We start from the raw sequence: 57,671 nt of genomic DNA on the forward strand, positions 1-57,671 counted from the left end.
ATCAAAATTGAGCGAATTGCTGTTTTCTCGAAGGCAGGGGCTAAGAATTGAAGTTGGGGTTCTTGGTAAAGATCGTCAATGCTGTGAAGTTGAGGGGTAGTTGTGGAGGAGGCAGTACTGGAATGATCGAATAGAGGACGATCTGTGGTTGCAGGTAGCTTGACCTCATCATCTTTGCTTCCCTCATCATCTTTGCTTCCCTCATCATCTTTGCTCAACCCGTCCCCCTCGATTAACCCATCCTCGCTAACTTCTAGAGCCGTGTCGGCGATCGTTCCCATGGCTTGTTGCCAGAAACGGCTTTCTTCCAAGTAAGGCAGCGTCGGCTGCTCACCAGAGACATAAAGTTGAGCGGGCTGTCCAATGGCATCATCGCCGATATAGAGCCTACCTCCGTTGCCTCTAAAAGCTTCAATCGCTTGGTCTAACACAGATTGTCTAATCTGAGCAATGTCATAAGGAGAATGCAATATTCGACTGAGTTGGTTAATCATTGACTCATGCCGAACTTGCTGCCGAGTCTGGGATAAAAGATTGGCTTGAGCAATGGCGATCGAGAGTTGATCGACTAGAATTTGCACCACTTGTAACTCATCCTGGCAATACTGATGCGGTGCTGCATGGTGTGACACCAACAACCCCCAAAGCTGATTTTGGTGAAGAATGGGAATGACTAGCGAAGAGTAAACGCCCATTGTCGCCAGGTACTCAGCATGACAGGGATCAACTGGACTATAGCGAATCTGCTCAACGTCTAAATGTTCACCTGTCTCTGAATTGTCAAGCTGATTTAATATTTTGCGTTGAGAGGCAACATCAACAATGACTCGTAGGCGAGACTTAATAAACAAGTCGCGGGCATGAGGAGGAATATCACTAGCGGGAAAACTAAGACCCCGCAACGAGGGTAGAAGGTTGCCTCGAATAGATTCTGCTACAACCTCGCCACTGCTATCGGGGTGGAAGCGATAAATCTTAACGCGATCTGTTTCTAAAAACGCGCAGGTTTCTTTAGCAGTAGTATCCAGAATCTCTTGCAGTTCTAACGATTGGCGAATTCGGTTAGTGATGCGATGGAGAACGCCTTGATAGTCGAAGATCTGCCGCTGAGTTTTTGTCTGGTTTCTACGTTTCATAGCTGGTTGCGTTTTAGATGGTTCAACACTCTCCTCTTCAAAATACCCTAAATGTATCTTAAAGCACCTCGGATATCTAGTTTAAGATTCGTTGCATCAACACTTTGAACAGGCTTAATTAAAAGTTAATTAAGATAATCTAGGGGAAGGAGCGATCGCCCTACAAAGTATTTGGCATTAAGCTTAAAGACCAATCCCAAAATTCTCGGCAAAATTCGTCCTGGTTAGCGATCGGATTGGGAGATCTAATTGTTTTGTTTGCCCAATATAGACCACTAGGATTGAATTGATGAGAGGCTAGGGCGATCGCTGTTTCGGCTCCTTTACGAGGTGTCACTAACTTTCCAGTTGCGTAGCCAACCCATACAAAAGGCTTCATCAACTGCGTATAAAACGGGCTAGCGTTGCGATAAAATAACCTTGTATTGACCACGCCTGGATGAACAGCGTAACTACTAATAGGAGGCTCCTGAAACCGTTGATTAAGTTCTTTAGTAAACAAAACTTGAGCTAATTTTGACTCTCGGTAAGACTTCATTGCCTGATAAGAATCAGAGGAGCAATAAGCGTCTTCTTCATACTTTTTAATTGAGTCATTTACTCCTTTTTCACTAGACAAAGACGAAATACTAATGACCTTTCTTATGAACGAGGTTAGTAATGCTTCCTTTAGTAAATTAAACAAGTAAAAATGACTTAGATAGTTTGCTTGAAACTGCAACTCAAATCCATCTTGAGTTTGAGTATAAGGCGGAGTCATGATCCCTGCATTGAAGATTAAACAGTCAATTGTGGGGAAAGCTGCTTTAATCATTTCTGCACCCGCTTTTATTGATTGAAAAGATGCCAGATCTAGCGAGAAAACTGTTGCTTGAATAGCTATATCTTGTTGTTTCATTTTTTGCAAGGCTGCGTTGCCTTTAGCGATCGATCGCGTGCATAAAATTAGCTCGTGCCCCAGTTTTCCCAAACTCAGGGCAGTCTCGTAGCCCATGCCGCTATTGGCTCCGGTAATCAATGTGGTCGGCATTACATTGTTAATTAATTGCTAGTTGAATCTTAAAGCAGTTTGCAGCACAAATTGCAGCATAAATAATGCACTGCGATCGCGGGCTGCGATAGGGTTGAGGTAGCACCAAACCCTGTATCACTCAAAATTGCCATGCCCATGACCCTCACCCAAGTTTGGGGACTGTTGCTCATCTTGCTCCTCTGCCCTATTTTGGGCGGACTTCCTCTCATTCGTTGGATGACCCGCAGCCTGACTGGCAAAGACCTTGCCAAAATTGGCACAGGTAACGTCAGCGTTTCAGCCGCTTTTTACCATGGGGGAAAAGTCGTGGGCATCTTGGCAGTCTGTTCAGAAGCCTTAAAAGGCATTGCCGCAGTGCTTTTAGCCAGATATTTTTTTCCTGCCGATGCTGCCTGGGAAATTGTGGCACTCATTTCGCTGGTTATGGGACGCTATTGGGGAGGCAAGGGGGCAGGTACAACCAATGTCGTTTGGGGTTATATTGCCCATGATTGGGTGAGTGCAGGGTTGATTTTTGTGATTAGTAGCGCCATTTTTACCTTGCTCCGCGAGCGGCGATCGGGCAAACTAGGCGTTTTAGTTTTGATTCCACTCATGACGGCATTACGCCATCCACTAGAGGGAGCAAGAATCGGATCGACAGTAATTCTATCTGCGTTAATCGCTTGGATTTACCAAAAAATTCCCGATGATTTAGAACTACCAACTGGAACTGTTCAGGGAGATTCTCGCCAAATGTTTCGTTTTTTTCAAGGCGATCGTGCCATCCCCACGCTAAACCAAATCCTTCATCCTGATAAAGTAGGCGCAAAAGCCGCCACCCTTTCTCGTCTCAATCGCAGTTACCCGATTCCTCCCGGCTGGGTATTGCCCCCCGGAGACGATCCGGCTCCGCTCATGGAGCTATTGAATCCCTCCGTTGAAGCACCTCTGATTGTGCGCTCTTCTGCAATTGGAGAAGACTCAGAATTCGCTTCCGCCGCAGGGCAATATGAATCGATCGCCAACATTACAAGCAAAGCTGCATTAGAACAAGCCATTCTCCGGTGCCAAAATTCCTACAATGCGCCCAACGCTTTGCGCTACCGTCAAGACCAGGGCGTTGCCGAACAAAGCATGGCAGTTTTAGTGCAAGTACAAATACAGGGCGTATTTTCGGGCGTGGCATTTAGTCGTGATCCGATCGCTCGTCAAGGCGATGCCGTCATCATCGAAGCCCTTCCGGGCATGGCTTCTAGCGTCGTCTCTGGGCAAGTTACTCCTGAGCAATATCGCGTTACCATCAGCAGTGCTACCTCGGTAGAATCATTGGATAGCCCAGGCTGGATTCTTCCAGATGACCTCAACTTGGAGGTTGAAGGTAGCGGCGAAATCCCTCCCCGACTCATACAGCAAGTAGCATTCCTGGCAAGGCATTTAGAAGAACATCACTACGGCATTCCCCAAGATATTGAGTGGAGCTACGATGGTCATCAACTTTGGGTGCTGCAATCTCGTCCCATTACCACGCTATTGCCCATTTGGACGCGCAAAATTGCTGCCGAAGTCATTCCAGGATTTATTCATCCGTTAACCTGGTCGGTTAATCGTCCGTTAACGTGTGGCGTGTGGGGCGATATTTTTACCGTGGTGCTGGGCGACCCTTCCGGTAACGGCAAAGCCGCGCGCGCGTGTGGACTCGATTTTTCCAAAACTGCGACGCTCCATCACTCTGCCGCCTACTTTAATGCCTCTTTGTTGGGGCAAACTTTTCAGCAAATGGGCTTACCCGCCGAAAGCCTTGAGTTTCTGACTAGAGGCGCAAAATTCAGCAAGCCGCCCATTGGCTCAACTTTGCGCAACGTGCCTGGACTATGGCGATTGGGACAACGCGCATGGCGGCTAGAAAAAGACTTTAACCAAGATGTTCGCCAATATTTTGATCCCGCCTTTCTAAGTCTGTCGCCGCCGCCGGAGCAACTGCCGATCGCCTTGCTATTTCGCCGAGTTGAGCAAGTTCTAGATCTGTTAAAACGAGCCACTTACTACAGCATTATGGCTCCGCTGAGCTTGGCATTGTGGCAAGCGTTGCTGAATGTGAAAGAGTTAGATCAGCAGCAGTTACCCGAAGTCGCTTCTCTGCGATCGCTCCAATCGATCGCCACCCATGCTACTCTTCCTCAGCCTCCAACATCCTTCGCAGACCTTTCCGCTACATCTGCTGGACAAGCCATCTTGCAAGAGTTCGATCGCTTTCTCCAGCAATATGGCTACCTGAGTGATGTGGCGACCGACATCGCGGTGCCTCGGTGGAAAGACTCACCGCAGATGTTGCAAAATTTGCTAATGGAGTATTTGATTAACCCTAAAGAATCGAATCCTAAAGAAAGCCGTGACGAACGAAAGCGCCCAACCTGGAAAACGAAGCAAGTGCAACGACGGCTTGATCTAAAAGGACGAGTTACCACGGTTTACAGCAAGCTGCTAGCAGAATTGCGCTGGAGCTTTGTGACAATAGAGCAGCAGTGGTTAACCGCAGGATTGCTGACAGAGCCAGGGGATATTTTCTTCCTTAAACTCGACGAAATTAAACAACTTATTGCCGATGATCCAGAACTCCGCGATCGCCGCTCTCAAATTATTGCCGAACGGAAATTGCAGCTAGAAAGCGATCGTCAAGCCACTCCTGCCATGCTGGTCTACGGCAACGACCCACCCCGCCTCGCTCCTCCCTCCTTCACCCCTCTGCAAGCTGCCCAACAACTCCAGGGGATTGGCGCTAGCCCTGGACAAGCTGAAGGCTGGATCGTAGTAGTTCAAAATCTCCAGTCCATTCCCCCTATCAACCGCGAAACTATCCTCGTAGTGCCGTATACCGATTCGGGATGGTCGCCCTTGCTGGCACAGGCAGGCGGACTGATTGCCGAAGTCGGCGGACAACTTTCCCATGGGGCGATCGTGGCGCGTGAGTACGGCATCCCCGCAGTGATGAACATTTCCCATGCTACCCAGAAGTTACGGAACGGGCAGCGGGTTCGCATTGATGGGCGATCGGGGACAATTTACATCGTGCAGTGAGTTGATGCAGTAGATACGTTACGCTTCATTGCAAAGTCGCAATATGGGTAAATATGATGTGCTACGGTCAGTGAGGTTATTAATCAATGTTGTCAAGTACCTACTGAGAGGTTAATCGCTTTGAACTCGCATTCCGCCCAGTTTTCAAACACTTCATCCCATGAAGATCTGAGTGAATACGTAGCTCATCTCCAGCTTCACATGGCGTTGCAAGCCCGTAATCTAGTGCCCCGGCTCAATCCCCAGGGTGATAGCCGCGAGCAAATGCTTCAGCAAACTCAAGCTGACTTTGAGAAATTTATTTCTCGCCAATTCCTTTAGAACACAAAGTTTTTAGAAATTAGAAAGTTTAGAGTTGCAAGGTGCTATAAGGCACAAGATGCGATATAGTTCCAACTTAGATAAGCTTGATTTCAACCTTGGGGAATTGCGTGAAAATAAAACCCTAATGGGATGCATTGACTTATCAGCCCCCTAAATCCCCCATTTTGGGGGACTTTGACAGATTCGGAAGTCCCCCAAAATGGTAGGGACGATTCTCTAAGAAGAGAAAAACTGCTTGAATCCCATAATCTCGTTAGCTATCAAAATAGGAGCAACGTAACAATGCGGGATTTAAGTTTTTTCTCCAACTAACGAATCAGCCCTACCCAGAATGGGGGATTTAGGGGGCGGTTCGGGGCGTTATTTAATTGCAAGTCCCTTAACCCAGTCAGAGCCTCGCGCTCTGGCTTTTTTTTTGCTTCCTCATGAAGAAACCTGTTGTTCTCAGTAATCTCAGCCCAATATTCCCTGCCGGAACTGATGGAGCAGGAGCGATCGCTTTTTACGAAGAACAGCCAGGTTTCACGCCTATTGATATTGAAGGAATTATACTGAATGAACTCCGATTCTGATCTGCACCTGCCCTTCTAGTACGCGCACCGGAAAGATCTCTACACGCACCGTCTCATCATCAAAGCATTCCCCTGTGATTAAATTAAAGTTTTGCTTGTAGATGGGAGAAGCCACTTTAGGAATACCCTGCCGATCGCCAACAATACCGCGAGAAAGCACGTAGGCTTGACTAAACGGATCATAGTTGGCGATCGCGTAAACCTCTTCTCCTACGCGAAAAACTGCCACCTGCTGATCTCCCACCAAAGCACAAACGCCCGTGTTAGGAATAATGCGACTTAGAGAACAAACAGTTTGCCAATGAGCGATCGTTTCAGGCGTAGAAGTAATTTGCATCATAATCTAATTTTAATAAACAACGGTGTATCCATTAGCTCAGCCTTATCCCTGAATTAACTGCCGCTCCTGTGCAGAAGCTGGACGAGTCTGTCCTCGCTCTTTCACTCGCATCAAACTAGGATCAGGTAGGTCAGAATTCACAAAATGGTTAAACCGCTGTAACTTTTCAGGGTCAGCGATCGTGGTTTTCCATTCACAAGCATAGGTTGCAACCTGGTATTCCATCTCGGTTTCTAACCCAGCACAGATGCCTAAAGAGTCGTTAATGATGACTTGCTTCAGGTATTCAATTCCACCTTCCAATTTGTTGAGCCAAGTCGCAGTGCGTTCTAAACGATTGGCAGTGCGAATGTAGAACATCAGGAAGCGATCGATATATCGAATCAACGTTTCCTGATCTACATCTTCGGCAATCAACTGAGCGTGCTGAGGTTTCATGCCACCGTTGCCACAAACGTAAAGGTTCCAGCCCTTCTCAGTGGCAATAACGCCGAAATCTTTACTCTGCGCTTCAGCGCACTCACGGGTGCAGCCAGACACTGCCGACTTTAGTTTGTGAGGCGCGCGCAAACCCCGGTAGCGCAGTTCAATGGCGATCGCCAGTCCGGTTGAATCCTGCACCCCAAACCGACACCAGGTACTACCCACACAAGACTTAACGGTTCGCAGCGCCTTACCATAGGCATGACCTGACTCAAACCCAGCCTCGACTAATCGGTGCCAAATGAGCGGCAATTGATCGACCCGTGCCCCTAGCAGATCAATCCGTTGCCCACCCGTAATTTTGGTATAGAGTCCAAAATCTCTCGCCACTTCGCCAATCACAATCAACATCTCCGGCGTAATTTCACCGCCCGGAATACGGGGAATAACCGAATAAGTTCCGTCCTTTTGAATATTTGCTAGAAATGCATCATTAGTATCTTGCAGCCCAGCATGAAACGGCGTTAGCACATAATCATTCCAGGCAGAAGCGAGAATAGAGGCAACAGCAGGCTTGCAAATTTCGCAGCCTCTGCCTTGACCATGGCGTTCTAGCAACTCATCAAAGGTTTTAATTTGATGGGTACGAATGAGTGAATAAAGCTCTTGGCGAGAGTAGGCGAAATGCTCACACAGATCGTTTTTAACTTCGATACCTGCTTTCTTTAACTCAGCTTTGAGCAAATCTGTCACTAAAGGAACGCAGCCACCACAGCCTGTTCCGGCTTGGGTGCATTTTTTAACGCTGCCGATATCGGTTAATCCATGATCTTGAATAGCGCTACAAATTTGCCCTTTCGTGACGTTGTTGCAAGAGCAAATTTGCGCTGTATCTGGCAAGCTTTCGACACCCATAGAAAAGCTAGAACCTTCACGGGACGGCATCAGCAAATCTTCAGGATGGGGAGGCAGGGCGATCGCATTTTGCACGAGCTGCAATAAATTGCCATACGCTGAAGCATCACCAATCAAAATGCCGCCCAATAATAATGAACCAGACTCATTCAGCACTAGTTTTTTGTAAGTGCCCTTGATGCTGTCTTGAATCACAATCTCTTTTGCGCCCTCAGTTTTGCCAAACGCATCTCCAAAGCTAGCCACATCCACACCCAACAGCTTCAGCTTAGTAGACATATCTGCCCCGTTAAAGCTGTTGCTGTCAGGCATACACAAATGATCAGCCGCCACAGTTGCCATTGTGTAACCGGGTGCCACTAAGCCATAGATGCGATCGCGGTACAGCGCACATTCCCCGATCGCCAGAATATCTGGGTCAGAGGTTTGGCAAACCTCGTTCACGACAATGCCGCCTCGCTCTCCTACTTGCAATCCACAGTTTTTTGCAAGTTCATCACGAGGGCGAATCCCTGCTGAGAACACAATCATGTCCGTTTGTAGTTCTGAACCATCAGCAAAGAGCATTTTATGAACCTTACCGCTGGTATCACCATTGGCGTTCACAATCTCAGTTGTGGACTTGCTAACCTGAATCTTCACGCCCAAATCTTCAATTCGCTGCTTTAAAACTTTGCCCCCTGCTTCATCTATTTGCACAGGCATCAGACGTGGTGCAAACTCGACGACATGGGTTTCTAGTCCCATATTTTTAAGGGCATTCGCGCACTCCAAACCCAGCAACCCTCCGCCAACCACCACCCCTACTTTACAATTCTTGGCGTAGGCTGACATTGCCTCAAGGTCTTCAATGGTGCGGTAAACAAATGTACCTGTGGCATCTTTACCTTTAATGGGTGGCACAAAAGGATAAGAGCCTGTTGCCATCACAACCTTGTCGTATTTGACTGTAACCCCGTTTGCCGAAGTGATGGTTTTAGAGGTGCGATCGATGCGATCGACTTTATCGCCAATATAAATCTGAATGTTGTGAGCTTGGTACAGTCCCGGTTCTACTAAAGACAAATCGCCTGCGGTTTTGCCAGCGAAGAAGCCGCTGAGGTTAACGCGATCGTAAGCCACTCTGGGTTCTTCGCAAAAGGTGATGAGGTTCCAATCGCTCGTTGCTTCCTTAGCAATCATGCACTCTAAAAACTTGTGCCCAACCATGCCGTTGCCAATCACAATCAGATTTTTCTTCGTCATAAGATTTGAGGCGCTGTTACTTTCCTCTAAGCCTAGTGGGAGTCTCAGAAAGATACCAGGGGCTTTTTGTGCCTCAGAGATACAAACCTAGGTCAGGCTATCCGAAAAATGCGCGATTAGTATTCTGTTTTTGCATTACTTCAATTATTTGCCTGCTGGGGCGACCACTACATCCTCATAAATCTGCCCGATCGCCACAGCCAACCCGACGCTAGTCAGCACAACCTGGTCGCCCTCTCCATAAGGAATAAACTCCCAGCCACCCTGTTGATTCCGCCGAAATATCTCAATCGTTTTGGTTTTAATTCAAAATATTCTTCGGGCGTAAAGCAAGATAACTCTTGAGCAGCGGTCACTGGCAATGCTCCGAGAGAGGAAACTGCTTCTTTATTTTAGATGAATTGCACTTCAAATCAGCACCCGCAAGCAAGGCTGAACTGCGCGATCGCCTTTTCGATATCTGCGTCAACTAGGCGATGAACTGGACGCGACCCTGACTTTTTTATTAAGCCTGTTTCCCAGTGTAAACAGCAACCCAGCAGCCAAGACAAAGACTATTATGATCCCAACGGCATAGGCAGCAACGCCACTGTAACCACCCACATTTGCAGGGGTAAGAAAAGGGTAAGGATACCAGCCCACGATCGCCCCACGAGTTAGGGTATAGACGAGATAGAGCAGCGGAAATACCTGGCACCACAGTAAATGCTTTACTCCGAGCTTTGTAGTAGGTGGCTGAAAGAGCCATTCCAGCACCACGACGATTGGCATGATGTAGTGGAGAACAGTATTAACCCAGGGCAGAAGATACCCCATATCAACGTCCCGCAATAAGGCTGAGAACACAATGCCGACTATTGCCATGTTCACAACTGCCATACCCCGAAGCAGGTCAGTCGAAGGTGACGGCTGACGATGCGTCATTAACTGAAATGCACCCCAAATTAAGACGATCGCTGCAAAGATATTAGACAGATTCGTAAAGTAGCTAAAGAAGTTGACAATGCTAAACCCCATTTGAGCCTGAACAGAAAATTGTTTTCCAATGGCTGCCAATGCCAGAACACCAAAGAATACACGTAGGGCAATCAACATTGAGCGTTGGGTCATGGGTTAACGTTCCGATAAGCTTATTCGTGTCGTGTTTATTTTATTCTGTAAGGTATCACCTTCAACATTTAGCAGGTCATTGTTTTTGACAGCCAGTCGGACTGGAGATGCGCCTGATGTTAATCCTCGGCGCACAGGTTGCACTGAACGAGTATTTGCTAAAGCGAATTCAACGTGGGACAAGATCTTGCTTAGAACGACTTTCATTTCAAACAGAGCGAACGCCATTCCAATACAGCGCCGACTACCGCCCCCAAAAGGTAGATACTCAAAGGGAGAAAATTGACGATCTAAAAAGCGTTCAGGTATGAACTGGTCTGAATCTGGGTAAAGATCTTCGCGGTGATGGGTTAGATAAATAGAGCCAATCACGATCGTTCCCGGTTCTAGCCAGTGACCCATAATCTCTACAGGGATGCTAACAACTCGTGGAAACGTCAACATTCCCACAGGATAGATCCGTAGCGTTTCACTACAAACGGCATTCAAATAGGGAAGGCGTAAAAGAGCATTGGCATCAGCAGGATTATCAAGTTTTTGAAGTTCTTGCAACAGTCGATCGCGGACTTTTGGAAATTTTTGAATCCAGTACAATGCCCAAGTTAGAGCAGTGGCAGTTGTTTCATGCCCCGCTACTAAAAGCGTCATGAGCTCATCCCGTAACTCCACATCTGTCAGAGCCTCGCCTGCTTCATCACGAGCAGACATGAGCAACGTGAGGATGTCGTGACGATCAGAGTCTGAATGCGATCGCCGTTCTGCAATCTCATCATAAATAAGGTGATCGATCTGTTGCCGTCTCCGGACAAAGTTACCCCAGGGGCTGAGTGAACCCAGATCCTGGCGAAGAATTGGCAAATAGAGCAGGCTAACACTCAAAGGATTACTCATTTCATCGAGCATGATTCCCAGAAGTTTTTCTAGTTGCTGATAGCGAGAACCTTCGGCTAAACCAAACACAGCCCCCAAAATCACTCGCATAGAAATCGTTTGCATCGCCTCCCGAACCGAGACGGATTGCCCAACAGCCCAGTTGCGAATGACATTTTCAGTGATTTCGCCAATCAGTTGTCCATAAGAGCGCATTCGTTCTCCATGGAACGGCGGCATCATAAGCTGACGCATTCTGCGGTGGCGATCGCCACTTAACCCAATAACAGACTGCGTTCCTAAAAAGGGTTCAAATAAACCGTTTAGCTCACCCGGAGCATCAAATACTTTAGAATCATCGCTCGTCAAAATAGTTTGTAGGGCTTGAGGATGGCTAAAGAAAACGACGGGAGCAAATTTCTCACCCAGCCTTACCGTGAAGCAATCGCCGTAATCTCGGGTACAACCCTGCATAAACGAAAACGGATTAGTAATCCAGTGAAACATTTGCCAGATCGCCGGAGTGATAGGACCCTTAGGAAGTAACATAACAGTCTCCTAGTTATAGGTTTGTTCGCAGTCAGATCATGATCAAAAGACTTCTTACGCAATATCATACAGCCCCTCAATTTTATCTAAAGTTCGCGATCGTTGATCATTTTGTCATCTAGCTAGAATATTAATAAAACAGAGGGTACTCTACAAAGCAACTCAATCGTAAAAATTTCATGTCTTTCCAAAAGCTTTGGTTGTCTCTTGTCATCGGCTTAGAAGTTATCTTAGTCGCTACGTATGCAGTTAGTGTTCATCTTAACGGAGGAAAACCATTCCCAGCGTTTGATGTAAATGGGTTAAGAACCATTCCCTCAATGTTGCAAGCGACACAGCTATTTTTATTGGGAGCATTGCCGCTGTGGCTGTGTGTGACTTATCAAAATCCGCAAGTGCCGCCTTCTCGATTATTATTGGCGATCGCTTCTCTCTTCTTTCTCTATGCTGCCTTTGATGAAACCTTCAAGCTCAACCAAATCTTTAAACAGCACCATTTGTGGCGACTTATTTACATTACTCTAGGTATCTCAATGCCCATTTTGTTCCGCCGTGACTTTGTGCGATTATGGCGAATGCATCCCAAAGCGTCAAAACTAATGATCATTGGCATCGTGGTTTTTGTGACGGGTGCATTTGGTCTAGAAGTTTTTCGAGCTTATGTGCAACAGCCTTACTGGTATCAGCTTTTTGGTAGATGGAAGTTTTATCAGGTTGATTCTATTCGGACGGCGATCGAAGAGTTTGGGGAGATGTGTGGAGAGAGTTTGATGTTGGCTGGAATGACCAGGATGGCGCAGAAGCGACTAGAAAAAATATCTTCCTAACATTGTCCTCAGCCCTTCATAGTTTCTACCGCCACCCAAGCCCGTAACACCTCTGCCACTGTCCAAGCCTGAGCAATGCAACCTCGTGGAACCATTGGCGCATCGCCATCGAAGATTTCGCTACCGCTGCCTAGTCCGCGTGCCCGCAAATGTTGCGCCATGGGTTCTAACCATTCTTGGGCAAGTGCCGGATTGTTATACACCCGCAAGTGCGCTGTTACAAACGAACCTAAAAGCCAACCCCATACTGTTCCCTGATGATAAGCGCCATCCCGTTGGTATCGATCGCCCTTGTAATATCCTTGGTAATCACGATGATCAGGCGAGAGCGATCGCACCCCGTAGGAAGTCACCAAACGCTGTCCACACACGTCTACCACTGCCCGCTGCTGTGCCACAGGCAACGGACTTTCGGATAATGAAACAGCAAAGATTTGGTTAGGGCGAAGGGCATCCTCATCACCGTTGGGCGTATCGATCACGTCGTAACAGTAGCCCGTTTCAGCGTTCCAGAAACGGTGGAATTTTGCTAAGGTGCGATCGGCGATCGCTTCGTATTCTTGATGGGGTTCACCGACTTGGCGAGCAAATTTCGCCATCGTTCGCAGCGCGTTGTACCAGAGCGCATTAATTTCAACGGGTTTGCCCATTCGAGGGGTCACCACCCAATCATCCGCTTTGGCATCCATCCAGGTTAGTTGTACGCCTACCTCACCTGCATACAGCAGACCATCAGACGGATCAAGATGAATGTTGTAGCGCGTCCCCCGGCAATGCCAATCAATAATGTCAGCTAGAACAGGAAACAGATCGCGGAGCAAACCTTCATCATCCGTAGCATTGTAATACTGACGAATTGCCTCAAAGTACCAGAGCGTTGCGTCAACAGTATTGTATTCCGGAGTTTCACCCCCATCAGGGAAGCGATTGGGCAGCATTCCCTGGCTAACGTATTGGGCAAACGTGCGAAGAATGGCACGCGCTACTTCTGGGCGACCTGTCGCTAATGTTAAGCCGGGTAAGCTAATCATCGTATCTCGTCCCCAGTCGCTAAACCAGTGATAGCCAGCAATGATAGTTTTTCCAGCAGATTCGTTAGGGGCAGATTCGTTAGGAGCAGATTGGGGAGGAGTAGAACGATTCACAATAAATTGGTCAGCCGCGAGAACCAGCTGATTAATCCAAGCAGGCGATTTTTTAGAGGTATTCGGACGATTGACATCCCAAAAACCAATTAATTTCTGCTCATAAACATGACGGGCTTTAAGAGCAGCTATTCCGTCCAGTTCAGGCTGAAATTCTGTGCTAGCAACAATTGTTAGGGAATCACCAGGGTTCAAAGTGGCTTCAAAAGTGGCGGCATGAAGATGGTCTTCCCGATCGCTCATTCCTCGATATCGTTCTACTGCCAGACTAAATCCATAGAACCACTCATGGGTAGGAGAAACGGTGGCGCGATCGCACAGCAAATAAAATGGGGTGGCATCTGCATCCGCAGTAATCCGAATTCCATGATTAACAGTAGCAATATCCATTACCCAGTCTTTTGCTTGCGTATCACCATGGTAATCTCGGTAATTTACTAATGCTTTAAGCGATATCTTCAGCGGTTGAGTTGCGCGCTTTAACTGATACCTAACATAAGTTGTATTTGTTCCCTGTTGCATCCATACACTTTTCACTAGCAGCGCATCACCGATCGCAAATTTCCAGGTTGGCACTGTTCCATCTAACTTAAAACTTTCAATATTCTGAAATCCTAAAGGATTAGCATCACCCGTTGCCCATTCGTTAAAATAAAGTGGATAAGAACGATCGTCATACTCCACTTCTTCATCTAATTTGGTTAAGAGCAACGTACGACCGAGGGGCGGATTGAGGGCTGCCACCAATAATCCGTGATAGCGCCGAGTCAAGGCTCCCCCAACCGTGCCAGAGGCATAACCGCCAATGCCGTTGGTGACTAGCCATTCCCGCGAAGTAGCACTATTGCGATCGCCACAAATCTCTCGCCCAAACTCAATATCCATTGATTAGCCTCCTGTCGGTATTCGTCGCGCAAGCCTACGTCATTTCCAGTGTAGGTTGCTCCTGCATCAACCGAGTTATCGTGAGGCTAAGTGCAGGTAATGGAGACTAAACCACTGCTGCGGGTCAGTCCAAACCTGTTTGCTTTGAAAACCTGCCAAAGTGGCAATCTTTTGGAACTCGGAAATAGTATATTTATAAGAATTTTCAGTTTGTAACTGTTCGCCTGCATAAAAAGGAATAGCCGCATCACCCAAATGCACTACTTGATCGATGAGGCTAATCAGATACATTTCAATCCGCCCCACAGGGTTATAAACTGCCCGATACTCGAAGTTCTCCACCTGAAAATCTGCCCCCAGTTCTCGATTAATTCGCGTGAGCAGATTTAACGCAAATTCGGCAGAAATCCCCTGAGCATCATCGTAAGCTGCTTCTAAAATAGCTTTATCTTTTTTAAGATCTACCCCAATCAATAGATCTCCCTCCTCCAACGAGAGGGCAGTATTTTTGAGGAACTGTATCGCTTCCTGGGGTTCCAAGTTGCCAATAGAAGAACCCGGAAAAAAGCCGACTTTGTGCTTATTACGAAGGGCAGGAATATCAGGCAATTGCAATGGTTGGGTGTAATCGGTACAAATGGCGATCGCTTCCAACCCTGGATAATCCTTAGCCAGTTGAGTACAAGATTCCTGTAAATGTTGCTTAGAAATATCTAACCCCAGATAAATCGGCATTTGGGGCATCGCATCTAAAATAATTCGCACCTTTTGGCTACTTCCACTGCCAAACTCAATTAATACGCCATCGCCAATGAGCGTCGCAATTTCCCCAGCATAGGTATGCAAAATTGCCATCTCAGTCCGGGTCAAATAATACTCATCTAACGTGCAAATGGCATCAAATAATTCTGCACCCCGCTTGTCATAAAGAAATTTGGGTGGAATCGACTTGGGCGCGCTCCGCGAGACACCCGCTAGGGGTCGCCCTAACCCATTTAAAACTTCTGTGCGAAAGTCATCCAGAGGAGGATGCAAATCATACAGTTGAACTTTTGGCTCGAACGATGCAGTCATAAGTACTATTCACAATAAGAGGTCACAATAAGAGGCTAATCAAAAATCCAGTTCAAAAACTTAACTCACTTTGCTAACCGAATTCCGCTAAATTGCCACCGTGTTGCAGGCGGAAAAAAATTACGGTAGCTCGATCGCACATGACTGTGAGAAGTTACACAAGAGCCACCGCGTAATACCATCTGATTGCACATAAATTTACCGTTATATTCACCCACTGCTCCCGGTGCAGTTTGAAAACCCGGATAGGGAAGATAAGCGCTCTGCGTCCATTCCCACACGTCGCCAAACAACTGATCGGGTCGAGTGCTGCCTGTTGCCGACATAGGATGCAAATATCCACTGTCTAGGAAGTTTCCTTGCAAAGGCACTTGGGCAGCAATTTCCCATTCTGCCTCTGTGGGTAAGCGTTGTCCTGCCCAGCGTGCATAGGCATCTGCCTCGTAGTAGCTCACGTGGCAAACAGGTTCATGCAGATTGATCGATCGCATTCCTGCCAGCGTCATCACTTGCCAGTCATTCTCATTCTGTTCCCAGTAGAGGGGCGATCGCCAGCCTTCTCCCTGTACCGTTGCCCAACCTTCTGCCAGCCAATGCTCAGCCTGTTCATAGCCGCCCGCCTGCATAAACTCTAAATATTCTCCATTCGTCACGAGCCGAGCCGCCAGCCAATAGTCTTGCAGATACACTGGATGCCGAGGTAATTCATTATCAAAAGCAAAGTTTTGACCTTCGTGACCCATGAAGTAAACGCCGCCTGGATAGTCTAACCAGTGCTCTTTGGCAGCGATAGATTGAGTGATGCAAGGCAAGTCCGCTCGATAGGCAGGGCGCAGGGGATTGATCGCCAAGATATGCTTAATATCAGTTAGCAATAATTCTTGGTGCTGCTGTTCGTGGTGTAGTCCTAGCTCAATTAAAGATGCTAAAGGGGTATGATCAAGTTGAGAGAAGAGTAACTGCATTCCTGCATCAACGTAAGATCGATACTGATAAACTTCTGCCACCGTAGGACGAGAAAGCAGACCGCGCTGAGGACGGGGATGTCGTTGTCCCACTGTCTCATAGTAAGAGTTGAACAAGTAGCCAAACTGAGGATGAAAAACCTGGTATCCGGGCAAGTTGGGAACTAGCAAGAAGGTTTCAAAGAACCAGGTGGTATGCGCCAGATGCCACTTGGGGGGACTAACATCAGGCATACTTTGAATTCCATAATCTTCCGTTAATAACGGATGACAAATCTGTTCACTCAGTTGACGAACCTGTTGATATTTTTGTGTTATGGACAGGTGATTTTGAACTAGAACAGTAGAACTAAAATAGGTCATGAGCCATCCATTAGAACGAGACTTCGCGATCGCCTTGACTAGAATACCTTGGTATTGACCCTTCTCTTTTGAGATCTGAATCCATCAAGTTCTCCACTCTAAAGCCCAACAAGTTTGTCAGTCACTATCCTTAGACGGAAAGATTGCGAGACTTGTAAGTTATAGGGTGTGTCATGGCAAAGTCTAACGCACTATCTAGTAGAACCTCATGCAAGTACGCATCCTATGAAATGAAAAATTAAAAAACTCTGGCGTTGCTGAATTATAGGATGAAAATCTGGTTCTCCTGCCCTTCTGGGGAAGTAGGGTGGTTGGGTTTGGGTCTATCGTGCCTCAACTGGCTTAGCCAAACGTCAGTAATGCCCAGGATAATTCAGCTACCGATCGCCCCATTCCCTTAGCGCGATTGCCACTCCATTCTGCAATGCCGAACTTGATGCCTCATCCGCCATCCCTGCTAACCGCTGATAGGCTGCCTGGGGCTCAAGCTGCTTGAGTGCTGCGATCGCATGAAATCGTACGCTGGCATCTGCATCGGCTAAGAGTTGAATGAGTGACTCCATCGCTTCAATCCGCCCTAATTGACCGAGGCTAAAGGCGATCGCTTGCTTCTCCCGAACGTCGGGTTGAGATTCTAAAAGCTGAAGCAAAATTTCAGCCGCCTGCCCTTTTGCTGGCAAATGTTCCACCCGCCCCAGCACCGCGATCGCTTCTTGTTTCCCGGTCGGCGTAGCGGTTTGAAGATAGGTCTGTAAACCGCTCAAATCGGTACCGACTCTAGCGATTGCTCGAATAACTTCTACAGTTAGACCTGGACGGGAAACCTGTAAAGCCGGATTGAGAAGAGCCTGATTAAGAACCGCCACAGCCGCGGGCGTGCCCACGCGACCCAGGGCGATCGCGGTTTGCTGTGCTACCTCGCCATCCACATCTTGCAAAAGAGGCTGGAGCCAATGGAGCCAATCTACTGGATGACATTCAGCCTGAAACCCTAGCCCCACAACCGCTGCTCGGCGAACCGCCGCTGTCCGATCTTGCAAAGCCGCTCTTAGCACGGGCGGAATTTCAGGCGCATGATGGAAATGCCCTAAAGCTTCAATAGCAACTGCTCGAACATCAGCATCCTCAATCTCTTGAAGCAGATACGGAATGACCTGAGGATGGTGAATTTGAGCTAGGGCTTGCATCACTAAAAGCTGCGTTGGCTCATGGTCTAGCAGAGCCGCTAAAGGGGCGATCGCTATTTCTCCGAAACTCGACAGCACCCCAGCCGCCCTGCTCGCAACGTCAGCATGACTCGCTTTAATTAGCGCTACCAAGGTCGGAATAATCTTAGGGTTTTGCAGGTTTCCTAAAATGCGAACGATGAACCATTGCAATTCCCAATCATCGGTCTGGAGGAGGGGCAGGAGCGGGGCGATCGCTTCGTCTCCACAAGCAGAAATAATTTTAACCGCATCCCAGCGATCGTGAAAATCGCCCCCCTTCAGCAGGTCTATTGCTGCCTCCAGACCTGGCTGGTTGAGTCGGTGGGAAGCAGGCAGAGAGTGCATAGCTAAGTCTTGAGCATTCATAAAAATGTTTTTTAGGACTGATGAGGCGAGGGCGTGAAGCAACTTCATAACGCTATCGTGACAGGGAAATCGGGCGATCGTCCATCCACTTCTCTATAAATATGCAGTCTTTGCATGTTCAAATTGTAATAAACTCATAGCTCGAAGATTTTTGTAGCTGAAGTCACCGATTTTATAGAACAAAGTTAATACCCTAAAAAAGTAAGTAACAGGGAACTTTGTTCTGAGTTGTTTTGAAGCATTTAGCGATCGGTTCAAACTATTAGTTTCTGAAAGTTTGTGTATTCTTCAGGGTTCGATTAATACTAAAAGCTGGAGTCACCTATAGTAAAAAACCAATTGCTAAATGCTTTTTATTGCTCCTGCTTCTTCCCTTCTTCACAAATATAAATACCCAAATCCCCAACCCTTGATGAGAATATAGGGTGAACTTATTTTGGGAACTGGAAATTGTCTAAACTTACTCGCGCTGGCGATCGCCCCTCACAGCGCCCGCTGCTTCGCCTCATTCAGTATGGACGGGCTTACCGTCAGCAAATAGGGTTAGCGATTCTTTGCTCGGTGCTCAACAAATTTTTTGACCTAGCACCGCCTGTTCTCATTGGCGTTGCGGTCGACGTTGTGGTTAAAAAGCAGGACTCGTTAATTGCTCGGTGGGGCATTGTGGATATTCAACAGCAGTTTTTATTGCTGGCAGTTTTAACGTTTATTGTTTGGAGTCTGGAGTCTGCTTTTGAATATGCCTATGCTCGTCTTTGGCGCGATCTAGCACAAAAGATTCAGCATGATTTGCGAATTGATGCTTACAGTCATTTGCAAGAACTAGAACTAGAATACTTCGAGTCGCGCAGTACGGGCGGGTTGATGGCAATCCTCAACGATGATGTCAATCAGCTAGAACGCTTTTTAGACTTTGGTGCGAACGAAGTTTTACAAGTTTTAACTACGGTGTTAGTCATTGGCACAGGATTCTTTCTTGTCGCTCCTAGCGTGGCATGGATGGCGATATTACCGATGCCGTTCATCCTCTGGGGATCATTGGCGTTTCAAAATTTACTAGCTCCTCGCTATGCTGAAGTCCGCGAGCGAGTCAGTTTTTTAAGCAGTCGGCTTTCCAATAATTTCAGCGGCATTGTCACCATTAAAAGCTTTGTGACCGAAGATTATGAAGTACAGCGTCTCACCCGCGAAAGCGAAGCCTACCGAAAAAGCAACCACCAAGCGATCGTCCTTAGTGCCGCCTTTGTACCGCTAATTCGCATCATCATTTTTCTGGGCTTTACCGCCCTTTTAGTCTATGGCGGATTGGAAGCAGTTGCTGGCAGGATGGCAATAGGAACATATAGCACGTTAATGTTTATGATTCAGCGTTTGCTGTGGCCGCTAACGCGACTAGGCGAAACGCTAGATCAGTATCAACGGGCAATGGCTTCAACCAATCGGGTCATGGGTTTGCTAGATACACCGATCGCCATGAATTCGGGAGCAAGATTTTTAGGCGAAGCAACAGCGATACAGGGAGATATCGTGTTGCAGGATGTGTCGTTTGCCTACCGCGATCGCCTTCCCGTGATTGAACGTCTGTCTCTACACATTCCAGCCGGAAAAACGATCGCCATTGTCGGTTCTACAGGTTCAGGAAAAAGCACATTGGTTAAACTGCTGCTGCGATTTTATGAAGTTCAGTCAGGCACTATTTTTATTGACAACATTGCCCTCCCAGAGTTGCAGATTCGAGATTTGCGACGGGCGATCGGATTAGTCAGTCAGGACGTATTTTTATTCCACGGAACGGTGCTAGAAAATATTACCTATGGCAGCCCTAGCGCCACTTTAGCAGAAGCGATCGCTGCCGCCAAAATTGCAGAAGCGGAAGAGTTTATTAATGGATTACCCCAAGGCTACGACACGATTGTAGGAGAGCGAGGGCAAAAACTTTCAGGAGGGCAACGACAACGCTTAGCGATCGCCCGCGCCATCTTAAAAAATCCACCGATTTTAATTTTAGATGAAGCCACTTCGGCAGTCGATAATGAAACCGAAGCCGCAATTCAGCGATCGCTAGAAAAAATCACGAAGAACCGTACCACAATTGCGATCGCCCATCGGCTTTCTACCATTCGCAATGCCGATCGTATTTATGTCATGGAACAGGGAAGATTAGTGGAACAAGGACGACATGAAGAATTGCTGGAAAAACAGGGCATCTACGCAAATTTGTGGCGAGTGCAAATGGGAGAGGTAAAGCCGTAGAAGATTTAGGCTATGTAGTCATCATGGTTATCGGCTAAATCTGGAAAATCGGATTTAATAGTACCAAAGAGGGCGATAAGAGGATCGTTTTCGAGTGGGTCTGTTGGTTGGATTGTTGTCTGTGGCATTAGCTTGGAGGTTGCAAGAAGACTCTGAATTAATTGCTGTGAAACTCGAAAGTTTGTTTGTTGCAAACGATCGATCGCAGTATACAAATCGATCAGTCCCAACTCAGCAGCTTCAGTTAAAATCCCAAGTATTCCAATCACCTCCAATCCTCTCTGTTGAGCAAATCGTTTGCCTAGCCGTTCATCCATGATGAGGAAATCGGCGTTGATCTGTTGTGCTAGGGCGATCGCAGCTTGCTCTCCTAAATCAAGACGACTCAGGGTGTCATCAGATGGAATTGCTACATTCTCTACGCTGAGCCAAGTTGGAGAATTGGCAATCCATTGTTGTAGTTCAAGTGGTGCATTGGCAGATTGCATTTCATGACGCACTTCATTAGGAATAATGATTTAACCATATAACTGCGGCAGCAAATCAATCTGGTCGATCAGAAGTAAGTAACGGATGGGAGAAGTATCAGAGACGATAATCATTCGGGCAGGGGGCTGTCCATTCTCAATCGGTGCAAGGTTTCAAGATCAGCTTGCAGGTCGTCGGGGTCATAGTGCAGGTCTGCTCCTGCCTGTTTCAGAAAGGCATCAATATCCCAGCGGGAAGGCAAGTTAAGAATGCGCCCGACTTCTGCATGAGTCAACAGTTCATCCCGGTAAGCTTCAACCACAAGAGATTCTAGCGCTCGTTGGGGTAAGTTATTGACGGTTTGAGCGAGTCGTTGGGCAATATCGTCAGGAAGTTCGATCGTGATTTGCATTAGCCTTACCTCGATAAAAATCTATTCTGCATTTTCCATCACCCCTTCTAGGAAAGCGATCGCCCCTTTTCCCCAAGGGCTGGACTCAGCAAAGTGTTCGCCCACTTTGACAACCGCTGTTTTACCACCGTTCAGCAAGCGCTTATAGCTCATCAGGTTTTTCCAGCGCCAAGGCTGCTTTTGCTTGATTTCTTGAAACTCGGCTTCGATGATGATGGATTGCTCCTCTGGTCGAGCCTTGGGGTATTTAGCTTGTAGATCTTGAATCACTTGTTGGAGTTCGGTGATTGCTTCTTTGTCTTCTGAAGAGATCGCAGAGTTATTTTCGATATAGGTATCAACTTGCTCAAAGATTTGTACTTTTTGGGCGTTTGGAAAGTTGTATTTAGAAACTTCTGACATTTTTTGAACCCCTTGGGCGATCGCGTTTAGTTTATCGTGAATCAAATCCTCCGCATTCTGCGCTGTGGATTTTGCGGTTTGAGCAGCTTGAAAGATTTCGTAGTTGTAGAATTGGCAGCGGGCTTGGATGGAGGCGATCGCCTCCATGGATACTGTAATCATATTCATTCCATAGGCTTTCAATTGCCATAACTTTTGAACAACATCAGGCTTCCCTATCTTACTCAAGGCTTTAGCAGCAGCTAGACGGACAAAAGGAATCTCACTGTTTAATGCTCGAACCAATATCATCTGTACAGAACTATCAGTTTCAAGCTCTTGTAGGACTTGAGCAGATTCTTGAGAAATAAGGACATGATCTTCATTAAGTGCTTGTTCTAGAATGCATAATACTTTTTCACTAGCTATTCTTTTCAATGCTCGGACAGCATCCAGTCGAAGTGCATCAGGTAGGCAAGGACTCAAAGCTCGATGTAAAATGCTCTTCTCATCAAGAATAGTCGTAGCAAGAAGATAATCCGCATACCCACTAACATATTCTTGGTTTCGGCTAGGAACGTAGTTTGTCAGACGTTCCAACGCTTGAATCTCCTTGTCAGCAATACTGCGTAAGACTTTTCTGAGAGAGGGTATTGCGTCTAGGTTACTAAGCAAAAGTATGGTCTTATCTCGAAACCTCCACCGCACCTCTCCCGCCAATTGTGCTCCCAATCTTAAATCTACCGTCAACGCCAACTCCACCACCCTTACCGCCTGCGCCTCATCCTCCACCAATACCAACATTAGGGCGATCGGCTCTGTCCACTTCAGATAATTCAAATACTGCCGCTGTAACTCTGCATCACTCAGCTTGGGCAACTGACGCAACAAATACTCGGCTGCATAATATTCCTGAATCAACTGATGCCGAAACTCAATCTTGTCGCCATTCATTTGAATCAGATGATGCTTCAGCAGATCCTCTAGCCACTGCTTGGCAAAATCGCGCGGTTTGTCAAACTTCTCTGCTGTCAGATATTGCGTTAGGATTTCTTCCGCCGTTTGCCGCGTAATGGCTACCTGTAGCTCCGTCGGTTTCTCCTGCGGGTTCTCCCCTCGCATCATTACAAACGCCAACCGCTGCAACAACAGCGACCACCAGCGCCGAGACTCTGCCGTAACCGGAATATCCTCCTTCAGACTCCGCTCATAGCCCTGCGTAAACTGCCGAAACACCATGCCCAAATTGGGTGGCACTGTGCCCAACTGTTGAAACAGTCCACACAACATCCACAGCAGCAAAGGCGTTTGCCCCAGATCTCGCAAGCGGTCTTTGATCTGTCGCAACATCTGCTCTGCCTGATTCTGCGACAGATAAGCCCGGACAAACTCCTGCATCTGGGTTTCTGTCAGCGGCTGTATTTCCAGCTTTTTGGCAATGCCCAAATCGCCGCCCACACTCAGATCTCGCGTCGTAAAAATCATCGGGGTTTGCAGATAATCTCGTCGAAACGTTGCCATATTCCGTCTCGCCTCTTCCGAAGGCAACTCATTCAATCCGTCCATCAGCAGCAACAGCCGACCTTGCCGCAGCCAGCTTTTCAGCGTCTCAGCATCCAGGTCTAAACAGTTCCCCTGCTGCAAAACCGTGAGAATGCGATCGATCACTCCCGTCTGCCAATACCGCAGTTCCACCAACACCGGAATCTTTGCTGCCCCATCCTGATTACCTGCCTCCTCCAGCAACAGCCGAATCAACGCCGTCGATTTTCCCGATCCCGGTCGTCCCACTAGCAGCACGTGCTCTGCCGCATACTTCCGCATCCCCTCCAGCACAGGCAGCCGCTCTAGCTTCTCTTCCGGATTCTCCCCCAGGTTTTCTGGCAGCTCACCCTTTGCCTTTTCCTCTTCGGGCTTTGCCGTCTGCACCATCAACCCAAAATCAAACGGAAAGGCACATTTCTCAGTTTGCCGTTTCACCTGCTCCTGACCCACTGCATCCATCAGCGTGTAAAGCTCCCACCACTGCGCGTAAGTAACGGCGATCGCATTCAAATAATCAGCAAACTCTGGGCTAGCAGTCATACTGGGGGACAGACTATACGTTTTGAGCCTACCATAGCTCAAACTTCTGAGGCTTCTGAAAGCACTTCAAAATTACTGACCTGACCATGCGTTACCATCAAATCCTGTGGGAGGTGGTTCTAGCGGTACTTCTCTGAAAATCTTTGCTAATTGGGCGGCGGTCAGCGATCGCACGAACGATGTCGGAAAGGTCTTTTGACTGATACGACTCACGTACCCAGCACTTAAAAAAGTACGGTACTGTGAATCTTCCGCCACATAAGTTTTGAAAAACGCTACTCCGATCGCTTTCAGGTACAAGTAAGCAAGTTTAGGGTTGGGCCCTACCAGTTCAGTCGGGAGTTCGACTTGGTTATTTTGAGAGGTTGCATTCGGTGCATCAATCACAGAAAAATGGGTTCCACCCTCAAGTAACATCAGGTATTTATCGGGTGTTTGCAGCCAGGTAAACGGAAGAATCTGTTCGAGTAGCGCGGGTGCAACGGTGTCGGCAGTGCTGCTGATAATGAGAACTGGAACATTAATTTTGCTCAAATCGGTTTTGCCTAACAGACTGCTACCAATGGGATTAATGGCGATGACGGCTTTAATGCGATCGTCTCGAAAGGTTAGCTCAGTTTGGGGTAGTTGAAGAGCACGGCATTGCAGCAATAAGGAGAGGTTAAGCGTGTCGCTATTTTGGCAATCTTGAGCTAATTGTTTTTGGTTAATTTCGGCACCCGCTAATGCCAGTGCGGTGTAGCCACCCAAAGATTGACCAATGACTCCCACTTGGTTTAAATTCATTCGTCCGGCAAAGCGTGAATCGGTTTGCGAGAGAGTTTCTAATTGGTTTAATAAATAGCGGATATCGAGGGGGCGATCGACAAATTCGGTTGGTGCCGTGACTTCATTGGCTCCGCCCGATATTAAGGCTTGAATTTGCTGGGAACTGCTGCCAGGATGCTCAGGTACAGCCACGGCGAACCCATAGGAAGCCAACTGTTGAGCAAGGTAGGCGTAGGTGCTACGGTCTGAGCCTAACCCGTGAGAAATAACAATGAGGGGAGCATTGAGGCTTGGGGCAGGTTGTGGATTGGCAGAAAAAAGGGAAGGAAGCGTTGGGTCAATTGTACGAGGCGAATTAGGTAGATACATATCGGTGAGGAAGGAGCGATTTTGGGAGATGCGTTCGGGGTCAGTGAGACGGAGGGTACGTTTTTGCCAAGTGTAGGAACCTACCGATCGCAAGTCGGGTAAATTGGGTAACGGTACCCAGGGTTCAGCACCTGCCTCTAAAATGGACTGTTGATCAATCAGGGCGATCGCGCTTTGGGTTTGCCGAACTAGAGCATCTAAATCTCCCAAAATTTGGAGGGTTCGCTCCAGGTCTAACCGAATATTAGACAATGGAAATTGCTTTAAAACGTTGAGCGGTGTCAAGCCTTCGGGGGCTTCTGCTGCCTGAATCATGGCAGCGCGAGTTGCATAAAACCCCGATAGATTGGAATCGGTGCGAATCACTTCGCCTAATCTTCTCAGCAGCGCTTCGCCTTGATCGGTGTAGAGAAATTGCGCTACAGCAACATGGTTGAGGTTGGCTTTAGTGCGCAAAATGCGGCGTAAATTATCAAGCTGTTCTGGCTCCAGATAGCGAACGTAGTCTTTAAAGTCTCCTTCAATGGAACCTTCGTTGACATATGCCGACAGAGAATCAATAGAAACCGAGCGTTCTAGAAGACCATAAGCGATCGTCAGGCGATCGGCTCCTAGAGCAGAGCCTATAGGCAAGAACACCGCCACGACCGTTGGCAAGAGCCATCCAAACGGAACTCGCATATTGATTAAGAAATGGAACTATTTACTGATAATAGATGAATACTGATAATCCAAGGTTGACTCAGCATCGATCGTCCAGTCAATCATCTCCGTTAATCTTCTAAAAGTCATTACCCAAAGGAGGCAATTAACTCTAAAAGTTGAGCTTCGCTGAGTTGGGTAATGCCTAACTCCTCAGCCTTCGCTAGCTTAGACCCGGCATCTTCTCCGACCACGACATAACTGGTTTTGGCGCTGACCGATCCTGTAATTTTGCCGCCTGCATTTTGAATCAGGGCTTTTGCTTCATCGCGTTTGAGGGTAGGTAAGGTGCCTGTAACCACAAAGGTTTTGCCTGCCAAGGATAGGTTGGCTAAGGTGGTGGCTTTGGCATCGCCAACTAGTTGCACCCCAGCATGGCGCAAGCGATCGATTAAGGTTTGGTTAGCAGGGACTTGAAACCATTGGTAGACAGATTGAGCAATTTCTGTGCCAATGCCGTAGAGGGTGGCGATCGCTTCTACGCTGGCTCCGGCTAAGGCTTCGACTGTAGAAAAGTTCTCGGCAAGGATTTGGGCATTGACACTCCCCACATGGCGAATGCCCAGCCCGTACAGCACCCGCGACCAGGGCTTAGATTTAGATTGAGCGATCGCCTTGACCAAGTTCTGTGCCGATTTTTTACCCATGCGATCGACCGTTAGTAGCTGCATTTCGGTCAAATCGTACAAATCTGCCACCGTCTGAATCATTTGGCGATCGACCAACTGCAACACCCACTTTTCTCCCAACCCATTAATATCCATCGCATCTCGCCCTGCCCAATGCACCAGCGCCCCCCGCAAAATTGCTGGACAGGACGTGTTAATGCAGCGAAGTACCGCTTCGCCTTCAGGTCGAAATAGCGCTTCACTGCATTCGGTACAGTGGCTCGGCATTGCAAAAGGAGCAGTGCCCGAAGGACGCAAATCAAACAGCACTCGCAGCACTTCGGGAATGATCTCTCCAGCTTTCCGCACAATCACCGTATCGCCCACGCGAATATCTAACTCGGCAATGCGATCGCCATTGTGCAATGTTGCCCGCGCTACCGTTGTGCCAGCCAGCAAGACCGGGCGCAATTCTGCCAACGGCGTTACGGCACCCGTGCGCCCCACATTAACGCTAATATTTTCTACCACCGTCGGCGCCTCTTCAGCAGGATACTTGAAGGCGATCGCCCAACGGGGAAACTTTTGGGTAAAGCCTAGTTTTTCTTGGAGCGCCAAAGCATTGATCTTAACCACAACCCCATCGGTCATATAAGACAAATTCAGCCGATCGCGCGACCAGCGATCGCAATAATCTATCACCTCAGACAGCGAGGCACAAAGCTGACGGTTAGGATTCACCCGAAACCCCGCTTGCCGCAGCCATTCCAAAGCATCCCACTGAGAAGAGAGAACTGGAACACCATCAGCACTGGCGTTGGCAGCAGCCTGGGGAAGATGCAGCGTATAAGGAAAAAAATCAAGCTGACGTTGCGCCACCTTCCGCGCGTCAAGCTGACGCAACGTTCCAGCAGCAGCATTGCGAGGATTAGCAAACAGAGCTTCTCCAGCTTTTTCCCGCTCCTGATTAATTTTTTGAAAAACATCTAGAGGCAAAAACGCCTCGCCGCGCACTTCTACAATCGGCGGCGGATTTTCTAAATGCAAGCGCAACGGAATCGAACGAATGGTTCTAATATTTTGGGTAATTTCTTCCCCGTTTATGCCATCGCCTCGCGTCGCGCCTCGAATCAGCAAACCATTTTCGTAAGTTAATGCCAGTGCGTTGCCATCAATTTTTAGTTCACAGATATATTCTGCTGCCGCCACGGTTGGAGCCACTCGTTTCCAGCGTTCTTGCCACTGTGCCAACTCTTCAGCCCCAAAGGCATTCTCTAAGCTGTACAGCGGCATGTTGTGCTTGACAGAGTTGAACTGGGTCGCAGGTCTTTCGCCGACGCGCTGAGTCGGGCTGTCGGGTGTAACCAGCTGCGGATATTGTGCCTCCAGGTCTTGGAGTTCCTGGTAGAGGCGATCGTAGACAGCATCCTCCATCGTGGGCGCATCTAAAACGTAGTATTCGTAGCTGGCTCTTAGTAAAAGCTTGCGCAGTTCCTCGACTCGGGGCTGGACTGTAGGCTGATCCATAGCAGGCATAAGGATGAACACAATCAAGGGTACTTTACCGCAGCAAATCTGGAGCAGATTGCCTGAATAGGTCAAATGTACCATCAAAGAAAGATTGATCCAAGAAAGAGTGAGCGATCGCCAAAATTAGCCTAGGCTGCCACGTCCTCAAACTTGTACCCTACCCCAATGACTGTTTTCAAAAACGTCGGATTGGCTGGGTCAGGTTCAATCTTTTTTCGCAGCCGCGCCACATGGGTATCGACGACTCGTTCATCGCCGTAGAAGTCGCTGCCCCAAAGCTTTTCAATTAACTGGGTGCGGTTCCAAACTCGTCCTGGGTAGCTGAGGAAGGTTGCCAAAAGTTCAAATTCTAGGGCAGTCAGGTCAAGAGATTCGATCGCATTTCCAGCAAGTTGACGATGTGCCACCCGCTGATCGGTGTCGATCGCAAAGTGAGGCGTTTGGTAGCCTGTGCTTTGCCCGCCTTGGCGAAGGGTGCGGCGCAAAAGTGCCCGAACTCGCGCTACCAATTCGCGGGGGCTAAAAGGTTTGACCAAATAATCATCTGCACCCGTGGACAGCCCGATGATGCGATCGATTTCTTCGCCCTTGGCAGTCAACATCAAAATGAAAGGATCTTTTGCACCGGGCTTCTGGCGAATGCGGGCGCAAACTTCTAGCCCGTCCAAGCCTGGAATCATTAAATCCAGCACAATTAAATCAGGCTGAAACTCCTGAAAGATCTGCATTGCGGTCGTGCCATCTCGACAGGTACGACAAGTAAACCCTTCTTTTTCCAGGTAAAGCTGGATCAGTTGGGCAATTTCGGCTTCATCTTCGACAATCAAAATATTCATAAAGTCATATCGCCCCGTAAACCTTCTCTATCTTTTAGCACGCCAGCCCTAATGGATCTTCCCATCATTTATCATCCCGATTACGTCACGCCGCTTCCCCCCGAACACCGTTTTCCAATGGAGAAGTTTAGCCGATTACGAGATTTGCTGGTGGCGGATGGTGTGGTGGATGAGTCGCAGTTCTATGCGCCGGAGGTGCCGCCGAGGGAGTGGATTGAGTGGGTGCATGAGCCGGAATATGTGCAGGCTTATTGTGAGGGAACGCTTGATCCTAAAGCAATGCGGCGGATTGGGTTGCCTTGGAGTCCGGCGCTGGTGAATCGAACTTGTACGGCGGTGGGCGGAACGATTTTGACGGCGCGGTTGGCGTTGGAATGTGGGTTGGCTTGTAATACGGCGGGAGGCACCCATCATGCGTTTCCAGGTTATGGTTCGGGGTTTTGCATTTTTAATGACTTGGCGATCGCTGCCCGTGTAGTACAAAAACTAGGGCTAGCAAAACAGATTTTGATTGTGGATTTAGATGTGCATCAGGGGGATGGGACGGCGTACATTTTTCAGAATGATCCGAGTGTGTTTACGTTTTCAATGCACTGTGAGATTAATTTTCCAGGGACGAAGCAGCGCAGTGATTTAGATGTGCCACTGCCAGAAGGTATGGAGGATGACGCTTATTTGCAGACCTTGGCAGAATATTTGCCGGATTTGTTAGCGCAGGTGCAGCCAGATTTGGTGTTTTACGATGCAGGGGTCGATACCCACGGAGGCGATCGCCTGGGCAAGCTGGCATTGAGCGATCGCGGTCTTTTTTGTCGAGAAATGCAGGTTTTAAGCACCTGTGTTTCTTTGGGTTATCCCGTTGCTTGTGTGATTGGTGGCGGCTATGCCAACGATTTTGATGCCCTAATCTATCGTCACTCACTGTTACATCGGGCAGCGAGCGAAGTCTATCGGCAGGGTCAGATATGATTGCCGACTTAATTGGTAATTGCACAACTTGATAGTTCAAGCAACTCATTTGGGGAATGCTCACCGGGTCAACTTGATCTTTAATTTCCTATGTTTTCTTCAGACTCTCATTTTTCCAATTCATCGGCGCTGGCTGCCACTCATCCAACGTTAGCTACTTTTCATACTCAGGCAATGGTCTATAGTTCTCGTCATGCGGGTCATTCACACGAGGTCGAAGTTGAAATTACTGCTAAGGAGTTGCGGTTGATAGGGGATGGTCGCAAGAATATCCTCAAGGGTGGCAGGGGCGATGATTTTATTAAAGGAGCAGGGGGCAACGATCGCCTCAATGGGGCACAAGGGGCGGATCAGCTTTTTGGCGATCGGGGTAACGATACTCTTTTGGGCGGTGCAGGCGATGACTCAATGTTTGGCGGCAAGGGCAATGATGTGTTGCTGGGTGCTGCTGGCAATGATACTTTGGTAGGCGGTGGGGGCAAAGATCGGTTGACAGGTGGGCAGGGGCGCGATCGCTTTGTCCTCAATCTAAAACATGCGGGTGCCTTGAACCAAGCTGCCGTCATCACCGACTTTATACATACTCAAGATACGCTTCAGCTAGAAGGGCTAACCTTCGACCAAGTTATTCTTTCCCAAGCACCAGGCAGTACTGACACAACGGTACAAGATAAAGCCACTGGGAAATATTTAGCAGTTCTTAAAGGCATTAACCGCAGCAGTTTGGGGATTGCAGATTTTAGTCCTTCTGAAGCAGAAGCCACGAACCGAGCCGCCAATCGAGTGACGGCAGGGGCAACCACTCTCTACACGGGTTTCAATCAAGTCACCGTGGGCAACAATAGCGGCAATCAAGATCCCTGGGTGGCTAGCTTTACTAACGGTAAGTTGAATTGGTATCGCAATGATTATGAAATTACGCCAGATGACAGTAAGGGTACCAACTTAGTGTGGGATGGTGGCACCCATCTCTACGCTGCATTTACCGCTACAGGCACTCAAGGCACTTCAGAGCAAGACTTTCGTCGCTTTGCGACTGCTGGATGGCTGAAGAGCTATGGCGATGCTAGTCCGGGCGGTGGCGGTGGCGGCAGAGTGGCAATTTTAGCCAAACTTAATCCCTTAACTGGAGATGTGCTTAATGCTTCGTTTCTAACTGCTTTGAACGGGACAAGAACGAATTCGGTCTTCGTGCGCGAGTTGTCTCTTAATGGCAGTAATTTGGTCGTGCAAGCAGATTCGGCATTTGCCCCGCGTAAGGCAGACAAGACAGCGCTAACAAGGAATAGTAGCCCAGCCATGTCGCCTAATTACACCGTTGAGTTTGCGCCTGATTTAGGCTCGGTGGTGCGAGTGTCATCGACTGACTATAGCTGAGGTAGTTTTGGGTTTTATGACGCTTCTTGATCCAATCCCTGATTTTTGTACAGCAAAGCCGATCGCGGCTCCAATCTAGGAGGATGGTTTAGAAGTATAGATTGTGACCCGAACCGCCCCCTAAATCCCCCATTTTGGGGGACTTTAAGCAGCAGAACTGGCTCGGAAGTCCCCCAAAATGGGGGATTTAGGGGGCAAGTGTAGAGCGCTTTGATACTTTTAAGACATCCTCTAATCAATTTTGGCATTGCTGAATGAAAGGATGAACCTAATCAAACTTATTTCCTTCCGCAGAGCCGTGATGGAAGAGGGATCTCTCTGCGTTGTCAAGTTCCCCTCAGCACCACCAAACTTTGTTTGCAACTACTTGTGTTAATTCTGCCTTTGCCCTTATGCTAATCAACACTGGTTTTTTGATACCAGTAGACAGGCTTAAGGTGAGGACGCTGGCTAGAAGTGTTGCCACACAACTAACCAGCTAACCTGACTTTCTGAAACTGGCAGAAAGCTAGGCTGTAGCGATTTTATCGTTTCACCTCGCTAATGTTAAACAAGTGGTTAGAACCACCACACCTTAAGCTTTTCTTCTCAACCCAACATTAGCGAGGGAAATAGCATGAGTACAGAGTTCAATGAACTGCTGCCCGTTGCGCACGGCGATAAAGCGCAGGTGTGGATCGTCGGGACGCGGGAGCAAGTAACGCATCTAATCAACGAGTTTTACGTGAAGAAGATCGCTAGCGACCCTTGCGGTATCTGCGAAGCAGCACGCGTCCAGTTCACACCGATAGTGCCTGCTCCATTTGCCAGTGGCAAGTACATGAGTGTTTTAGTGCGCTAAGACAGAGCTTCAGGGGCGATCGCATCAATGTTGTCGCCCTTGCAGAAACGATCGTTCTCCCTACATTGCCATTGCAACGTAACACAATCGAATTGCAACTCAATCCATTACGATTGTCGATCGATGCAGTGCCATTGTGACTCAATCCATTACGATTGTCGGTCGATGCAGTGCGAATGTGACTTGATGCAGTGCGATCGCAGAGGAGTTTCTTTAAAGCTTGGGCATTGCTAAACAAGAGATGACCCATACTTAAATTCAGCGATGCCTTAACTCCTAGATTAAACTGGAGCTAAGCTAGCCTGACGCAACGCCATGACATCTATTGAACGAAACGCCTCAATCGACGCTCAAGGACAACTCCACCTCAACCAACCGCTGACCGTTGGGGCACACAGCAACGTCCGGGTCATCATTCTCTTACCTGATCCAGATCTTCCAGAAGACGAATCCAACGAAAGTATTTTGGCAGGGCTTCAACAATCCCTTCAAGAATTTCAGGACGGCAAAGCTATCCTCCTTAAGAATCTCTGGGATGGCATTGATGCCGAATAACGATGCCATCCTCGTTATTGCTTCTCCTGAATTCCAGCGTCGTCTCAAAGCCCTTGCCAAACGCTATCGTCACATTCGCAGCGATCTTCAACCGATTCTTGAAACGCTACAAGCCGGAAACTTTTTGGGTGAACAAGTTCAAGGAACCAACTATACGGTTCTCAAGCTCCGCATCAAAAACAGTGATGCTCAGAGGGGTAAGAGTGGAGGGTACAGGCTGATTTATCAAATTGTCGATTCGACCGTCATTCGCCTAGTTCTGATATATTCCAAGTCAGACCAAGAAGACGTCGTGGCAGACGATATCGTTACAATTATCGAGTCACTGCCCAAAGAAATCTGATTGAAAGAGCATGACGAATGATGAGCTTTTAGAAGTTATTGCCAAAGCTGCCAGAGATGGGGTGAATGAACTGAGTCTTTCTGGGGAGGGCTTGACGGCTCTGCCACCTGAGATCTGGCAACTGACTAATCTCAAAGCGCTCTACCTTTACAGTAATCAGTTGACGAGCTTGTCGGAAGCGATCGCCCAACTCACCCATCTCACAACGCTTTTTCTCTGGGACAATCAACTGACGAGTCTGCCAGAGGCGATCGCAGACCTCACCCATCTCACAACGCTCCACCTCGCTGACAACCAGCTAACGAGTCTGCCAGAAGCGATCGCCAAAATCTCTAGTCTCAAAGAGCTTTACCTCGAAAACAATCAGCTAACGAGTCTGCCAGAGGCGATCGCAGACCTCACCCATCTCACAATGCTTCACCTCGCTGACAACCAGCTAACGAGTCTGCCAGAGGCGATCGCTAAACTCTCCAGTCTCACAAGGCTTGACCTCAGCAACACTCAATTGACGAGTCTGCCAGAGGCGATCGCCAATCTCTCCAATCTCACAAGGCTTGACCTCAGCAACAATCAACTGACGAGTCTGCCAGAGGCGATCGGGCAACTCTCTAAGCTCACAACGCTTGACCTCAGCAACAATCAGCTAACGAGTCTGCCAGAGGCGATCGGGCAACTCTCTAAGCTCACAGAGCTTTACCTCGAAAACAATCAACTGACGAGCCTGCCCACAGGTATTCGTAACCTCTCCAAGCTGGAAAAACTTGATTTAAGAGGCAACCCCGATCTATCTATTCCGCCAGAAATTTTGGGAACTGATTGGAACAACCTTGGTAATCCCACCACCATCCTCAACTATTACTTCCAACTTCAAACCCAACCCAACCGCCCCCTCAACGAAGCCAAAGTCCTCCTCGTCGGCGAAGGCGACGTTGGCAAAACCTCCCTCCTGCGTCAACTCCTCGGTCAAGGCTTCGACCCCCACCAAGCCAAAACCCAAGGCATCGCGATCGAGCGCTGGAACGTGGAAGTTAACCAACAATCTGTACAACTCAACCTCTGGGACTTTGGCGGACAAGAAATCATGCACGCCACCCATCAGTTCTTCCTCAGCCAACGCAGCCTCTACATCCTGGTCATTGATTGCCGCCAAAGCGAAGCCCAAAACCAAATCGAATACTGGCTGCAAATCATCACCAGCTTCGGCGGCGACTCCCCCATCATCCTCGTCGGCAACCAATGCGACCACCAACCCCTCGACCTTGACGAACGCGGACTACAACTCAAATACCCCAACCTTCACGCCATCCTCCAAACCTCCTGCAAAGAGGGTCAGGGCATCGACATCCTCAAAGCCACCCTGATCCAAGAACTCAGCCAACTCCCTCACATCCACCAACCCCTGCCCCAAACCTGGTTCACCGTCAAACAACAGCTTGAACAACGCACCCAAGACTTTCTCTCTCGCCAAGACTACGAGCAAGTCTGCATCGAAGCAGGTATCTCAGACCTTAAAACCTCAAACGATCTGCTGTACCTGCTCCACAATCTAGGCATCGTCCTCAACTTCCAAGACAACATCCGCCTCAGTCCCGAATTTGTCGATACCAACGTTCTCAAACCCAAATGGATCACCAACGGCGTTTATAAAATTCTCAACCACAGCGAACTCTTCACCGTTCATCACGGCATCCTTAGCCTATCCCATTTACCCAACATTCTCAGTTCCGATCGCTATCCTAGCGAAAAGTACAGCTTCCTCATCGGCATCATGCGTAAGTTTGATCTGTGCTTTGCTCTTGATGATCATACCAACGCTCAATTTCTCATTCCCGGACTCCTTCCCAAAGAAGAACCCTACACCGGAGAATGGCAAGGCTCCCTTACCTTCCAATATCATTACAACGTCTTGCCTCCCAGCATTATTTCTCGCTTCATCGTCCGCATGAACAGCAAAATCAGTCAGCGCACCTACTGGCGCAGCGGCGTTGTGCTGAAAGAACGTAACAACCCCGCCCTGGTGCGCGCCGATCGCGAAGACAAACGCATCACCATCCAAGTTAAAGGCAACTCCACCACCCGCCGCAACTTTCTCAGCGCCATCCGCAGCCAATTCGACGAAATCCACAAAACCATTCCTGGTTTAGGGATCACTCAGCACTTGCTCTATTCCGAAAACCCAGAAACTTGGCTCAACTACGAACACTTGCTGAGCGCTGAAGAGGCGGGAGAAACTACCTTTTTTATCCCCGAACTCAAACGCCGAGAAAACTTAAGCACAATTCTAGAAGGCATCGAAGCAGTTCAACGCAGCGATCGCCGAAACCCAGAACACCCCAAAGCTCCCCCCATCAAGCTATCGTTAGGGGAGCTACGCAGCGATCGCCGCAACTCAGAACATCCCGAATACCCATTCTATCTCACCAGCGAAAGCAAGGAGCGAGTTGATTTCATAAAACTCCCAGCTAGAAACCAGCCCATCCCCGATCGCACCCAGCGAGAAGTCTTCATCTCCTACGCCTGGGACAAAGGTGAAAGTGAAGAAATTGCCAACACCCTCGATCGCCACTTCCAATCCCAAGGCATCACTCCCATCCGCGACACCCGCAACCTCAAACTAGGTGACAGCGCCAAAGAGTTTATGCAATGGATGGGAAAAGGAAAATGCATCATCACCGTCATTAGCGATCGCTACCTCAAATCCCGCAACTGCATGTACGAACTGATCCAAATTAACGAAAACGCCTGTGATAATGAGGCATTCCGCGATCGCGTTTTTCCAGTTGTTTTATCCACAGCCAAAATCTATCAGCCCCGCGAGCGCATCCAATACGTTCGCCATTGGCAAGACGAGCGCAAAGCTTTAGAAGCTGACATCAGAGAGCTCGATTCCTTAGACAATCTCCCAGAACTTCAGAAAGATCTAGACTTTTACGCCCAAGCCCGAACCGCGATCGACACCTTATCTAAAACCTTGAGCGACATGAAATCCACCAACCTAGACATGGAACGCGATGCGAGCTTAGAAGGTTGTCTCAGCGCCCTATACGAGGCAGTCGCGCAAAAGATTAACGAGTAACCCTCAGAACAAATGCTGATGATCATTGAAGCGGCGAATTTGCCAAAGGTCTGTGTTAAAGCAGTTTTGGTCGGTTCGCTGCCACCGGGTTTGGTCGATCCAAAACTCGAAGATGGCAGTGTTACGAGCGTGAATGCGCCAAGAGCGATCGCACCCCATCAGTTCTGCAATTAAGTGCTGCAAAATCCAGCTATGGGTAACAATCCAAATCTGTTCGCCGTTCTGGTGACGGCTCAGCACGGTTTGAATAAACCGCCGAGAGCGATCGCGCGCTTCCTGCAAAGACTCTGCGCCTGGAATCGGAATCCAGTCGGGGGAGTTTTCCAACTGCTTGCATAAATCAGGATAGCGATCGCGTGCCTCTGCCCAAGTGAGTCCCTGGAAAATGCCATTTTGAAACTCTCGCAAATCCTCAGAAAGCTCAACCTTGATCGCGCCCGGATCTTCCTGCGTTGCCAGCGGTTCTAGGGTCGTATCATCCTCTTCATCAACCAAATCCCCCACGACCGCAGGCAGGGGCTTTGCCAAATAATGCGACATCAAAATTTCAGCCGTCTGCATCGTTCGCTTGAGGGGACTACTGTACACATGAGAAGGCATCCAACTTTCGGTTAGCAGTCTTTGCGCTAGTTTTCCTGCTTGCCGTCGCCCCTCTGCCGACAGTTCAAATTCTCCATTGCCCTGCATTCGCTTCTGTTGATTGCCAACTGATTGAGCGTGTCGAATAAACAGAAGCTTCAGTAGCTTCATAAGCCTTCCCTAACAAGAAACAACGTTGAGTTTAAGAAAAAGGCATTGCTGAATGAAAGTATGAGCTTGCCTAAAGCCCCTTTTCTTCAGGTTTTCGTCAGGAGAGAGCCTACCTTGCTGTGTTGCCTTAACCTCACCCCTGCCCTCTGATGCCCTCTGAGAGGATGTCTGAGAAGTATCAAAGATTCTTACACTCGCCCCCCAACCCTCCATTCTGGGGGACTTCCGCACCAGTCCTCCTTCAAAGTCCCCCAGAATGAGGGATTTAGGGGGCGGATCGGATGACAATCTAGACTTCTCAGACATCCTCTGATGCTCTCTGGGGGTTAGAGAACTAGACTTTCATTGCTACAGCCTTTCCCAATCCTGTGAGATGCAGCAAGGGGCTTAAGCCCTTGTCCAACAAGCCAAGCTGTACTCATCTGTACAGAAATTGCTATATCCAGCAATGCCAAAAGAAATAACGTCAGCAGGAACTTTAGGTAAAACTATCAATAGGAGGATGTTTTTAATGGAAGGATCATAGCAAACTAACAGTGAAAGGCTCTACCAATTTGGATGAAGTATTAGTTAACACCTGTGCTCTCTGTAAGATGTGATACATCTATAGAAATGTGACAACTAGATAGCTTTTGAAGTACATTTTAAGCGCGCGTTTTCTGTAGGGTTTTCGGAAAAGTCGATATTTAGTAATAGCAGAATATCAAAAACCTACTGTCGAATAGCCTTATTCATCTGCATCTATTATGTTGGCAACTTTAGCTTCCTTCCCTAAATCTTTGACCATGCTTGCATCTGTTGGTTTATCGTGTCTCAAACCGACTCAAACCTTTAAAGATAGAGAGGGTTCTAATCGAAATAACTTTGAACATTCAGAGTTGCCGCGATCGGGCATGTTGTTAGTTTTGCCTGCTCCTTTCTATCGAAAAGAAGGCAAGCTTGTTCTTGAAACGCAAGCCTGTAACGGCATTGAGAAATGGGCAGACCATTTTGGTAAAGTCATTGTAGTTGCGCCTCTGCTGCCCGATAAGGTTGCCGAACAGGAAAGAACAATTGTTTGGCAAGATACTGCCACCCTTGACCAGCCTGAGCGATTTGAGCTTATTCCTGTGCCTTGGGCATATTCGATTAAGTTGTTTACGAAGCACTATACTTCTACTCGAAAATTGTTGGCGGGTCTAATTAACCGCTGTCAATATTTACAATTTCCCTTGGGCGGATTGTTTGGCGATTGGGGTGCAGTAGCATCACTGGAAGCCCAACGGCAGAACCGACCTTATGCTGTTCATACAGATTTGGTTGAAGATCAGGTGGTGCTGCAACTTGCCCAAGGCAAAAACTGGATAAGTCAGCTTAAAAGTAATTTATTTTCTTTAGTTACTAGAAAATACTACAAGGGGATCATTCAGAACAGTGGACTAGCGCTGCTTCATGGCGAAGATTGCCATGCGGCATATAGCAGTTTGTGCCAGACAAGCTTTTTGGTGCATGATACTCACACCAAGCCTGAAGATGCGATTAGTCATGAAGCGCTGGCGAAGAAGATCGAGGCGTTGGCGATCGCTCGCACTCTCCGTATTTGCTACACCGGACGCATGGCACCCATGAAAGCTCCCTTAGACTGGGTGCGGGCAGTGGGTGAAGCCAGGGATCGGGGTGTGGCAGTCCAGGCAACTTGGCTAGGAGATGGAGTTTTGCGGGAGGAGGTGCAGCAACTCGTTGCTGACTTGGGGCTAGGAGATTGCATTGAGCTAGTAGGGTATGAAAGCGATCGCCAGAAGGTGTTGGAGTGCATTCGCTCGGCACACCTCATGTTGTTTACCCACGTCACCTCCGAGTCACCTCGCTGCCTCATTGAGGCGTTTGTGTCAGGGACAGCGATCGTCGGCTATCACAGTCGTTATGCCGAGGACTTGACCCAGGATGGCGGTGGCGCATTAGTGCCTGTTCATCAGTGGCAGGAGTTGGGTAAGCTGCTCCAAGATTTGTGGCACGATCGCCCGCGATTAATCAAGCTCGTTGAACAAGCTGCTGCTAAAAGAACTCGCTTTAATGATGAAGCTGTTTTTCAAGAGCGCAGTGAACTCATTAAGCGCTATCTCGGTTAAAAGACAGAGCTTCTCCCTTTCAAGATAAAATTGAAGGGCGACTCTTTAGGGATGTCTTCATGCGATCGCCCTCTCCTCCTCCAGCCTATGTCTTCCTCCGGACGCTACCAAAGCAGGCTATTTAGCTTTTTTTCTCAGCAATCGCTCCGGCTGAAAGACAAAACGAGTCAGGCTTGGCGGCAAGTCAAACTGGCGGCAGTTTGGAGCGCGCAAATTGCTCTCTACCCAATTTACGCGCTGTTTCAAACCGGGCGTTTGTTAGATAGACAAATGGGGCAAGCCAGCCGTCAAGTCTTTCCTTGGCTCCGGGCGGCTCAGCAGCAAATTCTAAACCCCTCAGAATCAAATGTCTCAGGGCTAAGTCTTTCGCAGCCTTTCGCTTTAGTTTCAGATGCTCCTATTCAAAACCTCTTAGCCCAAAATCGTGAGGAGGTAACTCCGTTAATTCAGGGATTTGCGTCACTGCTGGCAAACCGAGATCTGGTGCTAGTGACGGCTGAGAATGAAATTCTTGATGTGTTGACGGGGGAGCAGCAATTGCAGCTTCAACGGCAAATAATTTGGGAGATGGCGATTTATTGGCGGCAGCGCAGGATTCAGGAGCAAATTCAGCCTTCACCAGAGAATGGAACGGCTTTACAGGACTGGACTAACACGTTTCTGCCTTTGCCCAGAGAGAAGAAGAATTTACTTCCTCCCATCCGTGCCTTTCGGCATCTGATGACCTGGGTTCAGATGAGTCCAGTCGCGATCGCCATTAACCTTTTCCAAGAGTCTCGTCTGGCTGCCTTGCCTTCTGCCCCCGATCCCAGCCTAGATCCCACTCTGCAAGTGCCTCTTCGCTCTGCCCATCTGCCGGGATCGAAGCTCAACCAAGTGATACAGGGTCTATTGAAGGAGCGATCGGAGCGATCGCCCCAATTGCCGCTATTTGCTTGGGTCAGGCGGCAAGCAACCGGATTTACAGAATTTTCTAAGTCGCTAGGGAATCTACTTCAAAATTCCAGCATTGTTCTATACGACCCTTTGCCCAAAAGCGAACCTGAAGATTTTTCTCTAGTGTCTCCTACTTTGTCCCAACCCTTGACCCAGAAGCCTTGGTTAAGAATTGAAGATTTCTTTGGGGGAGAGTTTCTAGGTGTAACGGATTCTCGGCAAATTATTAAGGATGCCGAGACGGCAGTGCAAGAGACGGAAGCAGGAGGAGCGATCGCCATTGGATATTCTGAAGAAGTCGTCCTTTCTAACCCTGTGAATGTCACTCTGCGATCGTCCTCATCGTCAGCACTGCATCAGCCTGCTCACCCTGAGAGCGGGATCACTTCTACTATTTTGGAAGCCGAGGTGACGGGGATGAGTTACGAAAAGCACCCTCTGGAACAATTGCTGAAGTGGCTAGATCAGGGGATGTTGTGGATAGAGCAAAAGCTGGGGCAAGTCTGGCATTGGCTGCACCGTACGTAGTTGAATTCGCCCATGACTTGAAGGGTGATTTAAGAGGCGATCGCTTGCCATCCCCAAAATGCTGCCATTCCTACCACAATGGTGAGCAACAAGTTCTTGCGCCACACTCCCACCCCAAAAGCAGCGATCGCCCCTATCAATCTGGCGTTGGTGTAACTTAGCAGCAAATGATCCCCCTCAGGCAGCAACACCGTAGGCGCAACAATCGCCATCAGCACCGCTGGCGGCACATAGCCCAAGATCTGTAAAAATTGCTCAGAAAGCTGAAAACGTCCGCTCAGAGCCAGCACAGGATAGCGAATTACAAAGGTGACGATCGCCATGCTGCTAATGAGTAAAAATTCGTTCATGATTAAGCCTGGGCTAGTCTTTCACAGGGGTCAGCCTTTCAAATTCAGTTTTTCGCACAACACGCCCGCCGTAATGCCTAGCAGCGCAGCCACCATCAAACCCAGTTGATGAGGTAAAGAATGGGTAAACAGTGAAGAAACTCCAGCCACAAAAACTGCGACTAACATAGGCAAGTTGATGAGATAAGGAATAATCATGCCAATAAACGTGACTGACATCGCAAAGTCTAATCCCCAACTCTGCACATTAGGAATAAGCTGCCCGATCGTTAGACCGACAAGAGTGCAGAGTTGCCAGTTGGCATACATAAAAGTTGCTGCACCCAGATGATACCAGTGTTTGTAAGGAGATGAGTCTGCTTGATTGTAACGGGCGATCGCCACCATAAACGCCTCGTCGGTTAGCCAAAAGCCTAGCAGCAGCTTCCAAATGGGGGGCGATCGCTGCAAATAGGGCACCAGGCTAACGGCATAAAGAAGATGCCGTAGGTTCACGACAAAGGTCGTCAAAATAATGAGCGGTAAAGTCGTACCGACCGCAAGCAAACCCAAGGCAATAAATTGAGCCGACCCCGCAAATACAAACGCTGACATCGCCAAAGTTGCGCCGAAGGAAAGCTCGTTAGAGAGGGTGCCAAAAATAATTCCGAAGGGAATCGACCCGACAACTAAAGGAATCATCCCTCGGCATCCGGCAAAAAACTCTGAGCGGGGAGAGGTCTTAGTCATGTCAATTCACAGCATCGTTAGGTAATTACTTTTTATCCTGGTCAGCAACTTCAGTTCCATCGACTCTCGTTACTTTGTATCATCAGAGGAACCCGTCCAGGTACAAACCCAAGGTTCAGGATTACAAATATAGATTAAGTCCCTCGTCACTCCCTTTCAAAATGTTTCTTTTTTTATCTAAACTCTTGCCGCTGTTTCTCTATCCTTTAGGGTTTGCCAGCTTAATGTTGCTGATTGCGCTATTCACCTTTTGGAAACGTCCTCGGATAGCTGGGATCGCCATCTTCATTGCTCTCCTTGCGCTCCTGCTGCCGGGCAATAGCTGGGTTGCTAATGGTTGGGTGCGATCGCTGGAAAGCCAATACCTCCCGACTGCCATTCCAACTGCCGATGCTGTTGTGGTTTTGGGTGGTGCCGTCAAACCCCAAATTGCGCCACGACCCTGGATTGATGTCGCCGAAGCGGGCGATCGCCCTCTCTACGGCGCACAGCTTTACCTGCAAGGCAAAGCTCCTCTCATCATCTTGAGCGGCGGGCGGATTGAGTGGCAAGGCGGCGGTGCTCCCTCAGAATCGGCAGATATGGCAAAGTTAGTCGAGGCTTTAGGTGTGCCTGCAAATGTCATTTTGCAAGATCCAACTTCGCTTAACACCCGCGAGAACGCCGTCAATGTAAAAAAGATCATGCAAGATCGGGGCATTCAGAAAATCTTGTTGGTCACCTCTGCAATTCACATGCCTCGCTCAATGGCGATTTTTAAGAAGCTAGGGGTAGAGGCGATCGCCGCTCCCACGGATTTTCTCGTCTCCAATCAAGAGCTAGAAGAACCCCAAGGCACAACGCAGGCGATTATCCTTAACCTTTTCCCCGATTCTGGCAACCTCGAAAAATTCACCCGCGCCCTCAAAGAGTATGTCGGGTTAATCGTTTATGGGCTGCGCGGCTGGGCTTGACCGTTGTGCTTTCAAGAAGATCTTGCCTTGATGCCAAAATGTTGTTGCATTTATCGCCCTCTTGAAGATAACTTAATACAATCTTTGTCGGCATTCGCTAGGATATGCTTTCATTGCTGTCAGGCAGGTTGCTCTTCGAGCACATTACTATCAGGGTATGGGAGCAGTGAAGGAAACGTTGTTTTTGTCGGGCATTGTGCTGATTTCAGGGCTATTTCTACGAGGAATAGCTCTAGCAGGCTCCAATAAGTTGCCCCCTCAGCAATCTAGCGAACCAGTGCTTCAGCTTCGTGATCCTTTGCTGTCAAACTTTTTGTTGCCGTTACCGCCGCTGCTTTTACCAGATTTGCTGTTTCCGCCTTACAACTTTTCGACCTTTAACAGTCAGCGGTTGGATCAAGAATTGCAGTTGTACTATCAGTATTTGCAAAAAAACGGCAAGCCAGATGTGATGATTATTGGCAGTTCTCGATCGCTACAGGGAGTTGATCCGACGGCGTTGCGGGATGCTTTGATTGCAAAAGAGTATCCTGGCTTGAAGGTTTACAATTTTGGGATTAATGGGGCAACAGCACAGGTCATTAATTTGGTGCTGCAAGAGGTGCTAAACCCTGAACACTTGCCGCGTATTTTGGTCTGGGGTGACGGCTCACGGGCGTTTAATAGCGGTCGGCTGGATGTGACGTATAACGGCATTATTGCTTCAGAAGGATACCGCCGTTTGGCGCTGGGCGATCGCCCGATTCCTATCCGTCTTTTTTCGCCGGGACAGATTGCCAGCGCCAAAGCCCTACCCGACAAGCCCAATCCTGCCCCCGATCTCGATCGCTACGGGTTCAATGCTCTGGCTGGTCGCTACGATCCACAGACTTACTATCAACGCTATCCGTCGGTTCCGGGTCAATACGACTCTAATTATCAAAACTTTCAGCTTTGGGGTAATCAATCAGATGCGACTAAGGCGATCGCTGACTTTGCTCGTAACCAAGGCATTTCCCTTGTATTTGTCAGCCTTCCCTTAACAGATGACTATGTTGCCGATGCGGTTCGTCGCAGTTACGAGCAGCGGTTTCATCAACACATGGGGCTATTGGCGGCACAAAAAGGTTTTCTGTTTATCGACTATCATCAGCAGCCAGAATTAATTAAGAACGAGTACTTTATTGATCCGAGTCATATTAATCAAAATGGTGCAAAGGCTGTTGCGGCTCAGCTTGCCGCAGATCCAAGAATGCCCTGGCAAATTTTACGATCGCCTTCAAATTGAATTGCCAAAGCATGGGATAGCCGACTGTACCCAACAGCCGACTGTACATAACAGCCGACTGTACCCAATAAGCCGATGCCTAACAGCCGACTGTCACTGAGATGCAGCCGACTGTCCAGCACTACTGTCCAGCACTATTGAAGCTTAGCCTTCATCATTCTCCCGACGCTTCGCCAAAATGTTTTTGACGTGCTTTTTGACGGTGTTTTGAGTGATGTAAAGCTGACTGGCGATCGCCTGGTAGGAAAGACCCTGCAAGCGCATCTGCCAAATTTCGGCTTCGCGGGTAGTCAGGTCGTACTTTTGGGTATCAGCGATCGCTAAGTTGTGAAGCGTTTGCTGCCGATCTTCTAACGTGACAATCAGGTAAGAAAACTCTGAGCACGATTCCTGCTCATCAAGATTTTGATTCATCCATCGCACCCGAATCCGCAACTTTACATCGCCAATTATTTCTTCTGCTTCAGGCATAATGCGCTGACCCGGAAATAACGTTTGGCTTTCAATTAATGCTTCGCAAACTTGCCAAATTGGGCTAGGTAAAATTTGACCAGGAGTAGAAAGATGCTGGCACAACTCACGGGCACGACTATTCGCCTCTAGAATTTCGCCCTTGGGAGTGACGATGAGGATGCCGTCTATAAAACCCTCAATGACTGCTTGCAGCAGTTGAACTTGGGAAAAGCTGGGTTGAGCAGACGGCACACGGGCAGGTCTAACCACCTTTAAATGCCGAGGCTTGGTGGTTGAGGCGATCGATGAGAAGGGGGCTGTTAAGTACACCATAGAGGATCCTTTTAGTTAATCAACAGGGTAGGAATGAAAGCTAGGGACAGAGAACAATAGGAAAGCAGTAATGACGAACAGGAAGTAACGAACAGTGGGTGACGTTTGCCCTACAACTAAGGGACTTAGCTATCTTTCGGTGTGTGACTGTAGTTTTATGCACGGGGCTGTGAAGCCACAATGAGCCAGAGGAAGTACCCTCTTGGATACTGAAATGCTATGAAGTACTCTGAAGCAGGGTGAAGTTTTTGCGGTGTTACATTCGCCATCAGCTTGGCTCCTGAGGTGTGAAATGTTGATAGCATCAGGTTGAAAGACTGTTGTATGTTTTTGCTTGGGTGCCCTTTATTTGAATGTCATCAATTTAGGGATAATCCAATAGCTGGTCAGCTTGAAAAAGTCAGGAGTGTTGTCGGGCAATTAGTTAGAGAAAGTGACTTGATAGTCAGATAAAGTCAGGTAAGCAAAAATTACTTTGATTGTTCAAAGCTCACTTGCTAAACCGATAACCTTATAAAATTTTTAAGAATACTCAAAACGCTTTCAAATTAAAGGAGTTATGGTCGAAAAGCTTTATGGGTTTTAACTAGGACGTTATAAGGACAATAAGAAGTGCGTTGGGTAATGGTGCTGTGTCGATTTCTATTGGCGATCGGGGCAACAGCGATTTGGCACTGGAGTAGAGTGAGACGCACGAAGTCTGACATCAAGGTTGGTATTTGTTGAGGATCGGCATTCATTCAGGGTTGTTGCTATGGATAGTCCAATTGAACCGGGTGTGCTAAATCGATGGTTTCCGCCCGATCGCCAAGCCCAGTATGTTGAGCAATTGCGGGCACAGCGGGGGTTAACCCGTCGGCGTGCCGAATGCTTCGTGCGCCTCTGGGCATATCTCGTTTTGAAAAATCTTCAGCCCATACCCAAGGTTCCCATCGTTGATCTAGATTCCTTGGAGCATCCTGTTTCTTGTACCCATCGAGAAGCGGCTGATTTGTTTTACTCTGAGTCAGAGCGGGGGAGCGATCGGGCGGCAGGCATGATGATCGATCTCCTGGTGCAGGCGGGCTTGGTGGAAAAAAACTTCGATGGCAATACCAATATGCTCTTCATCCGGGCGGTGCCAGAGCTAAAAAAATCGGCTGTACCCAATGCCCCTATTTCGCTCCAGCCCGATAATTTTAACCCTCGCACGGATGCGGTTCCTGTCGCCACATTGCTCTCTCACAGCTACAACTGGATGACCTCTAGTAAAACGGCAGTAGCGCAGAAGGCAACTCGGCTTTTGCGGCAATGGGCACAGCAATACCCTAACACGATGCGAGTTTTGCGCAGAAGCGATACGCTTCAGCCCGTCGGGTTTTATACCATTTACCCGATCGCCCCTATCTCTGAAGGCAACTTATTTTTACCTCCCAGCCTTAGCCTGCATTTGTGTACCGATGGCGCTGTTGACCCTTTGGAAATGGCAAAGCCGGGTGATCTTGATTGTGTTGCGGTGTTCGTTCGTAGTTGGACGCTGGATGAGGCTTATAAAACCTACGATTCGGTTTGTCTATTCATGGAAGATACGCGCCAAACTTTCATTAAAATGCAGCAAGATTTTCCTAACATTTCTGACATTTATGTGATGCCCATTCATCCAAGCTATGAGGCGTTGGCGCAGGTATTGGGCTTTCAAAAAACAATTCAAGATCCGCAGTCTTATTTGTGTTGGATGTATTTGGCGCTCGATCATTTTTTGGAGTTGGATATAGAGAAGGCGATCGCCCAGCTTTTTTGAAAGTTTTGGCTCCCTCCCCTCTGGTGATGATAAGGGTTGGGGATGAGGGCGGCTCGGAGATTTGTAAAACTAAGATGTACTCGCTCACCTCTCTCATGAGCAATGTCATAGGGTTGCCAGAACGCGCGCTGCTTGGCAAAACCGCAAGGGTCGCTCGTTCATTTACCCCAGAACCAGCCATAGATAGTCGTCATTTCTTGTTTTGTCCTATCGCAAAAGTTGATGCACTGGGATCAAAACATTGGGAAATGCTAACGGCTGGATATGACTTTCGCTCATCACCTGCTGAGATTGGTACTTTCCGTTTAGGGGGTCACGAAACACAATCAGCTTCATGTCTTTAAGATTTACTACCCAGTATTCACGAATGTTTACTTCTGCGTAGATATCTGCTTTGATGTTTAGATCTTTTTCTAAGCTGGTGTTGGAATACTCAATCACCCAAAATATATCTTCTGGATAAGGGTGATGACTCCGGTAATAATCCTCGACTCGTTCTGCGATCGCCAAATCGGGTTCTGGTTCTGAGCCGTTGGGTAGAGTAATCGGTTTAGCAAATCTGACATGAGCTTGTTCTCCCAGGAGTCTAACTAAAAATTCTCCTGCCCGACTCGAATCACTCGCATGGGGTGTTCCTTCTGGGGACATTTCAACAATAACTCCGTTCAATAGTTCAACTCGGCAATTATCCAGAATTCCTGCTTCTACAATGCGGTGATATTGCTCTAGAGTGATTTTTGCAGGAATAAGTGCAGGTTGTTGTGATTGTAATGGCGTTTGGGTCATAGTTTTACCATAGAAAGATATGTGTGGTTATTTAACTCACTGCAAATTGTGTAAATTGGCGCATGATAATGATCGATATTGGTTTAAAGTTTCCATTGGACAATCTCCTGAGTGCTGGGATCGTAGATGAGCAAGTGGGTTTGACTTCTCATCATCTCAAAAATCAGAGATCTGATAACTCTTGTAAAAATTCATCTGGGTTCAATTCAATTTCTCTCAAAATTTCCCTGATCAAGAGGACGGGAAAGATCTCGTCCCTTTGTGTTTTGGAAGTGTTGTCGTTCTGCCGTCTGGATGTCGATAAAATGCATGACTGCCTTTTTGTCTGACTGCCTCAAATCCTAGTTTCAGCAGAAGTTTTTCCATCGTTTGAAAATTGACGATGGGCAGTCGGCTCATACACCGACCTCAATCTGTTGAATACCAACAAAGCGTGGCAGATTCGGATCATGACCGTACTCTTCCAAACATAGCTCTAGTACTTCTTTAAGATTGCCTTGCAGTTCATCTAAACTGGTTGCTTGCGTATGTGCTCCGGCAACTCCAGGAACAATGCCGACATAAAGCTTTGTATCTGGATCATATTCAACGTAAGCGCTAAAAACCTGCATTCTCTAAAGCCTCAGCTTGGATAATTGTTGAATGCCTTGCACCCGCATACCCATAACAAATGTTTCACCCGTATTTTACCATTCTCACAAAAACACTGTGTTTTAGCGTGGTCGTGAAAGTGGGGCGCATATTTTCTCGCTAGGAATGAGGAGAATCGATCGCCCACAGATCAATGATGGGGAGTCCTTGCTGTTCTTTCGCTGCGAGTTCCAGGTTAAGGGTGAGGAGTTTTTCTAGAAGATCTTTACAAAGGCAAATACCAGACTTTATCTGCTAAATCTTCTGGCTTGCTCACCTGAGCCACAATTTCTAGATCACAAACGCAATTCCCAATAGAAATGAGTTTCTGATGAGCATAAAGAACTCCAGAAAATCGAATGCCTTGCTGTTGGCGGCGATTTGCTTCGATTAGAAAATCAGAGTCTTGAGAAAAGATGACACGCTGAAGCTCGGAGGCTCGATCTAAGATAATCAGATCATCAACGCCATTACGCCCATCTTCCTGAACAGTCAAAACATCAACGCCTCGCATCCGCAGACCCATTGTGATTGCCCGGTGAACGTGTTCGTCCATATAAAGGGCAATGCTCATGGTAATCGTCCGTTTTTCCGCAATTGTTCGGCGAGTGCTGAGATGCCGGACTGTTGTCGCAACTGTTCTGTGTGCTCAAGGCGCTGCTGGATATCAGAATCAAGCTTTTGTTTATGATCCCAGTAATAAGCTAGGGCAGAGTAGATTTGGCTCATGGTTAGATAAGGATGTTGGAAATGAATTTCTTCAGGACTCCAACCGTAAGCCTGTTGAGCCTCAATGATTTCTATTACTTTCATTGTCGTCCCAGAAATAATGGGAACGTGGCGCTCATTGAGTTGCACGTATTTATGCTCGGTAGCAGCAAAAGCCATAATCTTTACCTTGCTTGCTGTATTTTTGTCTCAACTTTTAAATCTTGAGGCGTGTAGATTTATTTTAGCGTTAGGCTGTCAATCGTTTCACTGCTCATTCGATCGCCCAAGGACTCATTACAGAGAGTCCTTGCTGTTCTTTGGCTGTGAGTTCGAGGTTAAGGGTGAGGAGTTTTTTTAGGAGATCTTAAACTAATTCGATGTGTAACTGCTTTCCTAGGGCGATCGCTGCACGTTCTAGCGTTTGCAGGGTAGCCGATTCATTTTGTGGATCAAGTAATCGATCTAATGCTGTGCGGCTTGTGTTCATTCGTTTTGCCATTTCAGTTTTAGAGAGATTTTTCTCTTCCATGAGTTGAGCAATTTGAAATGCTAAGACTCGTTTTATTGCTGTTGTTTCTACTTCTGCTATGATTCCTTCCTCTGTCAAAAAGTCATCAAAGTTACTGCCAAGATGAGTTTCAATCATAAATTTCCTCGTAGTTTCGCTAATCTAGTTCTCGCTATTTCTAAATCATCCAACGATGTTTTCTGTGATTTCTTAACAAAGCCATGTAGAAGCACTATGCCATCGTTACCCATTGAATTAGTGTACCATTTTTGGGACAATTCATCTTATCATTTAGGGTTTCCGCTCCCATCGATCGCCCAAGGATCAATGACGGGGAGTCCTTGCTGTTCTTTTTCTGCCAGTTCGAGGTTAAGGGTGAGGTTGAATATGTCTCCGTCGGCTCGTGAGTACTGACTGCATATTCTTATGAAACGGTTCATATCACGAACGATATAATTTAAGAAAACTATCCTTACGTTTTAATTGAGACAATGAACTCTTCCTCTGCACAACAGCAACTTCTAGAAGCAATCGCACCCCTGAGCGATCGTGAAATTACCTTGATTCTGCAATTTATTGAAACGCTTACCCATAAGCCGATTTCATTAGCAGACGCTAACCCTGATCCTCTCGCAAACTTCGTTGGAGCATCTCATCACGGTAGCCTTGCTAGTGCGATCGATCAGTCGCTCTATGATTAATCGACTGCTTATTGATACATGGGGATGGCTGACGCTTCATGATGCAGGCGAACGCTGACACTCGGAAGTCGCCACTTTTTATCGAACTGTGCTAGCTCAAAAAACGCTTGTCTATACTACAACTTTCATTCTTGACGAGACTTTTACTCTGTTCTTTAAACGCCTCAACTCCTACCAAACGCAACGGGCGATGTTACAACTTTCTGCCGCGTTTGATACAAAGCAATTTCACCTCGTTCAAATTAATGAACTACGCTTTATTCAAGCTCAAACCTTACGCCTAAAGTATCTCGACAAACCTCAGATTTCTTTTACAGACCTCAGTTCAATGGTCGTTATGCAAGAGTTTGATATTGAACAAGTTCTAACTGAGGATGCTCACTTTACTCAAGTTGGATTAGGGTTTGAACGTGTACCCTGAGATTCGTGCTGCTTTAGATGGGGGCTTTGGCACCTACGATCGCCTCTCCCCGTTTCTCTTTTTCTGCTAGTTCCAGGTTAAGAAGGTTTCTCTAGCGATTGTGATAGGCTTGGTAGTAGATGATTAGGCAATAAAAGCAATGCCTGTACAAACGAAAGCTCAAGTGCTGTCTCTTCTTCAGGAATCTCAACAGGAGTTACACCGCTTTGGTGTAAGCCGTTGTGGTATTTTTGGTTCGTTTGTGCGGGATACTGAAATTCATGATCAAAGTGATGTTGATATTTTGGTTGCTTTTGAGCAAGGTCAAAAGACCTTTGATAATTTTATTCACTTATCTTTTTTTCTTGAAGATATTTTTGGTCGATCGATCTGGTCACTGTTGAGTCGTTAAGCCCATACATTAGTGAACGTATTTTGGGTGAAGTTGAATATGTCTCCGTCGGCTCGTGAGTATTTACTGCATACTCTTAATCGAAGCTACTGCCAAGGTAGTCTTTATTCATTGTCAGTAAACATCATCATGTCTGCCAATATCAATCATCATGAGTGCACTCTCGGTTTCACCTACTATTTCCTGAAAACTAAAAATAATTCGACAGTCATATTCGACAGTACAAGCCCATAAATCCTTTAACTCTCCTTTAAGTTTATGAGTTCTGAGAGATGGATCAAAAGGGTTGTCCGCCAAACATTCGAGCACTGTAATTACTTTGACTTGAATAGAAGGTTGCTTCTTAATGAGTCGTTTGAACGCACGGCGAAATCCTTCTTCCCAAATGACGGTTCTCATTCTTCTGAGTCTCCGACTATATCGGCAATCAGATCTTGCATGGTGCCGACTTTTGCAGTTCCCATATTAAATGCGTTCTGGACTTGAATGGAGCGCTGTAGAATCTCTTGACGACGATCGACACTGCGACGTTTTTGAATTAAGTTAAAAAGCACGTCTTGTTCTTCTTCGCTGAGGGCTTCAACCACTTCGATCGCGGTTTGTAAGGAGGAGGTTTGAGGGGTGGGATTTTGAGTCATGGTTTTTAACACTGAAGGAGAGGCGATCGCGATCTACATTTTAGCGGTTCAGGGTTCTAGACGGGGTGCCCAGGCTCCCACCACTGATGCCCCTTGCTTTTCTTTTTCTGCCAGTTCGAGGTTGAGGGTGAGAAGTTTTTCGAGCAGATCATCGGTTTTTTTGAAGCCGTAGGCGGTGAGAACAAGGTCATCAAGTTGGGTGTGGAGTTTGTGGAGTTGGCTGCTGGGTTCGTGGAAAAATTTGTTGTAGAGGGTGGTGATGCCCCACTGTTTTTTCTCCATTTGTTCGGTGCGGTAGGTGTGGAGGGTTTGGGCGGCGGTGCGGATTGCGGCGATTTGTTTGGGGGTGGGGGTTTGGGGGAAAGGAAAGGTTTCAAAACATGTGTTGTGGGTGTAAGCGATATCTGCTTTAAGCGTTGATTTTTGGGCGTGCATCCAGGTTCGATGAGTGTTGGAAGTGAGGATGCCGAGGATATAAAAATCGTCTGAAGCTACAACAACAGATTTATCTCCAGGAAGCCAATTTTTGAAAAAAGGAATAAAGATTGCCCATTTAGAAACTCTGGGAACGGCGAAACAAATTGAAAGAGGGGCGATCGCTTTTCTCATTTTCGGAGCATTTTCACCAAACTTCCACCAATTTAATCTCCGCACATCTCGTCTATTCGTATCCCGTTCAGGCTTTACATATTTTTTAATATGCTCAAATGGAAGTTCATAGTCACTAGCGTCTTCAAGGCTCATATCACCAAAATCAATGACCCAGCGTTCAGGCTTGCCATGCGTATTTTGAGCTAAATTTGCTCCCATTGAAAATAGTTTGATTACTTTTTGATTATTTATATCTGCTTTAGTCCATTCTTGTACAAGGGATTCTGTAATCAGAAAGCCTTTTCCGAGAGGAATTACACCTTGAAAACAGTGATTCAGATTCGCATTCAATCGTACTGCTTTTGATACATCTAACGTTGATTTCAGCGCAGAATTAATGCTAGTAACAATTTGATTATCCAGATGATATTTTCCGGGTAATTGCTTTGCCCAATTCACTAAACTTACATGAACATTCGCCTCACCTGACCAAGGTTGAGTTGAAATCGCTTCATGAATATAGCCGCCGTTTTCACCAATGTAATCCAGCGATGCTATCCGGCTTTTACCTTGGCTGACTGAATTTGTACCCACCAATCCGGCTCTACCTTGATCGTTTAAATGGTCATGAGTAAGCCGAAACCAGTAAGCGCAGAAATCAACATCTTTTACATCTGAAAATTTCCTAAACACCCGATCGATATAATCATCTCCCAAATTCATCCGCAAATGCTTTCCACCTAAAAACGGAGGATTGCCAATCACCGCATCTGCCTTTGCCCATTCACTAAACAACGCATCTCGACAAACAATATTATTATCCAACGTATCCAACGGCAACGCAGGCTCACTCAACCCATACTTATCGATCGCAATCTTCCGCGCAATCATCATCGTTACCCGCGCCAACTGCACCGCAAACTCATTCGTATCCATGCCAAAAAACTGCATCGGCGTAACAAACCCGATCGCCATTTGCCCCGAATCCCCGCGCCTCCGGTCTTGAATTTTCTGCAACAACAACCGCTCAATCCGCTTCAACTCCTGATACGCCACATACAAAAAATTACCCGACCCACACGCCGGATCAAGCACCCGATACGCCTGTAATTCCAGTTGCAAAACATTTAATTCCGCGATCGTACTGGCATCCTCAATTCGTTCCTCCCAGTAATCACTAATCGTGGGGCGGACAATCTGCCGAATATCTACCTCGCTGGTAAAATGAATTCCATGGGCATGACGCTTAGACGGATCGATCGCCCCTCAAAAATGTTCCCAAAAATAGACGGACGGACATTGCTCCAATCATCCCGCGCGCATACATCCAAAATCTCCAACTCCTTCCCCGTCAGATCGATCGGATGCACCTTCGCAAACAATCCCCCATTAAAATATTCCACCCCCTGATAGCGCCCCGCACGCGTCACCCCCTGCCGATTCATCTGCTCAAACAATCCCCCCAACAAATCGAAAGCACTCCCCTGACCTGCCATACAATCTTGAATTAGCCCCACAAACAAATCCCGTGGCAACAGCGCCCGATCCTCCGCAAACATCGCCATCACACACTGAAGCGTCAACTGCTGCAACTGCTCTTCCGAAAACTCACTAAACCCCTGCCGTCGCCCCCGCTCAACCACCGCCTGATAAAACTCACCCATCCGCCGCGCCGATCGCTCCGTCACATCCACCTGATTATTGTGGAACACAGGCTTGCGTCCGCCAATCTCCATAAACGTCAGTGCCCCCGCCCGCTCCGGCAACTGCGTCAAAAGAATGCGATCGACAGGCTCATCCACCTGATTCTCGAAGTCAAAAATCCAAAACTCATCAAAATTGCACAGCATCGCATAGCGCGGACGGTTCGGCGTAATCCGCATCCAATACCGCTCCACCTGAGCATAATGCTGGCTCAAATCTTCCTTACGCGACTTCATCTCGATCAGCACGCCGGGGACTCCGGGGCGCGATCGCCAAATCAAATCCGCATAACCCATCTTTCCTTTCTTACTCGCTTTCGCCAACCGATCCTCAAACTCTGCCCCCGCCTCCTTAATGCCCTCATGCCCAAACGCCTGAAAAAACCGCGTCAGAAAAGTCTGCGCCTCGCTCTTCTCATCCCCCCGAATATGCTGCTGGCAATAGTCAACAAAAGCAGAGAGATTTTGAGAAGTAGACATAGCGGTATTTCTGGGCTTGCTGAGGGACTGACTAGGCATTGCCGAATTGCGGGATGAAGTCTGGTTCCCCTGCCCTCTTAGGGAAGGGGCCAGGGGTTAGATCAATTCGGCTACGCAGCTAGATAGACCTCTCCCCAACCCCCTCTCCTGAAGGAAAGGGGCTTTAATTCAGATTCATACTTTTATTCAGCAACGCCACTGAATATCTCTCAAAGGTTACTCGATTAAGGCAAATCTGTGTGCCCCATCAAATAGCGATCGCACTCCCGCGCCACGCCGCGACCTTCATTGAACGCCCACACCACCAAACTCTGCCCCCGCCGACAATCGCCAGCCGCAAACACACCTGGAATGCTAGTCGTGTACTTGTCATGCTCTGCCTTAACATTGCTGCGCCCATCGCGTTCAACCCCGATCGCATCCAACAACGGCTGCTCCGGTCCTAAAAAGCCCATTGCCAACAGCACCAACTGCGCGGGTAGAACTTGCTCAGATCCCGGTACGTGCGCCGGAATAAACTGTCCTTTCTCATTCTTCTGCCAGTCTACCTGCACCGTATGCACCGCCTTAACGTGCCCGTTCTCATCGCCCTCAAAACGAGTCGCAGTCGTCAAATAGCCCCGTGGATCATCGCCAAACGTAGCAGCCGCTTCTTCCTGCCCGTAGTCTACACGGTACACCTTGGGCCATTCGGGCCAGGGATTATTGGCATCGCGGGTCATGGGAGGTTTGGGTAAAATTTCGAGCTGAACCAGGCTCTTACAGTTATGCCGAATGGAAGTACCCGCGCAGTCTGTGCCCGTATCACCGCCGCCGATAATGACGATATCTTTATCTTTAGCTGAGATAAAACTAGCATTGTCATCAGGATTCATCACAGCCTTCGTATTAGCAGTCAGAAAATCCATCGCAAAATGGATTCCCTTCAGATCCCGACCTTCCAAAGGTAAATCCCTCGGCTTAGTCGCCCCGGTACACAGAACGATCGCATCATATTCTTTTAACAGCGTTTCGGTCGGTAAATCTTTGCCAACCTCGGTGTTGCACTGGAAAGTCACACCTTCGTCTTCTAAAAGTTTAATTCGACGCAATACGACGCTTTCTTTTTCCAGCTTCATGTTGGGAATGCCATACATCAGCAATCCGCCTGGGCGATCGCTCCGTTCAAACACAGTCACCCAATGTCCCGCCTGATTAAGCTGTGCCGCCGCGCTCAACCCCGCCGGACCAGAGCCAATAATGGCAATTTTCTTACCCGTGCGGCGAGTTGGCATCACAGGCTTAATCCAGCCCTCATCCCAACCTTTATCGACAATAGAGCATTCAATATTCTTAATGGTGACAGGCGGATTATTGATGCCCAACACGCAGGAACCTTCGCAAGGTGCAGGACAAACTCGCCCCGTAAACTCAGGAAAATTATTCGTTTTGTGAAGGCGATCGAGCGCATCTTCCCACAGTCCCCGATAAACCAAATCATTCCACTCAGGAATCAGGTTATTGACCGGACAACCGCTTGCCATACCGCTGATGAGAGTGCCGCTATGGCAAAAGGGAATGCCACAATCCATACAGCGTGCGCCCTGAGCGCGAAGTTTATCTTCGGGTAGATGCTCATGAATGTCGTTCCAGTCGTGAACTCGCTCTAAAGGAGGGCGATCGGAAGGTAGTTCGCGGAGATATTCAATGAAGCCAGTTGGTTTTCCCATGATCTTGTAGATTGATTGATTTTAGATTTTAGAGTTTTTCTCGTTCCCAAACCCTGCTATTTCTAGCTAGGGAGTTGCAATTAAATAACGCCTCGAATCGCCCCCTAAATCCCCCATTCTGGAGGACTTTAAAAAGTTCGGAAGTCCTCCAGAATGGGGGATTTAGGGGGCTAAAAAGTCAATGCATCCCACTAGGGTTTTATTTTCACGTAACTCTCCTACTGCATCGCTAAACAAAATCCCCTTCCCCTTCAAAGCCCCTTTCCTTTAGGAGAGGGGTTTGGGGAGAGGTCTCCGGCACCTAACCCCTAGCCTCTTCCCTACAAGGGCAGGGGAACTGGAGCAAAGCGATCGCAACATTTAGCTGCCGCCGATGCGGGATACATCTTGGACGTTCGCTTCAAATGCCGCCGTTAAAGCTTCATCGCCGCTCAATCCATCCGCGATCGCCTTTGCCACAGCCTGCAAAACTCGCTTGTAATCTCTGGGCATCACTTTGACAAATTGGGGCAACATCGCGTCCCATTGTGAAAGAACTTTTTGGGCTTTTTGGCTTTGGGTTAAATCGGCATGGCGTTGGATTAGTTGGTAGAGGTCGTCGATTTCTTCGGGATCTTCGACTTTCTCTAAATCTGCCATTTGGGTATTACAGCGCGTTGCAAAGTTGCCCGCTTCATCCAAAATGTACGCCACGCCGCCACTCATACCCGCCGCAAAGTTGCGCCCAGTCATGCCTAAAACAACGACTTTTCCGCCAGTCATGTATTCGCAGCCGTGATCGCCCACCCCTTCTACAACCGTGTTAACGCCAGAGTTGCGCACACAGAACCGCTCTCCGGCAGTGCCTCGAATGTACACCTCGCCTTCGGTTGCGCCATAGAGGGCAACGTTACCCGCAATCACGTTCTCTTCAGCAGCAAAAGTGGAGGCAGCAGGCGGATAAAGAATAATTTTGCCGCCGCTAAGTCCCTTGCCCAGATAATCGTTAGTGTCGCCTTCGAGTTCGAGCGTCACACCTTTAGGCACAAAAGCCCCAAAGCTTTGTCCGGCGCTGCCTTGAAAATGAAGATGCACCGTGTTTTCAGGTAGCCCTTCCCAGTGGCGCTTGGTGATTTCGTTGCCCAAGATAGTACCGACAGCGCGGTTGACGTTTTGGATCGGCAGAGTTGCTTTAACAGGCTTGCCGTGGGCGATCGCTCCCTCACACAGATCCAACAATTTTGTCATATCCAATGACTTCTCCAGCCCATGATCCTGGGGAATTTGGCAGTAACGCCCCACATCCTCACCTACCTCTGGCTGATACAGAATCTTCGAGAAATCCAAACCCTTCGCCTTCCAATGATCAACCGCCTGTTTTGCTTCTAGCACATCCGTCCGTCCTACCATTTCGTTAAGAGTGCGGAAGCCGAGTTGCGCCATCAATTCCCGCACTTCTTCGGCAATAAAGCGCATGAAATTAACGGTATGGGCTGGGTCACCAGTAAAGTTTTTGCGGAGCTGCGGATCTTGGGTGGCAACGCCAACAGGACAAGTGTTGAGATGGCAAACGCGCATCATAATGCAGCCTAGAGTGACAAGTGGCGCGGTGGCAAAGCCGAACTCTTCAGCACCCAACAGCGCGGCAATGACAACATCTCGCCCAGTTTTCATTTGCCCGTCAGCCTCCACCACAATTCGGCTACGGAGGTTATTGAGCACTAGGGTCTGGTGAGTTTCCGCTAGTCCTAGTTCCCAAGGGAGTCCGGCGTGTTTGATAGAGGTTTGGGGAGATGCACCCGTGCCACCGTCATATCCAGAAATTAGCACCACGTCTGCATGGGCTTTGGAAACGCCAGCGGCGATCGTGCCTACTCCCACTTCGGAAACCAATTTGACGCTAATTCGGGCTTCACGGTTAGCATTTTTAAGATCGTGGATTAACTCAGCGAGGTCTTCGATCGAATAGATATCGTGGTGGGGCGGTGGGGAAATGAGTCCGACTCCAGGAGTGGAGTGGCGAACTTTGGCAATCCAGGGATAAACTTTTTTGCCAGGAAGCTGTCCCCCTTCGCCCGGTTTTGCACCCTGCGCCATTTTGATTTGCAGTTCTTGAGCTTTGGAGAGATACAGACTGGTCACGCCAAACCGACCCGAAGCCACTTGTTTGATGGCGCTGTTCTTAGAGTCGCCTTGCTCGTTCGTCCAGGTATAGCGATCGGGATCTTCGCCGCCTTCGCCCGTGTTAGACTTGCC

General features: G+C 48.0%; 49 protein-coding genes and 4 pseudogenes (2 of these 53 cut by a window edge). 18 read left to right on the plus strand and 35 right to left on the minus strand.

Going from position 1 to position 57,671, the window contains the following annotated elements:
* Together KME11_13935 and KME11_13940 are read right to left on the minus strand one after the other, a co-directional pair.
* A protein-coding gene (locus tag KME11_13935) for an EAL domain-containing protein (protein ID MBW4516309.1) crosses the window boundary here: on the minus strand, positions 1–1,136 show its beginning. 1,564 nt of this gene lie to the left of the window's left edge; 1,136 of the gene's 2,700 nt are visible here — the first part of the coding sequence; the start codon lies at positions 1,134–1,136; the stop codon falls past the left edge of the window.
* Between the two features lie 160 nt (positions 1,137–1,296).
* Complete coding sequence (locus tag KME11_13940) at positions 1,297–2,166, minus strand: SDR family NAD(P)-dependent oxidoreductase (GenBank protein ID MBW4516310.1); 870 nt, start codon at positions 2,164–2,166, stop codon at positions 1,297–1,299.
* 138 nt (positions 2,167–2,304) lie between these two features.
* Between KME11_13940 and KME11_13945 the strand changes: the two genes are divergently transcribed.
* The 3 genes from KME11_13945 to KME11_13955 all read left to right on the plus strand — a co-directional run bounded on the left by KME11_13945 (position 2,305) and on the right by KME11_13955 (position 6,122).
* The gene (locus KME11_13945) at positions 2,305–5,226 is read left to right on the plus strand and encodes a glycerol-3-phosphate acyltransferase (GenBank protein MBW4516311.1); all 2,922 of its coding nucleotides are present in this window, start codon (positions 2,305–2,307) and stop codon (positions 5,224–5,226) included.
* A gap of 120 nt (positions 5,227–5,346) precedes the next feature.
* Positions 5,347–5,547 (plus strand): hypothetical protein, encoded by a 201-nt coding sequence (locus KME11_13950; protein ID MBW4516312.1) that lies wholly within the window; start codon positions 5,347–5,349, stop codon positions 5,545–5,547.
* 428 nt (positions 5,548–5,975) lie between these two features.
* On the plus strand, positions 5,976–6,122 hold the full coding sequence (locus tag KME11_13955; GenBank protein MBW4516313.1) for a hypothetical protein: 147 nt from the start codon (positions 5,976–5,978) through the stop codon (positions 6,120–6,122).
* On the opposite strand, the gene nirD is transcribed toward KME11_13955, so the two are convergent.
* The 4 genes from nirD to KME11_13975 form a co-directional block, all read right to left on the minus strand.
* A complete protein-coding gene (gene nirD / locus KME11_13960; protein ID MBW4516314.1) occupies positions 6,097–6,462 on the minus strand; it encodes a nitrite reductase small subunit NirD in 366 nt (121 codons plus the stop codon). The genes KME11_13955 and nirD overlap by 26 nt on opposite strands.
* 42 nt (positions 6,463–6,504) lie before the next feature.
* Positions 6,505–9,045 carry a nitrite reductase large subunit NirB gene (nirB, locus tag KME11_13965; protein MBW4516315.1) on the minus strand — a complete coding sequence of 847 codons (2,541 nt, stop codon included), beginning with the start codon at positions 9,043–9,045 and terminating at the stop codon, positions 6,505–6,507.
* A gap of 465 nt (positions 9,046–9,510) precedes the next feature.
* Positions 9,511–10,155, minus strand: coding sequence for a Pr6Pr family membrane protein (locus KME11_13970; protein MBW4516316.1), 645 nt, complete (start codon positions 10,153–10,155; stop codon positions 9,511–9,513).
* 3 nt (positions 10,156–10,158) lie between these two features.
* Positions 10,159–11,574 (minus strand): cytochrome P450, encoded by a 1,416-nt coding sequence (locus tag KME11_13975; GenBank protein ID MBW4516317.1) that lies wholly within the window; start codon positions 11,572–11,574, stop codon positions 10,159–10,161.
* A 179-nt stretch (positions 11,575–11,753) separates the two neighbouring features.
* Between KME11_13975 and KME11_13980 the strand changes: the two genes are divergently transcribed.
* Entirely contained in the window at positions 11,754–12,401 is a 648-nt protein-coding gene (locus KME11_13980) for a hypothetical protein (protein ID MBW4516318.1), read from the plus strand.
* An 8-nt stretch (positions 12,402–12,409) separates the two neighbouring features.
* Here KME11_13980 and KME11_13985 read toward each other — a convergent pair whose 3' ends face one another.
* From KME11_13985 to KME11_14000, 4 genes are all read right to left on the minus strand, one after another.
* Positions 12,410–14,431 carry an amylo-alpha-1,6-glucosidase gene (locus KME11_13985; protein MBW4516319.1) on the minus strand — a complete coding sequence of 674 codons (2,022 nt, stop codon included), beginning with the start codon at positions 14,429–14,431 and terminating at the stop codon, positions 12,410–12,412.
* A gap of 75 nt (positions 14,432–14,506) precedes the next feature.
* Positions 14,507–15,505, minus strand: a complete 999-nt coding sequence (gene egtD / locus KME11_13990) for an L-histidine N(alpha)-methyltransferase (GenBank protein ID MBW4516320.1) — start codon at positions 15,503–15,505, stop codon at positions 14,507–14,509.
* A gap of 65 nt (positions 15,506–15,570) precedes the next feature.
* On the minus strand, positions 15,571–16,833 hold the full coding sequence (gene egtB, locus KME11_13995) for an ergothioneine biosynthesis protein EgtB (protein MBW4516321.1): 1,263 nt from the start codon (positions 16,831–16,833) through the stop codon (positions 15,571–15,573).
* A gap of 377 nt (positions 16,834–17,210) precedes the next feature.
* Positions 17,211–18,407, minus strand: a complete 1,197-nt coding sequence (locus KME11_14000; GenBank protein ID MBW4516322.1) for a HEAT repeat domain-containing protein — start codon at positions 18,405–18,407, stop codon at positions 17,211–17,213.
* Positions 18,408–18,857: 450 nt separating this feature from the next.
* Here KME11_14000 and KME11_14005 point away from each other — a divergent pair, with 450 nt between their 5' ends.
* Positions 18,858–20,660: an ABC transporter ATP-binding protein/permease gene (locus KME11_14005; GenBank protein MBW4516323.1), complete on the plus strand. Its 1,803-nt coding sequence runs from the start codon at positions 18,858–18,860 to the stop codon at positions 20,658–20,660.
* 5 nt (positions 20,661–20,665) lie between these two features.
* Here the strand turns inward: KME11_14005 and KME11_14010 are convergent.
* The 6 genes and pseudogenes from KME11_14010 to KME11_14035 form a co-directional block, all read right to left on the minus strand.
* A pseudogene (locus tag KME11_14010) lies at positions 20,666–21,262 on the minus strand (DUF3368 domain-containing protein).
* A complete protein-coding gene (locus tag KME11_14015; GenBank protein ID MBW4516324.1) occupies positions 21,259–21,540 on the minus strand; it encodes a UPF0175 family protein in 282 nt (93 codons plus the stop codon). Before KME11_14015 ends, KME11_14010 begins: the two are co-directional and overlap by 4 nt.
* A gap of 21 nt (positions 21,541–21,561) precedes the next feature.
* On the minus strand, positions 21,562–24,006 hold the full coding sequence (locus tag KME11_14020; protein ID MBW4516325.1) for an NACHT domain-containing protein: 2,445 nt from the start codon (positions 24,004–24,006) through the stop codon (positions 21,562–21,564).
* A gap of 72 nt (positions 24,007–24,078) precedes the next feature.
* Positions 24,079–25,824, minus strand: coding sequence for an alpha/beta hydrolase (locus tag KME11_14025; GenBank protein MBW4516326.1), 1,746 nt, complete (start codon positions 25,822–25,824; stop codon positions 24,079–24,081).
* A 110-nt stretch (positions 25,825–25,934) separates the two neighbouring features.
* A complete protein-coding gene (gene ligA, locus KME11_14030; protein ID MBW4516327.1) occupies positions 25,935–27,980 on the minus strand; it encodes an NAD-dependent DNA ligase LigA in 2,046 nt (681 codons plus the stop codon).
* A gap of 131 nt (positions 27,981–28,111) precedes the next feature.
* On the minus strand, positions 28,112–28,819 hold the full coding sequence (locus KME11_14035; GenBank protein MBW4516328.1) for a response regulator transcription factor: 708 nt from the start codon (positions 28,817–28,819) through the stop codon (positions 28,112–28,114).
* A gap of 51 nt (positions 28,820–28,870) precedes the next feature.
* Between KME11_14035 and KME11_14040 the strand changes: the two genes are divergently transcribed.
* Positions 28,871–29,788, plus strand: coding sequence for a histone deacetylase (locus KME11_14040; protein ID MBW4516329.1), 918 nt, complete (start codon positions 28,871–28,873; stop codon positions 29,786–29,788).
* 90 nt (positions 29,789–29,878) lie between these two features.
* Positions 29,879–31,165 carry a hypothetical protein gene (locus KME11_14045; GenBank protein ID MBW4516330.1) on the plus strand — a complete coding sequence of 429 codons (1,287 nt, stop codon included), beginning with the start codon at positions 29,879–29,881 and terminating at the stop codon, positions 31,163–31,165.
* Positions 31,166–31,944: 779 nt separating this feature from the next.
* On the opposite strand, the gene KME11_14050 is transcribed toward KME11_14045, so the two are convergent.
* Positions 31,945–32,256 carry a hypothetical protein gene (locus tag KME11_14050; GenBank protein ID MBW4516331.1) on the minus strand — a complete coding sequence of 104 codons (312 nt, stop codon included), beginning with the start codon at positions 32,254–32,256 and terminating at the stop codon, positions 31,945–31,947.
* A 65-nt stretch (positions 32,257–32,321) separates the two neighbouring features.
* Between KME11_14050 and KME11_14055 the strand changes: the two genes are divergently transcribed.
* Genes KME11_14055 through KME11_14065 form a run of 3 tightly spaced genes read left to right on the plus strand, consistent with a single transcriptional unit; the run spans position 32,322 to position 35,980 of the window.
* On the plus strand, positions 32,322–32,561 hold the full coding sequence (locus KME11_14055) for a hypothetical protein (protein MBW4516332.1): 240 nt from the start codon (positions 32,322–32,324) through the stop codon (positions 32,559–32,561).
* Complete coding sequence (locus tag KME11_14060; GenBank protein ID MBW4516333.1) at positions 32,551–32,904, plus strand: type II toxin-antitoxin system mRNA interferase toxin, RelE/StbE family; 354 nt, start codon at positions 32,551–32,553, stop codon at positions 32,902–32,904. Before KME11_14055 ends, KME11_14060 begins: the two co-directional genes overlap by 11 nt.
* A gap of 10 nt (positions 32,905–32,914) precedes the next feature.
* Positions 32,915–35,980: a leucine-rich repeat domain-containing protein gene (locus KME11_14065; GenBank protein ID MBW4516334.1), complete on the plus strand. Its 3,066-nt coding sequence runs from the start codon at positions 32,915–32,917 to the stop codon at positions 35,978–35,980.
* 3 nt (positions 35,981–35,983) lie between these two features.
* On the opposite strand, the gene KME11_14070 is transcribed toward KME11_14065, so the two are convergent.
* Positions 35,984–36,730, minus strand: coding sequence for a histidine phosphatase family protein (locus tag KME11_14070; GenBank protein MBW4516335.1), 747 nt, complete (start codon positions 36,728–36,730; stop codon positions 35,984–35,986).
* A 785-nt stretch (positions 36,731–37,515) separates the two neighbouring features.
* Here KME11_14070 and KME11_14075 point away from each other — a divergent pair.
* Complete coding sequence (locus KME11_14075; protein MBW4516336.1) at positions 37,516–38,838, plus strand: glycosyltransferase; 1,323 nt, start codon at positions 37,516–37,518, stop codon at positions 38,836–38,838.
* Positions 38,839–38,925: 87 nt separating this feature from the next.
* A complete protein-coding gene (locus tag KME11_14080; GenBank protein ID MBW4516337.1) occupies positions 38,926–40,302 on the plus strand; it encodes a hypothetical protein in 1,377 nt (458 codons plus the stop codon).
* 29 nt (positions 40,303–40,331) lie between these two features.
* Here the strand turns inward: KME11_14080 and KME11_14085 are convergent, their stop codons facing one another.
* Both KME11_14085 and KME11_14090 read right to left on the minus strand, forming a co-directional pair.
* Positions 40,332–40,652 carry an AzlD domain-containing protein gene (locus KME11_14085; GenBank protein MBW4516338.1) on the minus strand — a complete coding sequence of 107 codons (321 nt, stop codon included), beginning with the start codon at positions 40,650–40,652 and terminating at the stop codon, positions 40,332–40,334.
* Between the two features lie 30 nt (positions 40,653–40,682).
* On the minus strand, positions 40,683–41,381 hold the full coding sequence (locus KME11_14090; protein MBW4516339.1) for an AzlC family ABC transporter permease: 699 nt from the start codon (positions 41,379–41,381) through the stop codon (positions 40,683–40,685).
* Between the two features lie 161 nt (positions 41,382–41,542).
* On the opposite strand from KME11_14090, the gene KME11_14095 reads away from it, so the two are divergent.
* Both KME11_14095 and KME11_14100 read left to right on the plus strand, forming a co-directional pair.
* A complete protein-coding gene (locus KME11_14095) occupies positions 41,543–42,334 on the plus strand; it encodes a YdcF family protein (GenBank protein MBW4516340.1) in 792 nt (263 codons plus the stop codon).
* A gap of 157 nt (positions 42,335–42,491) precedes the next feature.
* Positions 42,492–43,601, plus strand: a complete 1,110-nt coding sequence (locus KME11_14100; protein ID MBW4516341.1) for a hypothetical protein — start codon at positions 42,492–42,494, stop codon at positions 43,599–43,601.
* Positions 43,602–43,745: 144 nt separating this feature from the next.
* Here the strand turns inward: KME11_14100 and KME11_14105 are convergent, their stop codons facing one another.
* Positions 43,746–44,387 (minus strand): hypothetical protein, encoded by a 642-nt coding sequence (locus KME11_14105; GenBank protein MBW4516342.1) that lies wholly within the window; start codon positions 44,385–44,387, stop codon positions 43,746–43,748.
* A 557-nt stretch (positions 44,388–44,944) separates the two neighbouring features.
* Entirely contained in the window at positions 44,945–45,127 is a 183-nt protein-coding gene (locus KME11_14110) for a hypothetical protein (GenBank protein MBW4516343.1), read from the minus strand.
* Between the two features lie 14 nt (positions 45,128–45,141).
* Between KME11_14110 and KME11_14115 the strand changes: the two genes are divergently transcribed.
* Positions 45,142–46,167, plus strand: coding sequence for a hypothetical protein (locus KME11_14115; GenBank protein MBW4516344.1), 1,026 nt, complete (start codon positions 45,142–45,144; stop codon positions 46,165–46,167).
* 207 nt (positions 46,168–46,374) lie between these two features.
* Here KME11_14115 and KME11_14120 read toward each other — a convergent pair whose 3' ends face one another.
* From KME11_14120 to KME11_14155, 8 genes are all read right to left on the minus strand, one after another.
* Complete coding sequence (locus KME11_14120; protein MBW4516345.1) at positions 46,375–46,953, minus strand: Uma2 family endonuclease; 579 nt, start codon at positions 46,951–46,953, stop codon at positions 46,375–46,377.
* 231 nt (positions 46,954–47,184) lie between these two features.
* On the minus strand, positions 47,185–47,352 hold the full coding sequence (locus KME11_14125) for a type II toxin-antitoxin system HicA family toxin (protein ID MBW4516346.1): 168 nt from the start codon (positions 47,350–47,352) through the stop codon (positions 47,185–47,187).
* The gene (locus tag KME11_14130; protein ID MBW4516347.1) at positions 47,349–47,564 is read right to left on the minus strand and encodes a type II toxin-antitoxin system HicB family antitoxin; all 216 of its coding nucleotides are present in this window, start codon (positions 47,562–47,564) and stop codon (positions 47,349–47,351) included. The genes KME11_14125 and KME11_14130 overlap by 4 nt, the downstream gene beginning before the upstream one ends.
* A 245-nt stretch (positions 47,565–47,809) precedes the next feature.
* Positions 47,810–48,139 (minus strand): DUF5615 family PIN-like protein, encoded by a 330-nt coding sequence (locus KME11_14135; protein ID MBW4516348.1) that lies wholly within the window; start codon positions 48,137–48,139, stop codon positions 47,810–47,812.
* Between the two features lie 14 nt (positions 48,140–48,153).
* Positions 48,154–48,471, minus strand: a complete 318-nt coding sequence (locus KME11_14140; GenBank protein MBW4516349.1) for a DUF433 domain-containing protein — start codon at positions 48,469–48,471, stop codon at positions 48,154–48,156.
* A gap of 187 nt (positions 48,472–48,658) precedes the next feature.
* Complete coding sequence (locus KME11_14145) at positions 48,659–48,940, minus strand: helix-turn-helix domain-containing protein (protein ID MBW4516350.1); 282 nt, start codon at positions 48,938–48,940, stop codon at positions 48,659–48,661.
* Positions 48,937–49,053, minus strand: a complete 117-nt coding sequence (locus tag KME11_14150; protein MBW4516351.1) for a type II toxin-antitoxin system RelE/ParE family toxin — start codon at positions 49,051–49,053, stop codon at positions 48,937–48,939. The genes KME11_14145 and KME11_14150 overlap by 4 nt, the downstream gene beginning before the upstream one ends.
* A 36-nt stretch (positions 49,054–49,089) precedes the next feature.
* The gene (locus tag KME11_14155; protein ID MBW4516352.1) at positions 49,090–49,242 is read right to left on the minus strand and encodes a hypothetical protein; all 153 of its coding nucleotides are present in this window, start codon (positions 49,240–49,242) and stop codon (positions 49,090–49,092) included.
* A gap of 51 nt (positions 49,243–49,293) precedes the next feature.
* On the opposite strand from KME11_14155, the gene KME11_14160 reads away from it, so the two are divergent.
* The 3 genes and pseudogenes from KME11_14160 to KME11_14170 all read left to right on the plus strand — a co-directional run bounded on the left by KME11_14160 (position 49,294) and on the right by KME11_14170 (position 50,374).
* The gene (locus KME11_14160; GenBank protein ID MBW4516353.1) at positions 49,294–49,503 is read left to right on the plus strand and encodes a hypothetical protein; all 210 of its coding nucleotides are present in this window, start codon (positions 49,294–49,296) and stop codon (positions 49,501–49,503) included.
* Positions 49,496–49,924 (plus strand): annotated as a pseudogene (locus tag KME11_14165) (nucleic acid-binding protein). Before KME11_14160 ends, KME11_14165 begins: the two are co-directional and overlap by 8 nt.
* A 139-nt stretch (positions 49,925–50,063) precedes the next feature.
* Positions 50,064–50,374 (plus strand): annotated as a pseudogene (locus KME11_14170) (nucleotidyltransferase family protein).
* 55 nt (positions 50,375–50,429) lie between these two features.
* Here the strand turns inward: KME11_14170 and KME11_14175 are convergent.
* The 5 genes and pseudogenes from KME11_14175 to gltB all read right to left on the minus strand — a co-directional run.
* Positions 50,430–50,714, minus strand: coding sequence for a type II toxin-antitoxin system mRNA interferase toxin, RelE/StbE family (locus KME11_14175; GenBank protein MBW4516354.1), 285 nt, complete (start codon positions 50,712–50,714; stop codon positions 50,430–50,432).
* The gene (locus tag KME11_14180) at positions 50,711–50,953 is read right to left on the minus strand and encodes a hypothetical protein (GenBank protein MBW4516355.1); all 243 of its coding nucleotides are present in this window, start codon (positions 50,951–50,953) and stop codon (positions 50,711–50,713) included. The genes KME11_14175 and KME11_14180 overlap by 4 nt, the downstream gene beginning before the upstream one ends.
* A gap of 48 nt (positions 50,954–51,001) precedes the next feature.
* A pseudogene (locus KME11_14185) lies at positions 51,002–53,727 on the minus strand (N-6 DNA methylase).
* Positions 53,728–53,951: 224 nt separating this feature from the next.
* On the minus strand, positions 53,952–55,436 hold the full coding sequence (locus tag KME11_14190) for a glutamate synthase subunit beta (GenBank protein MBW4516356.1): 1,485 nt from the start codon (positions 55,434–55,436) through the stop codon (positions 53,952–53,954).
* A 360-nt stretch (positions 55,437–55,796) separates the two neighbouring features.
* Positions 55,797–57,671, minus strand: the final stretch of a protein-coding gene (gltB, locus tag KME11_14195) for a glutamate synthase large subunit (protein ID MBW4516357.1). 2,724 nt of this gene lie beyond the right edge of the window; only the last 1,875 of its 4,599 coding nucleotides appear in the window; the start codon falls outside the window, past its right edge; its stop codon occupies positions 55,797–55,799.

Origin of the sequence: Timaviella obliquedivisa GSE-PSE-MK23-08B, from assembly GCA_019358855.1 — a bacterium.
GTDB lineage: Bacteria > Cyanobacteriota > Cyanobacteriia > Elainellales > Elainellaceae > Timaviella > Timaviella obliquedivisa.

Coding starts and splice junctions, on each gene's coding strand:
- KME11_13940 (MBW4516310.1), bottom strand. CDS start 2,166: ATGCCGACCACATTGATTACCGGAGCCAATAGCGGCATGGGCTACGAG.
- KME11_13945 (MBW4516311.1), top strand. CDS start 2,305: ATGACCCTCACCCAAGTTTGGGGACTGTTGCTCATCTTGCTCCTCTGC.
- KME11_13955 (MBW4516313.1), top strand. CDS start 5,976: ATGAAGAAACCTGTTGTTCTCAGTAATCTCAGCCCAATATTCCCTGCC.
- nirD (MBW4516314.1), bottom strand. CDS start 6,462: ATGATGCAAATTACTTCTACGCCTGAAACGATCGCTCATTGGCAAACT.
- nirB (MBW4516315.1), bottom strand. CDS start 9,045: ATGACGAAGAAAAATCTGATTGTGATTGGCAACGGCATGGTTGGGCAC.
- KME11_13970 (MBW4516316.1), bottom strand. CDS start 10,155: ATGACCCAACGCTCAATGTTGATTGCCCTACGTGTATTCTTTGGTGTT.
- KME11_13975 (MBW4516317.1), bottom strand. CDS start 11,574: ATGTTACTTCCTAAGGGTCCTATCACTCCGGCGATCTGGCAAATGTTT.
- KME11_13980 (MBW4516318.1), top strand. CDS start 11,754: ATGTCTTTCCAAAAGCTTTGGTTGTCTCTTGTCATCGGCTTAGAAGTT.
- KME11_13985 (MBW4516319.1), bottom strand. CDS start 14,431: ATGGATATTGAGTTTGGGCGAGAGATTTGTGGCGATCGCAATAGTGCT.
- egtD (MBW4516320.1), bottom strand. CDS start 15,505: ATGACTGCATCGTTCGAGCCAAAAGTTCAACTGTATGATTTGCATCCT.
- egtB (MBW4516321.1), bottom strand. CDS start 16,833: ATGACCTATTTTAGTTCTACTGTTCTAGTTCAAAATCACCTGTCCATA.
- KME11_14000 (MBW4516322.1), bottom strand. CDS start 18,407: ATGAATGCTCAAGACTTAGCTATGCACTCTCTGCCTGCTTCCCACCGA.
- KME11_14015 (MBW4516324.1), bottom strand. CDS start 21,540: ATGCAAATCACGATCGAACTTCCTGACGATATTGCCCAACGACTCGCT.
- KME11_14020 (MBW4516325.1), bottom strand. CDS start 24,006: ATGACTGCTAGCCCAGAGTTTGCTGATTATTTGAATGCGATCGCCGTT.
- KME11_14025 (MBW4516326.1), bottom strand. CDS start 25,824: ATGCGAGTTCCGTTTGGATGGCTCTTGCCAACGGTCGTGGCGGTGTTC.
- ligA (MBW4516327.1), bottom strand. CDS start 27,980: ATGGATCAGCCTACAGTCCAGCCCCGAGTCGAGGAACTGCGCAAGCTT.
- KME11_14035 (MBW4516328.1), bottom strand. CDS start 28,819: ATGAATATTTTGATTGTCGAAGATGAAGCCGAAATTGCCCAACTGATC.
- KME11_14040 (MBW4516329.1), top strand. CDS start 28,871: ATGGATCTTCCCATCATTTATCATCCCGATTACGTCACGCCGCTTCCC.
- KME11_14045 (MBW4516330.1), top strand. CDS start 29,879: ATGTTTTCTTCAGACTCTCATTTTTCCAATTCATCGGCGCTGGCTGCC.
- KME11_14050 (MBW4516331.1), bottom strand. CDS start 32,256: ATGGGTCATCTCTTGTTTAGCAATGCCCAAGCTTTAAAGAAACTCCTC.
- KME11_14055 (MBW4516332.1), top strand. CDS start 32,322: ATGACATCTATTGAACGAAACGCCTCAATCGACGCTCAAGGACAACTC.
- KME11_14060 (MBW4516333.1), top strand. CDS start 32,551: ATGCCGAATAACGATGCCATCCTCGTTATTGCTTCTCCTGAATTCCAG.
- KME11_14065 (MBW4516334.1), top strand. CDS start 32,915: ATGACGAATGATGAGCTTTTAGAAGTTATTGCCAAAGCTGCCAGAGAT.
- KME11_14070 (MBW4516335.1), bottom strand. CDS start 36,730: ATGAAGCTACTGAAGCTTCTGTTTATTCGACACGCTCAATCAGTTGGC.
- KME11_14075 (MBW4516336.1), top strand. CDS start 37,516: ATGCTTGCATCTGTTGGTTTATCGTGTCTCAAACCGACTCAAACCTTT.
- KME11_14080 (MBW4516337.1), top strand. CDS start 38,926: ATGTCTTCCTCCGGACGCTACCAAAGCAGGCTATTTAGCTTTTTTTCT.
- KME11_14085 (MBW4516338.1), bottom strand. CDS start 40,652: ATGAACGAATTTTTACTCATTAGCAGCATGGCGATCGTCACCTTTGTA.
- KME11_14090 (MBW4516339.1), bottom strand. CDS start 41,381: ATGACTAAGACCTCTCCCCGCTCAGAGTTTTTTGCCGGATGCCGAGGG.
- KME11_14095 (MBW4516340.1), top strand. CDS start 41,543: ATGTTTCTTTTTTTATCTAAACTCTTGCCGCTGTTTCTCTATCCTTTA.
- KME11_14100 (MBW4516341.1), top strand. CDS start 42,492: ATGGGAGCAGTGAAGGAAACGTTGTTTTTGTCGGGCATTGTGCTGATT.
- KME11_14105 (MBW4516342.1), bottom strand. CDS start 44,387: ATGGTGTACTTAACAGCCCCCTTCTCATCGATCGCCTCAACCACCAAG.
- KME11_14110 (MBW4516343.1), bottom strand. CDS start 45,127: ATGAATGCCGATCCTCAACAAATACCAACCTTGATGTCAGACTTCGTG.
- KME11_14115 (MBW4516344.1), top strand. CDS start 45,142: ATGGATAGTCCAATTGAACCGGGTGTGCTAAATCGATGGTTTCCGCCC.
- KME11_14120 (MBW4516345.1), bottom strand. CDS start 46,953: ATGACCCAAACGCCATTACAATCACAACAACCTGCACTTATTCCTGCA.
- KME11_14125 (MBW4516346.1), bottom strand. CDS start 47,352: ATGAGCCGACTGCCCATCGTCAATTTTCAAACGATGGAAAAACTTCTG.
- KME11_14130 (MBW4516347.1), bottom strand. CDS start 47,564: ATGCAGGTTTTTAGCGCTTACGTTGAATATGATCCAGATACAAAGCTT.
- KME11_14135 (MBW4516348.1), bottom strand. CDS start 48,139: ATGGACGAACACGTTCACCGGGCAATCACAATGGGTCTGCGGATGCGA.
- KME11_14140 (MBW4516349.1), bottom strand. CDS start 48,471: ATGGCTTTTGCTGCTACCGAGCATAAATACGTGCAACTCAATGAGCGC.
- KME11_14145 (MBW4516350.1), bottom strand. CDS start 48,940: ATGATTGAAACTCATCTTGGCAGTAACTTTGATGACTTTTTGACAGAG.
- KME11_14150 (MBW4516351.1), bottom strand. CDS start 49,053: ATGGGTAACGATGGCATAGTGCTTCTACATGGCTTTGTTAAGAAATCA.
- KME11_14155 (MBW4516352.1), bottom strand. CDS start 49,242: ATGAACCGTTTCATAAGAATATGCAGTCAGTACTCACGAGCCGACGGA.
- KME11_14160 (MBW4516353.1), top strand. CDS start 49,294: ATGAACTCTTCCTCTGCACAACAGCAACTTCTAGAAGCAATCGCACCC.
- KME11_14175 (MBW4516354.1), bottom strand. CDS start 50,714: ATGAGAACCGTCATTTGGGAAGAAGGATTTCGCCGTGCGTTCAAACGA.
- KME11_14180 (MBW4516355.1), bottom strand. CDS start 50,953: ATGACTCAAAATCCCACCCCTCAAACCTCCTCCTTACAAACCGCGATC.
- KME11_14190 (MBW4516356.1), bottom strand. CDS start 55,436: ATGGGAAAACCAACTGGCTTCATTGAATATCTCCGCGAACTACCTTCC.